This is a genomic window from Candidatus Edwardsbacteria bacterium RifOxyA12_full_54_48 (genome assembly GCA_001777915.1).
Taxonomy (GTDB): Bacteria; Edwardsbacteria; AC1; order AC1; family EtOH8; genus UBA2226.
The window spans coordinates 173,015-230,685 of sequence record MFFN01000001.1; the positions used below are offsets into that span (position 1 = coordinate 173,015).

The window sequence follows — 57,671 nt, forward strand, 5'->3', positions numbered from 1 at the left end:
AGAAGCCCGAGGTGGGCGGCCTGATGATCGTGCTGGAGGCACTGCCCGAGACCATCATCATTCTGGGATTCGTCATCGCCATCATGATAGTCGGCATGAAGTAAAAAGGATTTTAAGGCGGGCGTCATCCGATTTCTTTTGGGGGCGCCCGCCGCCGCAAAAATTCCCCCGGTTGGTTTTGTTCTCAATGAACTTAAGTTTTAATATATATTCAAAAAAATGAACTCTGAACTGATCAAAGTCATCGAACTGGAGGCCGAAGCCGAGCGCCAGAGGATCCTGGAGGCTTCGCAAAAAAATGCCGGCGAGATAGTCCAACAGGCCCGGGCCCAGGCGGCGGAACTGGAACGGAAGTCTTTGGCCGACAGCCAGGCCCTGGAAAAGACCGAGATGGCCAAGGCCGACAGCACGGCCAATCTTCAGGCCATGGCCATCCTGCTGGAGGTTAAAAGCCGGATCATTGACGGGGTGTTCCAATCGGCCTACCAGAAGATCAAAAAAACCCCGCCGGAGAGATACCGCCAGGCCTTAAAGAGTATGCTGCGGGAGGCGGCGGAGGATCTGCCCGGCGAAACGGTGGTGTTGACCAGCCCGGGCGATCTGAAGGTGGTGCAGGAGCTGGTGAAGGCCGCCAAGCTGAAGGCCGAGGTGAGGCCGGACCCCCAGGTTCAGGAGGGGATCATCATGAGCGATAAAAGCGGCAGCCATTCGGTTCTCAACCGGTTCTCCGACCGGCTGGAAAGGGCCCGACCCTCCCTGGTGGCCCGTATCTCTGAAACATTGTGGGGATAGCAGATGCCCAGCGATTACGGATATATCAACGCCAGGCTTAAAGGGCAGCACAGCAGACTATTGAAACCGGGGGCCTACGAGGAGCTGCTGGGCCTGCCCGATTTCAACGCTTTTGCCAAGTGGCTGGCCACCAGCCCCTATTCCAAGGAGTGGCAGGAGGCCCAAACCCGGTTTGCCGGGCTGGCGGCGGCCGAGGAGGCCCTGGCTGCCAACTTCAATTCCTCGACCCGGCTGATGCGGAAGATCTCCGATGGAGGCCCCAATAAACTGATAGGCATCATCCTCCGGAGATGGGACCTGGAAAATGTCAAGGCTGTTGTCCGGGGCATTCATAACCACTGGGATAGCGATGAAATTTTTCGGGCGGTGCTGCCGGCCGGGAACCTGGATAAGGTGAAATTGAAAGAGCTCTGCCGGAAGGCCGATCTTCGGGAGCTGGCCGACACCCTGGCCACCTGGGGCGAGGAGCTGGCCGGGCCCCTCACCAGGGCCCTGCCGGAATACCAGAAAGAGCATCAACTGACCGGGCTGGAGCTGGCCCTGGACCAGTTCTTCTTCAGCCAGGCTTTGAAGGGTCTGGCCGGCCTGGATTACAACAAAAGTCTGGTCCGTGAACTTCTGCGCCGGGAGATCGATCTGTTGAATGCCAAGGCGCTGCGGCGGCTGATGGCCCGGGAGGGGATCGATCTGCCGGAGGCGGTCAGGAATTATCTGCCGGGCGGCAAGCTGCTGACACTGGAAAAATACGCCGCCCTGCTGGATCCCAAGGAATCCCAAAGGGCCCTGCGCTCCATCCGGGGAACTTCCCTGCACCGGCTGTTGACGGCCGACGATAGCCAGGGAGGCCGGGAGGAGAAGCTGGACAGGGAGGAATGGCGCCAAAAGGCCCTGGCCTACCGGGGGGATCCGCTGGGGATCGATGTGGCGGTGGGCTTTTTGTGGCAGAAGTATTTCGAAGTGGTCAATTTGAAACTTATCGCCCGGGGAAAGCATTTCGGGATTCCCGCCGAGGATATCAGACATCAGCTGTTGACGGCCTAGATATCTCCGGACCAGATATAAAACGGAAACACAAAGATAGGTGTCCTATGAAAAAGTTATTCATGGTTCTGACGCTGGCCTGTCTGCTGTCCCCGGCCCGGGCCCTGGAGCCGCCGGTGGATGTCAAGGCGGTGGATACTCCCAACGACGAGGGGAGTTCCATCACCGTAAGCTGGGGAAGGTCGCCCCAGGATCAGGGGGATGCCACCGTCTTCAAGGGCTACCAGATCCTGCGGGCGGAGAATGACAAAGGACCCTTTACTGAGGCCGGCTTCGTCATCTGTGGCAAGAACGATTTCCGCGACAATGTCGAGAACCATAAAAGCTATTATTACCAGGTCCGGGCGGTCGCCTTCCCGGATTCTTCGGATGCGGTCTTGACCGGCCCGGTCGCCGCCACCGCCCAGTGGTTCGACAGCAGCCGGACCAACGTGCTGATACTGACCATCATCCTCTGTTTCCTGATCATCTGGTATATCGAGCGGGCCAAGAAGGGCGAGGAACTGTTCATCCGCAAGATCCAGGGGCTGGATGCCATCGACGAGGCGGTGGGCCGTTCCACCGAGCTGGGCAAACCCATCATGTTCTCCTTCGGCCTGGGCGAGATCAAGGACATCGTGACGGTGGCCGCCCTGGCCATCCTGCGCCAGGTGGCGGTGCGCTGCGCCCAGCACGGCACCGAACTGCTGGTCCCCAACTGGGACCCGCTGGTGATGGCCGCCGCCCAGGAGACCGTGCAGCAGGCCTATTCCGAGCCGGGCCGGCCCGACCTCTACAAGGAGGGCAACGTCAGCTTTCTGACCTCCGACCAGTTCGGCTACGCCGCCGGGGTGGACGGGATGATGCTCCGGCAGAAGCCGGGGGCGGTGTTCTTCATGGGCTATTTCTACGCCGAGGCCCTGCTGATGTCCGAGACCGGCCATTCCATCGGGGCCATCCAGATAGCCGGCACCACCGCCATCACCCAGCTGCCGTTCTTCATCGCCTCCTGCGATTACACCCTGATCGGCGAGGAGATGCTGGCGGCCTCCTGCTATCTGAAGAAGGATCCCCAGCTGCTGGGCAGCCTCAAGGGGGAGGATTTCGTCAAGGCCTTTCTGATAATCGGCTTTGCCCTGATGGCTCTCTGGGGCACGGCGGGATATATTTTGAACAATGCGGGAAACCCCTGGATGATGAACGTCTTCCAGGCCGTCAAGAACTGGTTCATAACCGGTTAGATTCCGGCAGAGGAGATACAAAATGAAAAAAGAGATACCCTTGGCCATAACCTTCATCACCGGGCTGATAATCATCGTGACCTTCTTCATCCCCCACCAGCCGCTGGGGACCATGCAGCAGAGGCTGTTGTTGTGGTATTCCATCGTGCTGGGCTTCACCATGCTGCTGGGAATGGACAGCCTGCTGCGCAGCAACCTCCGGAAGATCGCCAAGCGTTCGCCGGGCTGGCCCTTCGCCCTGGTGCTGATCATCGGTTTTTTGGGGACCCTGATCGCCGGCATCTACACCTGGGCCACCAGCGAATCCCTGCTGAGCCTGGGCTCGTCATTCATGTATGTCTACACCTATTTCATCATTCCCCTGCAGGCCACCATGTTCTCACTGCTGGCCTTCTTCATCGCCTCGGCCGCCTACCGGGCCTTCCGGGCCAGGACCCTGGAGGCCACCCTGCTGCTGATAACCGCCGCCATCGTGATGCTGGGCCGGGTGCCCATCGGAGCCGAGATCTGGGACAAATTTCCGCTGATCCAGGACTGGATCATGGAGGTCCCCCAGATGGCCGCCAAGCGGGGCATCGTCATGGGGGTGGCCCTGGGTACCATAGCCATGTCACTCCGGGTGATCCTGGGGCTGGAAAGAACCTACCTTACATAAATTAAGGTGATAAAGGAGATGGTGAAATGAAATTCTTTGAAAACATAGCCAACATAGACAGCCGGATCATCTACCTGCTGTTGTTCATCGTAGTGCTGATCCCGGTGGCCTTCAAGCTGGTCCTGCCGGTAAGGGTTTCCGAGCCGGTCCAGGCGGCCTACGATTCCATCGAAAAACTGCCGGAGGGGTCGGTGATCCTTTTCTCGGTGGATTACGATGCCTCCTCGGCGCCCGAGATCCAGCCGATGCTGCTGGCCACCTTGCGGCACGCCTTCAGCAAAAAGCACAAAGTAGTTCTGCTGGGGCAGTGGGCCCTGGGCCTGCCGTTCGGCGAGATCGGCCTCAACGAGATCGCCCCCCAGTTCGACGCCAAATACGGGGTGGATTACGTCAACCTGGGCTACCGCCCCGGATACCGGGCCCAGATGGTGGGGATGGGGCGGGATATCCGCGACTTCTTCGCCAGCGATTACAAAGGCACTCCGGTCGACTCCATTCCCCTGATGCATGGCATTCACAACTACAACGACATAGACCTGCTGGTGGGCCTGGAGGCCGGTCAGGCCGGGGATGAGTGGATCCAGTTCGCCGGCGCCCGCTACGGGATCAACATCATCATCGGGGCCACCGGGGTCATCGCCCCGGACATGTTCCACTATCTGCAGGCCAAACAGATCAAGGGCCTGGTGGGCGGCCTGCAGGGGGCGGCCGAATACGAGACCCTGGTCAAGCATGCCGGGACCGGCATCGCCGGGATGGTGGCCCAGTCTTACGCCCATCTGCTGCTGTTGGGGTTCATCCTGATAGGCAATGTGGGCTATTTCGTGATCAGAAGGAGGAAACAAGCATGATGCAGATAATCGGGACCTGGATAGCGGCCGGGCTGACCCTGGCCATATTTTCATTCCTCTATAAGGACAACCCCTTCTACAAATTCGCCGAGCACCTCTATGTGGGGGTCTCGGCCGCCTATGCCATACTGTATGTCTTCTATTTTGACGTCAAGCCGCTGCTGATCGAGAAGTTCATCTCCGAGCAGGGGGCCGAGCGCTGGATCATACTGATCCCGGCGGCCTTCGGCCTGATCATGCTGGCCCGCTGGATACCCAAGATCTCCTGGCTGTCCCGCTGGTCCATCGCCCTGACGGTGGGGATCGCCGCCGGGCTGGGCATCACCGGACAGATCCAGGGGATCCTACTGCCCCAGATCCGGGGCACACTGGTTTCGCTGACCACCGTAAACAACGCCATAATGGTGATCGGGGTGATCGCCACCCTGATCTATTTCTATTTTTCCATTGCCCACCAGGGCGTCGTCAAACACGGAGCCAGGCTGGGAATGGTCTTTATCATGGTGGCCTTCGGGGCCAGCTTCGGATACACCGTCATGGCCCGCATCTCGCTGCTGATCGGTCGACTGCATTTCCTGGTGTACGAGTGGCTCCATCTTGTTAAATGAGCCGCCGGGGGCCTTGAAATTTTAAGGGGGATGGAATTATGGAAGACCTGACCGGAATAAAAGGGGTGCTGGGCTTTGCGGTCTACGTCAGCGACAGCCAGGTGTCCGGCTCGGCCAAGGGGAAGCTGGGCGACAAGGCCTCGGACATAGAACAGTTCTGGGTCAACGCCGCTTCGGTGATATCAAACAATCTGAACCTGGGGGAGGTCAAAGAAGTGGCGGTCGGCGGGAAGGACCGCCAGGTGCTGATGGTGATGTCCCCCGACAAGACCGTCCTGTGCGAACTGGATCCCAAGGCCAACTGGAAGAGCATCTCCGCCGAAGTAAGGAGGAAGATGTGATGTCTTTACAAGACGCTTTAAAGACCAAGCTGGCCGGGCAGAAGGCGGCCTTCGTGATAGATGGATCAGGCAAGTGTCAGCAGCAGGGAGGGGATGAATCGGCCATCCTGCAGAGCACCCAGTTCGCCAAGCAGATATACGACATCGTCGGACTGTCTTCGCTGGACACCCTGTGGGTCAGCGCCGGGAACGGAACCTTTGTCACTAAAACAACCTCCCAGGGGCAGGCCGGGCTGATACTGGACCAGAATCCGGACATACCATCGGCCCTAAGTTTCATAGACAAAGCCCTGTCCTCATCGACCGACGGGCCGGCCGCCGGGACCGGGGATGTGATGGGAAAGGTGCGGAAGATAGCCGCCGAATACCTGACCGACTTCGCCGACACCGCCCTGATGATCCAGATCAAGCAGGCCGGGCTGGAGGAGAAGAACCCCCGGCCGGACCAGCTGGAGAAGCTGGCCGCCGGGCTGGAGAAGGCGGCCCTGATGATCACCGGGCCGGAGAAGGCCAGGGAGATGGCCGAACAGATAAGGAAGGCGATAAAATAAGCGATGGAAAGATTGGCCGTAATAACCGATCCCTGCACCGCCACCGGATTCCGGATGGCTGGCATAGAGACCCATGAGGTGGCCGACATCCACCAGATGCGCAGCAAGGTGCTGGAGCTGATGAAGAGCGACAGCTACGGCATGATAGCGGTCAACGAGGACCTGGGCGGGGACCTGGGGGATGACATCAACCGCCTGATCAAGGGCCGGGCCCTGCCGGTGATCCTGCCGTTCCCGGTTCCCCAGGGCGGGGTGGTGGAGTCGGGCGAGGCTTATCTTTCCAAATTAGTCAAGCAGGCCATAGGGTTCTACGTCAAGTTGAAATGAACTTTGAGATGCAGACGGATTCAAACAGATTTGCACACTCTTAACCCAGCCCTTAAGGACTGGGTTAAGGATGGTGGCGTGTGGCAATGTAGGCCACGCATGCCCTTACGAACGCAATAACTATCTTATATAAATCGTTCCAGGAGTTTTTATGCAGGGAATCATCCAGAAGATATCCGGGCCGGCGGTCATTGCCAAGGGCATGATGGGCGCCCGGATGTACGACATAGTCAGGGTGGGCAAGCTGGGGCTGGTGGGCGAGATCATCCGGCTGGACGGCGATACCGCCTTCATCCAGGTCTACGAGGACACCTCCGGTCTGTTCGTGGGCGAAAAGGTGGAGACCACCGGCCAGCCGTTGATGGTGGAGCTGGGGCCGGGCCTGCTGGAGGCCATCTTCGACGGCATCCAGCGTCCCCTGGATCAGATCAAGAAAATGGAGGGCGACTTCATCGCCCGCGGGGTGGAGGTTCCCAGCCTGGACCGGGAGAAGAAATGGCATTTCCAGCCGGCCGCCAAGAAGGGAGACCAGGTCTCCGGCGGCGACCTGCTGGGCCGGGTGCAGGAGAACGAATGGTTCGTGCATAATGTGATGGTGCCGCCCAAGATCACGGGGAAGATAAAGGACATCGTCAAAGAGGGCGATTACACCGTGACCGACGATATCGCCACCCTGGATGACGGCACCAAGCTGCAGATGATGCATGCCTGGCCGGTGCGCGAGCCGCGGCCCTTCAAGAAGAAGATGGATCCCAACGAGATGTTCATCACCGGCCAGAGGATACTGGACACCCTGTTCCCGGTGGCCATGGGCGGGACCGCCGCCATCCCCGGGCCCTTCGGCTCCGGCAAGACGGTGGTGCAGCAGACCCTGGCCAAGCACTCCAACGCCCAGGTGATCATCTACGTGGGCTGCGGCGAGCGGGGCAACGAGATGACCGAGGTGCTGACCGAGTTCCCGGAATTGAAGGATCCCAAGACCGGTCGCCCCCTGATGGAGCGGACGGTGCTGATAGCCAACACCTCCAACATGCCGGTGGCGGCCCGGGAGGCCTCCATCTACACCGGCATCACCCTGGCCGAGTATTTTAGGGACATGGGCTTCTCGGTGGCCATGATGGCCGACTCCACCAGCCGCTGGGCCGAGGCCCTGCGCGAGATATCCTCCCGGCTGGAGGAGATGCCCGGCGAGGAGGGATATCCCACCTACCTGTCCTCCAAGCTGGCCGCCTTCTACGAAAGGGCCGGCCGGACGGTGTGCCTGGGCTCGGACGGCCGCATCGGGTCGGTGACCGTGGTGGGCGCGGTGTCGCCTCCGGGGGGCGATTTCTCCGAGCCGGTCACCCAGAGCACCCTGCGGATCGTGGGCACTTTTTGGGCCCTGGACGCTTCGCTGGCCCAGCGCCGGCATTTTCCGGCCATCAACTGGAACCGTTCCTATTCGCTGTACGCCGAGATGCTCACCGGCTGGCTGAAGGAGAATGTGGTGGGCGACTACGACCTAGTCCGCCGGCGGGCCATGGAACTGCTGCAGAAGGAGGCCGAGCTGCAGGAGGTGGTCCAGCTGGTGGGCCCGGACGCCCTGCAGGACAACGAGCGGATGATCATCGAGGTGGGCAAGATGCTGCGGGAGGATTTTCTGCAGCAGCATGCCTTCTCCGAGGTGGACGGCCACTGCTCGCTGGACAAGGGCTACTGGATGCTGAAAGGGATCCTGGCCCTGTACGACGAGTGCCAGAAGGCCATCTCCCACGGCAAGATGCATATCAACGACATCCTCAACCTCCAGCAGCTGGAGCAGTGCGCCCGGTTCAAAGAGGTTCCCCAGAAGGAATTCAAAGCCCATATGGATAAGTTCATGGCCGGCCTGGCCGATACCTTCGCCGGGAAATAACCGACTTCCCATCAGATGTCACCCTGAGAGGGCAATTTCGCTTGGCAGGGTGAACGGGTGACACTGTCATCCTTCAGCCTGTGGCGCACCGCAGGAATCTCAGGATGATAGATAGTAGAATAAACATAACAGTATAGGTGAATTATGCGTCTAGTAACCAGAGCGGATTTCGATGGATTGATCTGCGGCGTCCTGTTGAAGGAGGCCGGCATCATCGACAATATTTTGTTCGTCCACCCCAAGGACGTCCAGGACGGCAAGGTCGAGGTCACGGCCGACGACGTGCTGGCCAACGTGCCCTATGCCAAGGGCTGCGGGATGTGGTTCGACCATCACATGTCCGAGCTGGAGCGCAAGGCCTTCCCGGCCGATTACAAGGGCTGGTCCAGCCCGGAGAAGAGCTGCGCTCGGGTGATCTACAAGCATTACGGCGGGTCCGACAAGTTCCCCCGCTTCACCGAGATGATGACCGCGGTGGACAAGTCCGACTCCGGCGACCTAAGCATCGAGGAGGTGGCCGAGCCCCGGGGCTGGCTGCTGCTGGCGGTGGTGATGGACCCCCGCACCGGCCTGGGCCGCTACAGCGACTACCGGATCAGCAACCTGCAGCTGATGCAGGACCTGATGGAATCCTGCCGGACCATGAGCATCGAGGAGATCCTGGAGCAGCCGGACGTCAAGGAGCGGGTCAAGCGCTATCGCGAATCGGAGTGGATGTACAAAGAGATGATCAAGGGCCATTCCAGGGTGGAGGACAAGGTGCTGGTGGTGGACCTGCGCAATATCGAGGAGATCCCCAGCGGCAACCGGTTCGTGGAATACGGCATGTTCCCCAATATCAATATCTCCATCCGGGTGATGTGGGGCCTCAAGAAGCAGAACGTGGTGTTCGCGGTGGGGCACAGCATCATCAACCGGACCTCCCAGACCAAGGTGGGCTCGCTGATGCTGAAGTACGGCGGCGGCGGGCATGACAAGGTGGGGACCTGCCAGGTGCCGGCCGAGAAGGCCGAGGAGGTGCTGAAGGAACTAGTGGAGCAGATCAAGGCGGACGGGTAAATGATAGGCGGGGTTGTTATGAATGAAAATCCAGAAATACAAACAGCGTTAGATAACGAGCATTTGCGGCTTTTGGCGATAGGTTATAAAATATCTGCAGGTGTAATCATTCTGTACTCTTTATTTGGTTTGATGTATATGTTTATGGGAATTTTCATTGGTATTATTGATAAACATAGACAAACGTCCCAGCCACCAATAGAGTGGTTTTTAGCAATATTTGGTTTTGGTATCTTTGCTGTTTCAGCCATTTTCGTCGTATTGAATTTTATGGCGGCAAAAAGGCTTGAACAGCGCCGTTCAAAAACATTCTGCACGGTTATCGCTGCGCTAAATTGCATTGGGATCCCATACCACACTATACTGGGTGTTTTTACCTTGGTCATATTGACCAGGAAATCAATTATAAAATTATTTGAAACAAACGGGGGTGCGATAGGTTGATTTATCCGCCGTCGCTTTAGCGCAGGTGGGAACCTCCCCTTAATCCCCTCCTTGTTCAAGGAGGGGACGAGGGGTGGTCTAAAAGAAAAGATAAAAATAAATAAATTCATTTTGATATATTAAATTACGAGGCATTCATGGATCTAACCACCAAAAAATACCAAAGCATTTCCTACATCTCCGGGCCGTTGTTGTTCGTGGACAACGCCAAGGGGCTGTCCTACGGGTCCATCGTGGAGATCGAACTGCCCGACGGCAGTAAAAAGGGCGGGCAGACCATCGAGGTCTCGGAGAAATACGCCGTGATCCAGGTGTTCGAGGAGACCCGGGGTCTGGACCTGGCCAAGAGCTCGGTCAGCCTCAAGGAGGACGTGGCCCGGATCCCGGTGTCGCGCGACATGATCGGCCGGCGCTTCAACGGCCTGGGCGAGCCCATCGACGGCCTGCCGCCCATCATCCCCGAGAAGCGGCTGGAGATCATCGGTCAGCCCATGAACCCGACATCCCGGGCCAAGCCGGAGGAGTTCATCCAGACCGGCATCTCTACCATCGACGGCTTCGCCACCCTGGTGCGGGGCCAGAAACTGCCCATCTTCTCCGGGGCCGGACTGCCGGCCAACGAGATCGCCGCCCAGATCGTCAAGCAGGCCAAGGTGCTGGGGGCCAAGGAGGAGTTCGCGGTGGTGTTCGCCGCCATGGGCATCACCTCCCGCGAGGCGGCCTTCTTTATCACCGAGTTCGAGGAGTCCGGGGCCCTGGCCAAGACGGTGGTGTTCATGAACAAGGCCGACGATCCCACCATCGAGCGGATCCTGACCCCGCGCTGCGCCCTGACCTGCGCCGAGCACCTGGCCTATGACCACGGCATGCAGGTGCTGGTGATCCTGACCGACATGACCAACTACTGCGAGGCCCTGCGCGAGGTGGGCACCGCCCGCGAGGAGATCCCCGGACGGCGCGGCTATCCCGGCTATATGTACACCGACCTGGCCCAGATCTACGAGCGGGCCGGCCGGATCCACGGCCGCAAGGGCTCCATCACCCAGATCCCCATCCTGACCATGCCGGACGACGACATCACCCACCCCATCGCCGACCTGACCGGATACATCACCGAGGGCCAGCTGGTGCTTTCCCGCCAGCTGCACCGCATCGGCTGCTACCCGCCCATCGATCCCCTGCCCTCGCTGTCCCGCCTGATGAACAACGGCATCGGCGAGGGCCACACCCGCAAGGACCACCGGGAGTGGGCCAACCAGCTTTATGCCGCCTATGCCTCGGGCCGCGACCTGCGCAAGCTGGTGGCCATCATCGGCGAGGAGGCCCTTACCGAGATCGACCGCAAGTACCTCAAGTTCGCCGAGGGTTTCGAGAAGGTGATGATCAACCAGGGACAGACCGACCGCAGCATCGAGGAGACATTACAAATCGGCTGGGACCTGATGTCCGAACTGCCGGCCAAGGAGCTGAAGCGCATCAGCAAAGACCACATCCACAAGTATTACCACGGCGAGACCATGGAGAAGATGTACGGCAGGGAAGAGAGATAACTTCGAACAGTTTGAATGGATCAAATCGTTGAAACGTTTCAAACGATTGCAGGGAGTGGTAATGAAAACAGAACTTAAAATATCCATCTGTCTGATGCTCCTTTCCGTAGTAACTGCAACATCCGAGACCCTGGACGTCACCATCAAGGGCCTGGACGACGGCCAGAAGACCTCCCGTCAGCAGGATTACAAGGAGGCGGTGCTGGACGCCAAGCGCCAGGCCATCGAGCAGGCCGGGGTGACGGTGGAATCGAAGTCAACAGTAAAGAACGCCGTTCTGCAGGAGGATTTCATAGAATCCAACGCCAAGGCGGTCCTGCTGCCGGGATTCCAGATCATGGACATCGGCTACATGCAGGACGGCACTTATCAGATAGTGCTCACCGGCAAGGTTCAGGTCCAGCCCAAGCAATCATCTTCCGAGGCCGACAGCGGGGCCCTGCTTTTATTGATGAACATCTACAGCGTGCCGGTGACCTTCCAGCTGAACGGCAGGCCGCTGGACGCCGGCGGCAAATTCACCGCCCTGGTGGCGATGAAGGATAGCACGGATTTTTCCCTCCTGCCCAATATCAGGGAAGTTAAAAAAAGATACAACAACCTGCCTAAGTATTTTCTCTATCTGTTAAAACTTCCGGCCGGCCGGCACAGCATCAGGATCACAGCCCAGGTCATCTCCGGCACCGGCCCCGGCAGGAACGGCAATTTCGTGGATGCTGAGATAATCCCTGGTCGGACCACATTTTACGAATACCGGGCCGATCCGGAATACAACTTTATCCTGGCCGACAGCGATTTTGTATTTGAAAAACTGGAGGCCAATAAAAAACCGGCCGATACCACCGCCGCCTACCGCCAAAAATTGCGGCAGGACATAACCGCCCAATACGAAAAGCTCATTGGCTTCAAGTTCTAATACTAACCAGAACGCAGAATTTATTATAAGGAAACCAGGAATGCAGGAAACTATAATGGTTCCCAGTATTTATTCCCGGTTTCATGGATTCCTAATAAATAATCTTCGCATCTATGGCCATCGTAATAATATCTAATTTTATCAATAAATGGAAAACGTATCACCAACCAGGATGAACCTGCTGGCCCGAAAGGCCCAGGTATCATTGGCCAAACAGGGGGTGGACCTGCTGAAGAAGAAACGCGACGCCCTGGTGGCGGAGTTCTTCGGCGTGGTCCGGAACACGCTGGAATCGCGCAACAAGCTCAACGCGGTGGCCCAGGAGGCCGTCAATCAGCTGAACGTCGCGGCCTCCATAGAGGGCAAGCCGCTGCTGGAATCGGCGGCCCTGGCCGGAAAACGCCAGGTGATGCTGCAGGTGGCCGAGAAGAACGTCTGGGGCATCAAGATCCCCGAGGTCTCCACCGCCCACAGCCTGAAAAGGGACCCCTTCAAGAGAGGGTACAACGCCGCCACCGCCCCGGGCCGGGTGATAAAGACCGCCGATAATTTCGAGGAGATGATCGACCTGCTGGTGGAGGTGGCCGGGCGGGAGACCCGCCTGAAAAAACTGGGCCAGGAGATAAAGAAGACCACCCGCCGGGTCAACGCCCTGGAACAGATCGTGATCCCCCGGCTGTACCGCCAGATGGCCTACATCAAAAGCGTCCTGGAGCAGAGGGAGAGGGAGGATGTCTTCCGGCTCAAATTGATAAAGAACAAAGGCGAATGAGACAGGTTCGCCTTTGTTCCCGTCTGCTGGCAGGCCTTTCCTGCTGGCTTTTTTTATCCGGCTGCATTTCGGTGGACATCCAGACCAAGGCCGGCCGGGACCTCTCGGGCAGCCGGACCTATAGGATAACACTGGAGCCCATGCTGGCCAGGTTTTACCGGGCGGGGGCCTCGGCCAAAATGTTCGACCTCCCCGGGCAGGACCTGGAGAAACAAAAAGGCGTCAGCGCCGTCTCCAAGCAGGAGATCCCGGGAGAGGACGGATCGCTGGAGCTGGTGTGGTCCTATCGTTCGTCCCGTTTGGATGATTTCTCCAGCCAAACCGACACCGTGATCTTCTCCAAGAGGGCCGTCAAATGGTGGATATATTACAGCTATTACGAACGCTATCTGCCCCGCCGGGACACCAGCAATATTCCGGCCGCCAGAGGCACCTGGTTTAAGAACAGCCTGACCCTGCCGGGGCAGGTATATTCCAGCAACGGGGACTCGTTATCGGGCTCCCGAGTCGTCTGGCTACGCTCCATGGATGCTTCGGCCCAGGGCGGGCTGGTGATGACCGCCCAGAGCCGGGAGATCAACCCCCTGCTGCTGGTTTTATTGCCGGTCCTTTTGGGCGCCATCTGCTACCTCCTGCTGAAACGCCGGATAAAATTAGTTGACCCATCCTCCTCTGACGGCACTTGATAATATGATCTAAATGTATTAAACTGAAACGATGAGAATAAAAGCCAAACATATTATGGTCCTCCTTGGTTTTATGTTCATAGCCGTTCCATCTGCCAGGGCCATGGGCAGCCGGCCGGAGATGATGACCGAGTACACCGAGGCCAGCCAGGGAACCCTGAGGTTCTACCTGCAGAAGGTCCTGTTCCGGGACAGCCTGGGGCGGAGCAACATTGAATTCTCCTATTCGCTGGCCATGGACCAGCTGCAGTTCATCGCCGATGGAGAAAATTACCAAGCGGGTTATTCCATCTCCGTAATCATCTATGACCAGGACGGCCAGCAAACAGCCGGCGATAGCTGGGAGAGGACGGTTAAGATCCCAAATTATCACCATCTCCAGAGAGGCGACAGCATTTTGGCCGACACCCTGGTCCTGCCGCTGCCCCCCGGCGGGTACCGGGCCAAGATAACCTGCCGGGATGAAAATTCGGACCGGGCGGGCCAATTCGACCAGCAGTTGACGGTCCCGTCCCTTTCCAGCGGAAATTATATCGGCGGGGTGAAGTTTGAGCGCGACTACCACGGCAGCCTGATTCCCTGGCCCAATCGGATTTACGGCGATGGCGCCGGGCCGATAATATTCCGGGTGGATCTATATCACCAAGGCTCCGACAGCCTGGACTTGAAAGCCAGCCTCAGCGATCCCCGGACCCAGAAGACGGTCTGGGAGAAGACCCAGGGGATCCCCGATCGGCCTGGCCGCGCGGCCAGAATGATCATCCCGGTCGACAGCTTTCCGGACGGCAACTACCGGCTGGGCCTGGTTATTAACGACCATAAAAAAAACCTGTTATGGCAGAGCCAGTATCAGGTGATGGTGCAGAACCCGGCCTTGCTTACCAGGGGTGATTTCGAGGAAAAGATCGCCCAGGTGGAATATATTTCCAGGCGAAGCGAATTCGACAGTCTGAAGAAGGCCGGACCCGAACAGCGGGACAGCCTGTGGAAAGCCTTTTGGAAGTCCCGCGATCCCACTCCGGACACCGACAAGAACGAATACCGCGATGCCTATTATGAGAAGATCAATTATGCCAACAGCAATTTCGGCTCCAGCATCAGGCCCGGCTGGAGGACCGACATGGGGCGGATCTACATTAAGTACGGACAGCCCGACGAGACAGAGAAGCATCCCTTTGAAATCGATTCCCCGCCCTATGAGATATGGTATTATTACCAGGATGGGCTGAAGATAATTTTCCTGGACCGCCACGGGTTCGGGGATTACCGCATAGTTTACGCTAACAGGGAGATCTAGAGATGAGACGGATCGTTATTCCCGCCTGGGCGGTTGGCATTCTGCTTTTCTTTTTCGGCCTGGCCGGGGCCTTCCCAATAAAATCCAAGGGGGCGCTGGATTTCTGGGTGGATGGCGCGTCCTTTGCCAGCGACAGCGGCCAGACCTGGCAGGAGATCTACTGGAGCATAAGGGCCGGCGATTTTACGGCCAGGGACACCCTAGGGCGGAAAATGGCACTCTTCCGGACAGAGATACTGCTTAAAGACCAGAAAGGCGCCCTGGTGCTGAACGAAGGCTGGAATTCATTGTCCCCCCTGCCCACCGAGCAGATGCTGAAGCAGAAGGATATGGTGCTGCTGGACCAGGTCGAGGCCCGGAGGCTGAAACCAGGCAGTTATAATTTGCTTATGACCATCACCGACCTGGCCGGGGAAAAACAGGGCATGGTGGACACTATTTTCGATGTGCCGGGATACGGGGATCTGGGCCTCAGCCATATAGAGCTGTCCTCCGGCATCGCAGTTGATTCCATCCCGGGCCGGTTTAAAAAGGGGTCACTGACGGTAAAACCCTGGCCCAGCAGGGCCTTTGACGATGAATTGTATTATTATTATGAGATCTACAACCTGGCGCCAGCTGCCGACACACTGAATAAAAGGTATCTTAGGGTTTTATATTTTTCGGAAAAGGACCCTGCCCAGAAGATCATCAGCCATAAGGAGATTGCGTCGAACCCCGGCCCGCTGTCCGACTATGGAGGCCTGAGGATCGACGATCTGCCGGAGGGCCGGTATCGTTTACGGGCTCAGCTGATCCAGGGTTCCAGGATCCTGGCCAACAGCTACGCCAATTTTGAGATCACCCACCCCGGGATGATTATGCTGGCTGAGAAGGAGAAGATCGCCGGGGAGATCGCCCAGATGGAGCGGGACGGCGGGGGTTATTCCGACAGGATAGAATATATCGGGGCCAAGCAACAGATCGATCTGCTGAGCAAGCTTGATGAGAACGGCAAAAAAGAATTGTTGAGAAGATTCTGGAAACAACGCGACCCCCTTCCGGAAACAAAAGAAAATGAGGCGCTGATCGCCCATGCCCAGCGCTGCAGATATGCCGATCAGAACTTTGCCGAAAACTTTGCCGGCGGCCTTAAAGGCAGCCAGACCGAAAGAGGACGGATCTATATCAAATACGGCCCCTGGGACGACCGGGAGATCACCACCAACGCCCTCCAGAACCGACCCTACGATATCTGGAGCTATGATAATGGCAGGAAGTTCATCTTCTTTGATAAGGCGGGAATAGGCAAATTCGAGCTGCTTTATTCCAAAACTTCCGAGGAGAAGACCGACCCCGAGTATCGGCAATATATAAGTGATTTTTGAGTTGTCTTTTCAAAAAGGGCCTCCCGGGGAGAGGCTCTTTTTTGTTTGACTTCTTGATGACTTTGGGCTAAAATAATTAATTAACTTATATCAGTAAAATGCTTATGAAACAAAGACTTGTCCTTGCCGGTAATAGCCTGAAGCCGGAAATACTGGAGAAAATTGCCCTGGAGCCGGCGGTGATATCATTGTCTCCGCAGGCGCTGGCCCGTATCAATTCCGGACGCAAGGTGGTGGAGAAGATCATCAAGGAGAATCGGACGGTCTATGGCATCACCACCGGGTTCGGCAAGTTCGCCGAGATCAGGATATCCCTGAATGAGATCGACCAGCTGCAGGAAAATTTGATAAAAAGCCACGCCACCGGAGTGGGACAGTTATTTGAGCCCCACCAGGTGCGGGCCGTCATGCTGCTGCAGGCCAATCAGCTGGCCAAAGGCGCTTCCGGGGTCCGGCCGGTGGTGGTCCAGCAGCTATTGGGGCTTTTGAACAACGATATAATTCCCCTGGTCCCCCGGCAGGGCTCGGTGGGCGCCTCCGGCGACCTTTCCCCCATGGCCCATATCGGACTGGTGATGATCGGCCGGGGGCAGGCTTTTTATAAGGGCAAGGTCGTTAGCGGGGCCGCAGCCCTGAAAAAGGCCGGGATGAAACCTTTGATCCTCAAAGCCAAGGAAGGGCTGGCCATCACCAACGGCACCGAGGTGATGACGGCCATCGCAATATTGAATCTGCTGGAGGCCGAGAGACTGTGCAAGATGGCCGACATAGCCGGGGCCATGTCCTTAGAAGCTTTAAGGGGAACCAATGTGGCCTTTGACGCGGAGATACAAAAGTTGAGGCCGCATCGGGGACAGGGAGGCTCGGCGGACAACCTCCGGCGCCTGATGACGGGCAGCCAGATCCGCCGCTCCCACAAGGAATGCCTGAAGGTGCAGGACGCATACTCGCTCCGCTGCATGCCGCAGGTCCACGGAGCCACCAAGGGAGCCTTGCGGCATATCCGGCAGGTTCTGGAGACCGAGCTCAATTCCGTGACCGACAACCCGCTGGTGATCGTGAACAAGGGCCAGGTGCTGTCGGGCGGGAATTTCCACGGCCAGCCGGTGGCCCTGGCCATGGACTATCTGGGCATCGCGACGGCCGAACTGGCCGACATCTCGGAGCGCCGCATCTCCCGGCTGCTGGATGGCTGCCTTTCCGGACTGCCGGGCTTCCTGACCCAGCATGGGGGCCTCAACTCGGGGCTGATGATAGTGCAGAACACCGCGGCCTCACTGGTCTCCGAGAACAAGGTGCTGGCCCATCCCTCCTCGGTGGATTCCATCCCCACCTCGGCCAACCAGGAGGACCATGTCTCCATGGGCACCATCGGGGCCCGCAAGGCCGGGCAGATCTGCGACAATGTGCGCTACGTGCTGGCCTGCGAGCTGTTATGCGCTGCCCAGGGATTGGAGTTCCATAAACCGTTAAACCCCGGCCGGGGGGTCAAAGCAGCCTACCGGGCCGTCCGGGCCAGGGTGAGATCGTTCACCCACGACCGCGAATTTCATCAGGATATCGAGGAGATATCGGAACTGATCCAGGAGAACGCCATCCTGAAAGCGGTGGAGAATGCGGTGGGAAAATTAAAATAACAAATATACCATCACGAAAACAATCAAAAATCAAAGGAGTTTGCCATGCCGGTAATTCTTGACGGATCAGGTTTAACAGTGGAAAAATTGGTGCAGATAGCCCGATATAACGAAAAGGTGGAACTGGCACCGGCGGCCCTGGAGCGCATCAAACTGTGCCGGGCGATGCTGGAGGATAAGATCAAGGCCCGGGAGATCATGTACGGCGTCAACACCGGCATCGGGGAGTTTTCAGAGAAGGTCCTTGACGACGACCAGGTGAAGGATTTTCAGAAATACCTGATATACAACCATGCCGCCGGGATCGGCGAACCGGTCCCCGTCGAACAGGTGCGGGCCGCCATGGCCGGGCGCATCAACGTCCACGCCCACGGCAACAGCGGCTGCCGGCCGGAGATAACCCAGACCTATATCGAGATGCTGAACAAGGGGGTCACCCCGGTGGTCTGCCAGAAGGGCTCGGTGGGGGCCTGCGGCGACCTGGCCCCCATGTCGCAGATAGCCCTGCTGCTGATGGGCGAGGGCGAGGCTTTTTATAAGGACCAGCGCCTGCCGGGCAAGAAGGCTATGGACCAGGCCGGCATACCCATTCCCGGCCTGCAGGCCCGCGACGGCCTGGCGGCCATCAACGGCTCCAACCTGCTGACGGCCATGAGCGCCCTGACGTTGTACGATTTCAACCGCTGGCTCAAACAGGCGGAGATCGCCTGCGCCATGAGCCTGGAATCTCTGATGGCCAACCTGAAGCCCTACGACATCCGGCTCCATCAGGTGCGAGGTTTCAAGGGGGCCCAGCGAAGTTCCAAAGCAATCCTGGCCTGCATTCAGGGCAGCGACCTCCAGACCGGAAAGATCAAGACCAAGGTGCAGGACGCCTACTCCATGCGGAGCACTCCCCAGGTCATCGGCGCCGCCCATGATGCCATCGCCTATGCCAAGTCCCAGGTGGAGATCGAGCTGAACGGGGTGGGCGACAATCCCATCTTCCTGCCGGAGTTCAAGCTGACCCTGACCGGGGCCAACTTCCAGGGCTCGCCGGTCTGCCTGCCCATGGACATGGCCGGCGCCGCCATCACCATGGTCTGCGTCATCAGCGAGCGCCGCCTGAACCGACTGACCAATCCGGCCCTGAGCGTCGGTCTGCCCGAGTTTCTCACCAAGGGGGCGGGCATGTTCAGCGGGATGATGCTCAGCCAATATACCGCCGATATGCTGATCGTGGAACAGCGTATTCTGTGCATGCCGGCCAGCATCCAGTCCATTCCGGCGGCGGCCGATCAGGAGGATTTCGTATCCATGGGCATGAATACCGCCCTTAAGAACAACCAGATTTTGGACAACGCCTACGGCATATTGGGCATCGAGATGATGGCCGCCGCCCAGGCCTTGGATTTCCGGGATTTCGGTTTTGGCAAAGGTGTCAACAAGGCCCGGGAGGTCATCCGCAAACATGTACTGCATTTGGATGAGGACCGGCCGCTTTATTCCGACCACAACATCATGAAGGACTTGGTGAAATCAGGCCAGGTGCTGGATGAAGTGGAGAAGGCAATAGGGAGCCTGGAATAACCCCACCCTATAATTCCCTCCCCTCGAGGGGAGGGAAAGGGAGAGGTTATTAAATTAATTCAACAAAACTTGACGGCAATTATCTGAAATATGATTTTGATAATCGGTATTCTTGTCTTCGGCTACCTGGCCTCCAGCCTGCTGTCCGGGTTGAACCTGGCGCACCTCAAAACCAGCATAAAGAGGAGCCTGCCGCTGGAGGTTTCGGACCTTTTTGACCAACAAAAGGTGGCTCAGATAGCCGATTACACTGCGGCCAAGACCAAATTGGGATATTGGAGCGAGTTCCTGACAACAGCAGTGGTGGTGATCCTCTTTACAACCGGCATCGTGCCGGGCATCGCCCTGTGGGCCGATGGACTGAGGATCGCCCCGCTGCTGCAGGGACTGGCAGTGATATTCATCTTGTTATTGATCGGCTATCTGGCCGGCATCCCGGCTGCGCTGTATTCCGATTTTAAGCTGGAGAAGAAATACGGTTTTTCAACCATCACTCCCAGGACCTGGCTGGGCGATCAGGCAAAGAGCCTGTTGGTGTCGGGAATATTGATGAGCCTGTTGTTCTCGGGATTCTATTTATTCATCAATTGGCTGGGAACCTGGTGGTGGCTGGCGGCCTGGGGCCTGGTGATGGCGTTTTCCTTCCTGATGATATTCCTTTCGCCGGTGGTGCTGATGCCGCTGTTCAACAAGTTCATGCCGCTGGAAGATGAGGAATTGAAGAACAAGATCCTGGAGATGGCCCAAAGGGCCGATTTTCCCCTGGCCGGGGTCTTCCAGATGGACGCCTCTAAGCGCAGCACCCATGACAACGCCTTTTTCACCGGGATGGGGAAGACCCGCCGGATAGTATTCTACGACACCATGGTCAAAAACTACAGCCACCAGGAACTGCTATCGGTGATGGGCCACGAGATCGGTCACTGGAAGATGAAGCACATCTTCAAGATGATCGCTGCGATGTCGCTGCTGTCCGGGGTGCTGTTGTTCGCTGCCTCACGGATCCTGGCCCATCCCTGGATATACAACGCCATCGGTCTGGGAGAACTGTTCGGCAGGATAGGGTTCAACGGCCCCTTGATCGGTGTGGCCCTGTACGTGGTGGCAATTCTTTTTGAGCCCCTCAACCTGATAATCTCTCCGCTGATGAACTGGCAGTCGCGCCGGTACGAATACCAGTCCGATGCTTATTCCCTGAAGCTCAATCCTTCTGCCGGGGACATGAAGGGGGCATTGATAAAACTCAGCCAGAAAAACCTGAGCAACCTGTTCCCGCACCCGCTGTATGTCGTCTTTCATTATTCCCACCCGCCGCTGCTGGCCAGGCTGAAGGCCATAGATGACCAAGTCCGGCGTAACGTATAACACGTAGGCACAAATTCTATTTGTGCCTAAATAATCAACGATGGGTGTTTTGTGAAGACGGAAGAATGTTGATGCATCACGTAGAATTAAAAAGGTTTTATTTGCCGGGAGCAATTTATTTTATAACCAGCGTAACGGAGGGTCGGGTCCCAACCTTTGGAAGCGAAGAAAACCTCAGAATATTGGCAAATATCATTATTGCGGAAAAAGAAAGATTGGGCTTTCTTGTTTCTGGTTATGCATTGTTGCCCGATCATATTCATCTAATTATAAAACCCGGCGAAAGTGCCAATATCTCAAGAATAATGGCAACGATTAAAGCTCTTTGTGCAAAAGCTATCAATACTCGGTTGAACACGACAGGCAAGGTTTGGCAACACCAGTTCCTGGACCATATAATCCGTACATCTAAAGATTACCAACGGCATATTGAATATATTCATCGCAATCCCTTAAAACACGGCTTGGTCAATGACATCAAAGAGTACAGATGGTCAAGCTGGCACCAATATCAAGGAACAACGCCGGAAGATATTAAGGTTGATGTATTGGATGTTAAACCCGGCCGGATGTTTTGATTTCCTTTTTGTTTAAATATTTCGGTTTTGAATTTATTAAGGCACAGATAGAATCTGTGGGATACGTTGATAAATACAGACATGACAAATTAATAATTAAGGCACAAATAGAATCTGTGCCTACAGCGTAAACACACATCGCGAGGTTATAAACAACATGCCCAAGAATATCCATTCCCCCCACGGCACCAAGATCTCCTGCCAGGGCTGGCAGCAGGAAGCCGCCATGCGGATGCTGATGAACAACCTGGACCCGGCGGTGGCCGAAAGGCCGGAGGACCTGATAGTCTACGGCGGCAACGGCCGGGCGGCCCGCAACTGGGACTGCTACCATGCCATCATCAAGTCGCTTAAAAAACTGAAAAGCGATGAGACCCTGCTGGTGCAGTCCGGCAAGCCGGTGGGCATCCTGCAGACCCATCCCCATTGCCCGCGGGTGCTGATAGCCAACTCCAACCTGATTCCCCATTGGGCCAACTGGGATTATTTCCGCCAGCTGGAGGCGCTGGGGCTGATCATGTACGGCCAGATGACCGCCGGCAGCTGGATATACATCGGCACCCAGGGAATTTTACAGGGCACTTATGAAACCTTCGGGGCCCTGGCCCAAAAACATTTCGGGGACACTCTAAAGGGCAGGTGGGTGCTGACCGGCGGCATGGGCGGGATGTCCGGGGCCCAGCCGTTGTCGGTTACCATGAACGAGGGCGTGATATTGGACGTGGAGGTGGATCCTTCCCGCATCCAGAAGAGACTGGAAACCGGCTACTGCGACGTAATGGTGGACGACCTGGACAAGGCCCTTAAGCTGGTATTTGAATACGTCAAGAAGGGCGAACCACTGTCCATAGGGCTGGTGGGCAATTGCGCCGAGGTGCTTCCCGAACTTGTGCGCCGGGGCGTGATCCCCGACGTGGTCACAGACCAGACCTCGGCCCACGACGAATTGAACGGATATGTGCCCCACCGGATGACACTGGCCCAGGCCAACGAACTTCGCAAGAACGATCCCGAAGGATACAAGCTCAAATCATACGAGGCCATGGCCATCCACATGCAGGCCATGCTGGACATGCAAAAGCAGGGAGCCATCGCCTTTGACTACGGCAACAACATCCGGGGCCAGGCGGTGAAGCACGGCATCAAGAATGCCTTTGACGTGCCGGGCTTTGTACCGGAGTACATCCGCGACCTGTTCTGCGAAGGCAAGGGCCCATTCCGCTGGGCGGCGCTTTCCGGAGATCCAAAAGACATCGCGGTGACAGATGAAGCGGTGTTGAAGCTGTTCCCCAAGAATGCCCATCTGGCCCGCTGGATAAAGATGGCCCAGAAGAAGGTCCATTTCCAGGGCCTGCCGGCCAGAATATGCTGGCTGGGATATGGCGAGAGGGACAAGGCCGGCCTGCTGTTCAACGACCTGGTGAAAAAGGGAAAGATCAAGGCTCCCATCGTCATCGGCCGGGATCACTTAGACTGCGGCTCGGTGGCCTCGCCCAACCGCGAGACCGAGGCCATGAAGGACGGCAGTGACGCCATAGCCGACTGGCCGCTGCTGAACGCCATGGTCAACGTGGCCTCCGGGGCCTCCTGGGTTTCCATTCATCACGGCGGCGGGGTGGGGATAGGGTATTCCATCCACGCCGGGCAGGTAACGGTGGCGGACGGCACAAAAGAGATGGCCAAGCGCATAGAGCGGGTGCTGACCAATGATCCGGGGATGGGCATTTTGCGCCACGTGGACGCGGGGTATGACATTGCCAAGCAGGTGGCCAAGAAGAAGAAGGTCAAGATCCCGATGATGGGTTGATTATGCAAAACACAAAACTTTCGCCTTTTTTAAAATGGGCGGGTGGAAAACGATGGCTTGTTAATAAACATGAAGAGTTGTTTAAAGTAGATTATAAGAAATATTATGAACCTTTTTTAGGTAGTGGCGCCGTATTCTTTTTTATAGAACCAAATGAGGCAATTTTGTCGGATATCAACAGTGAACTTGTAATAACATATAATGCCATAAAAGAAAATTGGGAACTTGTTTATCACTTTCTACTTGAACACCATAAGAAGCACGACAAAAAGTACTATTATAAACAAAGATTAAAAAGATATAGAAATAAATTTAAAAAAGCAGCAAGATTTATATATTTGAATAGAACTTGTTGGAATGCATTATATCGGGTTAATACTAAAGGTTTATTTAATGTACCTATAGGTACAAAGAAGCGTGTTGTATATGAAAAAGATGATTTTAAAGAGATCTCAGAAAAATTAAACAAAGCTAAAATCATTTGTGCTGACTTTGAGAATATTATTGACAGAGCAAATAAAAACGATTTCTTATTTGTAGACCCACCATATATTACGAAAAACACAAAAAATGGTTTTATAAAATATAATGATAAAATATTTACCTGGGAAGATGAGTTGCGGCTTTTTAATAGTTTAAAGCGTGCGTCAAAGAGAGGTGTAAAAATATTATTTACAAACACATACCACCGGAGCATAACTATGCTATACAAAAATGATTTTATAATAACTAAAGTTGCGCGAAGCAGTATTTTAGCCAGCGATCCAAAACATAGGAAAATAACATATGAGATAGTTATAAGGAGCAATTACGATGTTCAAAGATAAAGTCATATTCATTTACAAAGCCTTGCTGTCTCACATGCCGTATATAAGAAATTACAAAAATTGTAGTACACCCGCTAAGACAGCTGCATTTTGGGAACTACTCATTACATTAATTATTTCATTTTTACCAATATTTATTGGTTGTTTTATAGCCTATCTACAAAACAACAGTATACATATTATTAATAATATGTATAACAATTTGTCAAACGGCGAATTGTTTCTTTATATTACCTCATTGCTTGCACCGGTGATATACATGATACTTAAAGAAAGGAAAAATATAAAAAGATTCCCCGATTTAATTTTGAGCGTATTTCTCTACGGAGGTATTGTTCTTGCTTCAGCAATCGTATTCGCTTTGAAACGCATTAATTTTGCATTTGATGCAGTATCAGTCAACAGAGTTCAATATTTAATATTTCCCTTCTCTTTGCTGTTGATGTATGTGGTTCTTACGTATAATAACGAATTTCCTGCAAACCCGGCGGAAGTAATGCAGGCGCAAGAAGATAAATTTACGGCTGATGTTAGAAAGCATAGGAGGAAGAACAATGACTAATGTAATCGCAATGTCATGTTTAGAAGTGATACAGCCAATTGGTAAATTTTATATTGGCTCAATCAAAGCTTCAGATTTGTGCAATATAACACAATATGATTTCAGGAGATTATCTAACGAAGAAGGGTTTGAAAGCTATATTGGTATAAATCGGAAAGTAGACCAAAATCGAGAAAACGAAATAGCTCAATATGTTGGGACATCGGATGCTTGTTTCCCGACTTCAATTATATTATCAATACCTGCTGCATGTACACATTACGATCATAAAAGTAAAATATTAAAACTTAAAGAATACATTGATAAAAATGATAGTAATAAAAATATAAGTTCTGATAAAATAGCTACCGTATTAGATGGACAACATAGAATAGCAGGGCTAAAAAAGGGTACTTACCAGGGCGAATTTGAATTGAATGTGAGTATATTCATTGATTTAGATATTGCTGATCAGGCTTATATATTTTCAACAATAAATTTAGCACAGACAAAAGTAAATAGAAGCCTTGTTTATGATCTTTATGACCTTGCTAAAGCTAGAAGCCCACAGAAGGTTTGTCATAATATCGCTGTTGCTTTGGATAAAGATGAGAGTAGCCCTTTTTATAAAGCTATAAAAAGATTAGGTGTTGCTACAGAGGGACGATATAATGAGAGAATAACGCAAGCTACTTTTGTCGATAGTTTGATTTGTTATCTAACTGATGATGCTAGGACAGATAGAGAACTTTACAAGAAAGGGAAAAAACCACAAAAGGCTAGCGCAGATGAATTGAAGAAAATGATCTTTCGTAATATGTTTATTGATGAAAAAGATTTAGATATAACTGATGTCATTTGGAATTATTTTGACGCCATAAGTGATAATTGGGAAAAAGCATGGTGCAATACTGGTAGCGGAATTATGTTAAAGAGGACAAACGGTTTCAGGGCATTTATGAGGTTTTTAAGGCCTGCTTATCTTCATATTACTTCACCAGGCAGTATTCCAACAAAGAAACAATTTATGGAAGTGTTGAAAAAAATAGATATTAAAGACGCACAGTTTAATACTGATATATATAAGCCTGGCACAGGTGGTGAAAGTAAACTATATAATGAATTGCGTGAAAAATCTAAGATATAAATGCATCTCATCATCCAACATATCGGCCAACTGCTGTGCAATTCAATTTTATTAGCATCAACCAAACTTTAACCAAAGGAGATCGTCAATGAAAAAGTTCTCCCTCATCGCCATCGCGTTTATGATAGTCGTCCAATTGGGCTGCGGCAAAGACCCAACCGGGATAAGCACCGGGACCATCAAAGGCAAGATTTCCGATGCGGCCACCAACGGAGCGATTGCGGGTGTTGTGATCTCTACCTCTCCGGCCAGCAGTTCGGTGACAACCGGTGACGACGGTTATTACCAGATCGATGAAATCAAGGCTGGGGCATATACTGTGCTGGCTGCCAAATCCGGATATGCCAGCGCTACGGCCAATGTCACGGTCGATGCCGGGAAAATAACCAACGCAAACTTAGCCCTGGTTGTGGTGACGGCGGTTCCATCGGTTCCAGTGCTGGTCACCCCGCACGATACCGTTTCATCGGTCGTGCTGTGCCCGACTTTCAATTGGAATCCCAGCAGCGCCGCCGCCAGTTATTGCATACAGATAGCAAAGGACAGCACCTTCACGATATTGGCCGCCGGTCAGGCCGGTTTATATATCAATTGTTTCGCGTCTCCATCATTGGCCGAATCCACCACCTATTACTGGAGGGTCAATGCCAGCAATTCCATAGGGACTTCGGCCTGGTCTGCGGTGTGGAGATTCGCCACCGGTTCATCGGCCACCGGCAATACAAAGCCAAACCAACCGACAACTCCGATCGGTCCCGCTACCGGTTTCCGGAGTCAATCATACGAATTCGATTTCACCTGCTCAGATCCTGACGGCGATCCGCTTTATTTCCGGGCTGATTGGAGCGATGGTACTCCGATGATTTGGACCAATGATTATTATGGATGGAGCACTTATGCATTGCCCCATACCTTTAAGGCCTTGGGCACATTTCCCATTCGTGTTCAAGCCATGGACATATATGGCGATACCAGTCTTTGGTCAGCACAAACCTCAATAACGATAATCAACGCAAACCCAAGCTTCTCAAATTATTATGTTTATCCCAGTGACGGCTCCACTTGTTATTACTCACCGATAAATTTCGATTGGGATTGCACTGATCCCGATATACCCTATGATACCCTGTCATACGACATGTACTTAGATACATTGAATCCTCCGGTAAAACTCCAGGTATCCAACCTTTCTTCATCACAGTATACCTTAAGTACAATAACCAATGCCAAAACGTATTATTGGAAGATTGTGGCAAAGGATCGTTTTGGGGGCGTTGCCAACAGTTCTATATGGAGTTTTTATAAAACCACCAAATAAAACCAATGCACCTCATCATCCAACATATCGGCCAATTGCTGACCATAGCTGACCTCTCCCCGTCCCTCCCCGCAGCGGGGAGGGAGAAAGGGAGGGGTCGGGTGGGGTCAAGCATGTCCGACCTCGGCATCATCGAGGACGGGCTGGTAGCCATCGAGAATGACAGGATCGTAGCCGTGGGCAAAACTTCCGACCTCAAGCCCAAGCTGAAACTCCTGCCCCACACCAAGGTCATAGACGCCGAAAATCAAGTCGTCATGCCCGGCTTCGTGGACTGCCATACCCACCTGGTCTATGGCGGCTCCCGGGAGGACGAATTCGAGATGCGGGCCTCCGGAGTTTCCTACCAGGAGATCGCGGCCAGGGGCGGCGGAATACGCTCCACGGTCAAAGCCACCAGGCTGGCTTCCCGCGAAATCTTAAAACGCGATGCCATGAAACGATTGGATCGGATGCTCCTTTGGGGAACGACCACGGTCGAGGCTAAAAGCGGTTACGGATTGGAGACCAAAAGCGAGATCAAACAACTGGAGGTTGTAAAAGATCTAAATGACTTACAGGCTATAGAGGTCATGCCGACCTTCATGGGAGCGCACGAGTTTCCAGAGGAATTCAGAAATCAAAATGCAGAAAGCAAAAACGGAATAGACCGGGAAGGCTATGTCAAGCTAATCTGCGAAGAGATGATCCCGAAGGTCGCGGAGATGAAACTAGCCGAGTTCTGCGACGTGTTCTGCGACCAGGGCGTGTTCACTCCCGAAGAAGCCATAAAGATACTGGAGACCGCCAGCAATTTCGGGATGATACCCAAGATCCACGCCGACGAGCTGGCTTCTGTCGGTGCGGCCGAGGCGGCCGGAAAGGTCAAGGCCATCAGCGCCGAGCATCTGCTTTACCCCTCGCAGACCGGATTGGAACTGATGAAACAGGCCGGAACCATCGCCGTGCTGCTCCCCGGAACAAGCTTGACCATCAAGAAGAACTATGCCCCGGCCCGGAAAATGATAGAGATGGGCATCCCGGTGGCCCTGGCGACAGATCACAATCCCGGGTCGTGCACCATCGAGAACCTGCCGTTCATCATCGGGCTGGCCTGCCTGTACCTGGGGCTGACCCCGGCCGAGGCCATCTGCGCCGCCACCTACAACGCGGCCTGCGCCCTGAAGCGGGGCGACCGGATCGGCTCCATCGAGGAGGGCAAGCAGGCCGACCTGCTGATCATGGACATCCCCAATTACCGGTATATTCCGTATCACTACGGGGTCAACTACGTCAAGACGGTTATAAAGCGGGGCAAGATAGTCATAGGGGCTAATTGAACCGCCAAGACGCAAAGGTTATAATGTAATAGGATGGTAAAATTTAATATAAAGGGCAGATAAAATATATGAAAAAATGCCTGCCATTATTTTTGGCGCTGACCGCTTTTATCGGCTGTACACACCTGCCGATAAAAAATCTTCGGGAAAACGAATCTAAACTGGGGTATGAATTTAACACTTTTACTGACACTTCAAAAGCTTTGGCCCGAGCGAATTGGCGTGTATTGCGTGACCCTGTCAGTAAAAAGAAATATACAGACTCTTCTGAAGCATACCAATTGATAGAAAAATACGACATCAAGCAAAATGATATAAAATTCACAGATTTGTTTGTCGTCCCCAAGGCTTTTAATTACGGGCAGTATAAATCGGGCCAAGAATACTTCAACGGAGTGGCATTCCTAAGAAATAAGAAATATAAAGATGCATTTGATTGCTTCAAAGCTGCGATAAAAAAAGATGCAGACCTTTTGTGTTACTCTGATGTTTATTATCTGATGGCTGTTTGCGCTTATAATATGGGAGATACGGCCAGGGCTGAAATGTGTTTTGATAATTTTGTCAACTATTCCGAAAGCATAATCCCAAGCTCCTTTTGTTATAAGAATAATAGAAATGTAAATGATATCAAGGATTTAGCCGAAAAAGGCTATGCAGTAGACAGCTTGTATAGCGGGCACTTCACTGATTCGTGTAAAGGTCCGGTGTTAAAGCATTTTCCTTATTACGGGTTTCTCAGCGATACGCCGTTGTTTAATACCGGACTCTCTCTGAATTTTTACCAAGATAGGGTTAATCTGAGGGCCTTTACCGAAATAACTTTTAAAAGATTCAGCCCTTACGTTGAATACAGCAAGGATTATTTGGGTTTAGGGCTTAAATATCAAGCATATAGAAGTTGGGATAACCGGATAGGTGTCTTATCTAATATCCAATATCAGAGCCAGGATTTAACCGCAAATGATGTCAATGTAAAATTCCGTAATTATAGCCTGGGACTACAAACCGGTTATTATTTGCTTCCCCGGTTATGCCTTTTCCTGGGGGGGAGGTATTATTATTGGAATGAGAACAACAAGTATTATTCCACCGTGTCCGGTCAAAACATTTGGCATAACAACGATGCCTTTGCCGGTGCGGGATTTTTTATTTGGGAGCATCTGGCCCTGGTAGGTAAATACAGCCGGAATCAAAAAATGCAGGTTGGTATAACGCTGTTCGGTATGGATGTGTTTTATAATTTGTCCGACCAAAAAGGTTTTTATTTTGGCAGTTAACTATACCATAAAACTGAACAATTACATCAATGCTACCGGCTTAAAAGACAAGACTAGTGTCGATTAGTTTCCATTAATGTCAATTAATTAACTGTCAGGAGAATACATGACCAAGTTAGTCGAATGCGTGCCGAATTTTTCCGAGGGCCGGGACCGCAAGATCATCGATGCCATCGCCGATGCCGTCCGTTCGGTGTCCGACGTCAAACTTTTGGACGTTGATCCCGGGGCCGATACCAACCGCACCGTCTACACCTTTGTGGGAACCCCGGAGGGCGTAAAGGAAGCGGCCTTCCAGGCCGCCAAGAAGGCCCACGAGCTGATAGACATGTCCACCCACAGCGGGGCCCATCCCCGGATGGGGGCCATGGACGTCTGCCCGTTTGTGCCGGTATCCGGCGTTACCATGGACGACTGCGTCCAGATCGCCAGAGACCTGGGCAAGAGGCTGGGCGAGGAACTGGAGATCCCGGTCTACCTTTACGAATTTGCCGCCGCCTCTCCCGAACGCCAGAGCCTGGCCGACATCAGAACCGGCGAATACGAAGCCTTGGAGGAGAAACTGAAGGACCCCAAGTGGAAACCCGATTTCGGGCCGGCCAAGTTCAAGCACAAATGGGGGGCCAGCGTGGTGGGCGCCCGGGAATTTTTGATAGCCTATAACGTCAACGTCAACACCAAGGACAAGAAGCTGGCCAACGAGATCGCCCTGAACATCCGGGAGGGCGGTCGGGCCAAGAAGGACGCCTCCGGCAAGATCGTCAAGGATGAGAAAGGAAACTCAGTAAAGATACCCGGCCGCCTGAAGGCGGTGCGGGCCATCGGCTGGTATATCGACCAGTACCGCCAGGCCCAGGTGTCCATCAACCTGATCAACTATAACACCACCCCGCTGCATGTGGTGTTCGAGACCGCCCGGGAGGAGGCGGAAAAGCTGGGCCTGATAGTCACCGGCTCGGAGCTGGTCGGTCTTGTCCCCTTAAAACCGATGCTGGACGCCGGAAAGTTCTACCTGAAAAAGCAGGGCAAGTCGGCCGGGGCGCCGGAGAAGGAACTGGTGGAGATCGCCGTCCGCTCCCTGGGCCTGGACCAGCTGTCGGAATTCGACCCGGCCAAGAAGATCGTGGAATACAACTTCCTAAAGCCCGCCCCGCTGATGTCCCTGACCGCCAGGGATTTTGTGGACGAGGTGTCGTCCGAATCCCCGGCCCCGGGGGGCGGATCGGTGGCGGCTTTGGCCGGCAGCCTGTGCGCGGCGCTCTCGGCCATGGTGGCCAACCTGACGGTGGGCAAGCCGGGATATGAAAAGGTCTGGAAAGAGTTGTCCGACCTGGCCCAGCAGGGGCAGGAGATCAAGGACCAGCTGGCCAAGGCGGTGGATGAGGACACCAACGCCTTCAACCATCTGATGGAGGCCATGCGCCTGCCAAAAACCACCCCGGAACAGAAGGCCACCCGCGAGGCCGCCATGGAAGATGGTTATAAGAAGGCGGCGGCGGTGCCGCTCCAGACGGCCCAAACCTGCCTGGAGGCCATGAAGATATCCCTGATCGCCGCCCAAAAGGGCAACGCCAATTCCGCCTCCGATGCCGGGGTGGCCGCCTTGATGGCCCGGGCCGGGGTGGAGGGGGCGGTGCTGAACGTGCTGATAAACCTGGGATCGATAAAAGACCAGGCTTTCAAGGACAGCCACGTAAAAGATTGCCAGGGCCTGAAGCAGGAATCGGCCGATCTGTGCGACACCGTCCAGCAGGCGGTGATGAAAAATATAAAAATATAATTGTAATTTTGGCCCCAGTCCTTTATAATCATATACAATGGGCAAGGATTTTGGAAAATATGAGCTATGGCTGAAATAAACCGATTGAAAGAACAGGCCCGCACTTTCTACCAGAAGGGCGAGTGGGAGAAGGCCAGAAGGGCGGCAGAGCAGATCGTCTCCATCGAGCCGGAGGATCCCGAATTCACTCTGACCCTGGCCAATATTTATAGGGAAGTGGGAGAGGACCGCAAGGGTCTGGACACCTACGAGAAAGCCCTCAGGCTTTCGGAGAAGTCCGGGGACTTCAGCCGGGTGATCGCCGCCTCCAAAAGGATTTTGTCTATTGACAAGGATAGGATAGAGTTATATAATAAGACAGCTGAAGGATACCTTAAACTGGGGCTGAAAAGCGGGGCCGTCCGGGAGTGGATCCGCTTTGCCGACCAGATGAAGATCCGCTCGGATTTTACTGCTATGGCGGCGGTATACCAGCGGATAACGGACATTATTCCGGAGAATCCCCCCTTAATTGGCAGTTGCCAGAAGATCAGGCAGCTGGCGGATCAGGCGGTTTCCGACAATTCGGAGAATGCCCCGGAGCCGGCCGATATTGTACCCTATCGCCGTTTGGTGGACGTGGCCCTGAAGATGGGCCAGGCCAGAAAGATCATCGAAACCCAGCAGAGCTATGCCCGGGTGCTGCTGAGAAAGGGTTTTGTCCGAAAGGCCAAGGCGGTCTATCAGAAGATCCTGGAACGCGACCCCGGCAATGAAGAGGCCCTGGCCAAGGTGCTTTCATCGTCCGGGGACGGCGCCCTGGATGATAAAAAACTGCAATCCCAGCTGCTGGAAGCCTGCAAAAACTATCAGGAACTGATCTGGGGCAAGATCGACGAAGCCTATGAGCCTTATTATGACCTGGGGATTCTTTTCCGACAGGAGGGCTTAAAGGACGAGTCCGTAGTTGAATTTCAGAATTCCATCAAGGGCGGGGACCGGCAGTTAAAAGGCTTTGAGATGCTGGCGGTATCCTTCCTGGAACAGGGCGATTACGGTCTGGCCAAGGAGGTGCTCAGCCAGGGTCTTGCCATCCGGAAATTCCTGGACAATGAATATGTGGGCCTGCACTACAACCTGGGGGTGGCCCATGAACAGCTGGGGGAGTTCCAGAAGGCCTTATATGAGTACGAGCAGGTCTATGTCATTGACATCACCTATAAGGACGTCGCCAAGCGCCTGAGGGATCTGGAGAACAAGGTCAAGGCCCCACAGCAGACCAGGATCATCATTCCGGAACCGCCGGAGGCCGGCGGACCGGCTTCCGGCATCGAACCGGGATGGTTGGATCCTGCTGCTGAAGAAGCGCCGGGCCAGCCAGCGGCCGTTGAGAAGCGGCCCCCAACCACCCCGGCGGAAGATCTCCCCTCTTCAGGCGATGAGGAATTTTATCCCTTGGGGGCGGCGGCCGATCTCCCGGAGAATGCCATTGATGATAGATATGCCCCGCCGGATGAGGATGGCGACGTTTCTTATCAGCCGGCAAATTTACTGGTGGAGGAAACAGATTCGGAACCGGAAACCGAACCGTCCCCCCAGACAGCGCCGATAGTCCTGGGCCCTAAAGACAAAGGACTTTCCTTCCTGTAATATTTTTTAGGAGAATCAATGGACTACGAAAGATTTTTCAAGCTTAATGACGATCCTTTTTCCAATATCCCCGACAGCCGTTTCTACTACGACAGCCCCCAGCACAGCCGGGCCATAATGCACCTGGCCCACGTGGCCGAGAGGATGAGGGGGCTGGGGGTGCTGACCGGAGAGGTGGGCACCGGAAAGACCATGCTGGCCCGGCGCCTGCTGGAGATACTCCGGGAGGACGGACGGTTCGAGACGGCGCTGCTGGTGCTGACCCACGGGGATTTCAGTCCGTTATGGTTCCTTCGAAGAGTGGGCGCCCTGTTGGATGTCAAGGACGTTTCGGACGATAAGACCCAAGTGTCATCAGCCCTGGCCCGGCGCTTGATGGAGATCCATGCCGAGGGCCGCAAGGCGGTGATCCTGATCGACGAGGCCAATCTCCTGCGGGGGCAGGCCATGCTGGAGGAGATCCGAGGCCTTTTGAACCTGGAGCTGTCCGATGCCCGGCTGATAACTTTTATTTTGTTCGGCATGACCGAGGTCAACCAGAACCTGCTGGTGGATGTTTCGCTTAACCAGAGGGTGTCGGTGAAATATCACCTGGGCCCGCTGGATGAGGATGCAGTCAAAGAATACGTCCAGCATCGTTTGGTGGTGGCCGGCCGGGAGGAGGAGCTTTTTACCGACACTGCCTACCAGCTGATCGCCCGGTATTCCCAGGGCCGCCCCCGGCTGATAAACGCCATCTGCGACAACGCCCTGATGGAGGGCTGCCTCCAGGAGAAGGACCTGCTGGACGCCTCGGTGATCCAGATCGTGGCCAACAATCTGGGGTTGGACGACGGCGCGGAGCAGACTGCCGGGGTGACGGCCGGGGCCGAGGCCAACGATTACGGTTTCTGATATAACAGCGGACTAAATTCACAAAACAATAAATGGTACGATGGCAAAAGTTGATCAAATAAGAGCCAAGGCGGCCGAGTATTTTCAAAAGGGCGATTTCGCCAAAGCGGTGAGCGAGTACAAGAAAGTGCTGGACCTGGAGCCCGGCAATGCCAGCACCTATAATTTCATCGGCGACGCCTATGTGAAGCTGTCCAATGTCGGAGAGGCGGTCTCCAGCTATCTGGAGGCGGTCAGGGGCTACAGCAACGACGCCCTTTATAACAATGCCATTGCGGTCTGCAAGAAGATACTCCGGGTCAACAAGGACGACCCCGAGGTATACAAGACCCTGGGCGATCTGTATATCCAGCAGGGGCTGGTCAACGAGGCCATCACCAACCTTCTGGAATACGCCGAGCGGAAGATCAAGCAGGGAAAAGCCGATGAGGCCTTCCCGATCTATCACCAGATCGTAGAGATCAACCCCCAGAATCTGGCGGTACGCTCCAAATTGGCCGAGATGTATCTGACCCAGAAGAAGATCCCCGAAGCCATAGAAGAATTCTCCCAGCTGGCCAAAACCTACCGGGATCAAGGCCGGATGATCGAAGCCGAGTCCCTGGAGGCCAAGGTCAGGGGGATGAAAGGGGAGGCCGCACCGGCCCAGGCAGCGCCGGAGGCCGAGGTCAAGCCCGATTCCATCATCGAGGAGCTTTCCCAGCAGCGGCCCGAAACCCCGGCCCAGAAACAAACCACCCCGGAACTGGTGATCGATAAAGAACCGGAGCCGCCCCGGGAGGAAGAGGCGGCCAAACAGGACTGGGCCACCAACATCGAACTGGGCGACCTGCTGGTCGAGATCGGTTCCACCCAGGAGGCCCTGGACCAATACCACACCGCGGCCAACGGCTACATGAACGACGGCAACGTGGGAAAATCGGTGGAGGTATATAAGAAGATAGCCAACCTGCAGCCCTTGGAGCTGCGCAGCCGCCAGAAGCTGGTGGAGATCGCCCTGCAAAACAACCAGCAGGATGATCTGATAGAGGCCTACCTGGGCCTGGCCGAATGCTTGCACCGCAGGGAACTGAGGGAACAGGCTGCGGCGGTCTATCAGAAGGTTCTGGAGATGGACCCGGTCAACGAGAGCGCCCTGGAGAGTCTGTCTCTATTGCTGCCGGAGATGCCCGAGGGGGCCTTTGAGATGCCGGGCATGGAGATCCATCAAGAGCCGGCGTCTCCACAGGAGGCGGTTCCCGATATATCATTCATCCAGCCGACAGCCCCCCAGTTCGAGGAGCAACCCCAAGCACAGGAGCCCGCTGCCTGGCCGCCGGAACCGGCCCCGGTTGAGGCCCCGCCGGCCTGGGAGGCACCACAGCCCGAGCCGGAAAATGCCCAGCCGGAAAGCTTCATGCATCACGGCGAGCCCCAGCCGGAGGAGCCGCAGTTCCACGGCCAGCCGGCCGAACCGCCGGCCAGCGATGACGTCCATTGGGGGCGGGAGATCGTGGAGGGGGGCCGCCAGTCCCGGGTCAAGTTCAGCGTGGCCGATGAGGAGCCGGCCACCGCTCCGGGGGCCCAGGAAGAATTTCTGTCGCTTCAGGACATTCTGGCCGAGTTCAAGGAAGGGGTCTACCAAAGCATAAACCAGGAGGATTTCCAGGGCCATTACGACCTGGGCATAGCCTATAAAGAAATGGGCCTGGTCGAGGAGGCCATTGCCGAGTTCCAGATTGCCTCCAAGGGCGAGAAGGAGCGCCTTAAGTCCTTCGAGATGCTGGGCATCTGTTTCCTGGATCGGGGGGAGCCCAAGTTCGCCGTCAAACAACTGGAGCGCGGCCTCTCCACTCCGGGCTACAGCGATGAGGACTATATCGGCCTGCGTTATAGCCTGGCCCAGGCCTATGAACTGACCGGGGAGATCCCCAGCGCCATCAAGACCTTGGAGGATATCTACACCACCGATGTCAACTTCAGGGATGTGGGACAGAGGCTGCAATCCCTGAGGGCCTCCCTGGCGCCCGCCGCCCCTCCGGCCGCAACACCCCGGCCGGCGCCTCAACCGGCCCCGCCTCCGGCTCCCCAGCCCCGGCCGGCCGCCCCGGTCCCCCAGCCGCCGGCTGCCAGGCCGATGCCCCAGGCTCCGCAGATCCAACGCCCGGCTGCGCCTCCGCCCAGACCGGCCATGCAGCCGGCCGCCCCGGCCCCCCAGTACCAGCCGGCGCCGGAGCCCGAAGCTGAATCAGCCCCCAAGCCCAAGCCCATTCCCTCCAAGCTTAAGAAACCGGAAAAACAGAGGATATCCTACGTTTAATATGGTTTGAGATGGACAGATACCCGGCCCTGAAAATTTTCATAATCTTGTTATTAGGGGTGCTGGCCGCTTCGGCCTTCCGCATCCCTTTTATTTTTTCAGGGCTGCTGGCTGCGGCAGCGCTGCTGCTTGTCTGGGCCGGGCACAGATTCGGGATCAAAACGGTTGCCCCGGGCCTATCTCTGACCCTGCTGGCGGCAGGACTGGCCAGTTATCAAACAAGGCACTCCACCGTTCCTCCCCACTGGGCCCACGGCAGCCAACAGATCCTGCTGGCAAAAATTATCTCCGAACCCCGCCGGACTGACAGGGGATGGAGGTTTGTCTCCCGGACGATCGCCCGGCGCAGCGGAGGATCGTGGCAGCCGGCCGATAGGAAAGTAATGACCTATATCGGCTCTCCAGAGGAAAGCCGGCCGGAGTACGGGGATGTATTGACGGTGGAGGGGATCTGGCGTAAGGCCGCCGAGCGGCGCAATCCCGGAGGGTTCGATTACCGCCGGTATCTGGAACGCCAGGAGGTGTCCGGGATATTCACCGCCAGCCGCCACAGGATCATATCGCATTCGCGGGGCAATATTGTGGTATCCGGCCTGATCATCCCCCTGCGCCGGTATGTCCGGGTGACCATCGAGCGCTATCTGGGCGGCGACCCGGGATCCCTGCTGGCCGGGCTGCTGCTGGGGGAGCGATACAACCTCTCCCGGCCGGTCCGGGAGGCCTTCTCCGACACCGGGACCGCCCATGTGCTGGCGGTGTCCGGGCTTCATGCGGCGCTGATGGCCTTCATTATTTTCATCATCCTGCGCCTGTTGCAGCTGCCCAAACGGGCAGCCAGCCTGGGGACGGCGGCCGGGCTAGCTATCTATACTTTGCTGGCCGGGGCCAGCCCTTCCATCGTCCGCTCCTCCATCATGGTGGGGGCGGTGCTGCTGGGCGGGCTGTTCGAGCGCCGGGGGAACGGTCTGAACATGCTGGGGCTGGCCGGCCTGTTGATCCTGGCCTTCTGGCCGGATGCGGCCTGGGACATCGGCTTCCAGCTGTCCTTTGCCGCCACCGCCGGGATATTGATATTGACCAGGCCCATCGAATCACTTCTTTTCCGGACCTGGGGATCGGCTCTGGCAAGGAAATGGATATTGACCCCGCTGGCGGTGTCCCTGGCCGCCCAGATATTCACCGCACCGCTGCTGGCCTGGTATTTCCACCGCATCCCGCTGATCTCGCTGGTTGCCAACCTGGTGGTGGTGCCGCTGACCGGCCTGATCCTGGCCCTGGCCTTGGCGATGGTGCTTTTAAATCTTCTGGGGGGCTGGGTGAGCTGGCCCATCGCCGCCAGCGCCTATCTGTTCTCCAAGATAATGCTGGAATCGGTATCGTTCTTCAGCCGGTTGAAATTGGGGACCATCAACTGGCCGACCGTAAGCTGGCCCCAGCTGGCGTTGTATGCCGGGATCTGCCTGCTGCCGTTCCTGTGGCGCCGGGCCGGGAAGCCCCGTCTGGCGGCCATCTCGGTGGTCATGGCGGCGGCCGCGGTGCTGGTGTGGCAGCAGGCCCTGGCCCGGCCGGCCGGCCTGAGGGTCACCTTTCTGGATGTGGGCCAGGGCGACTGCGCCTTGGTGGAGATGCCCAACGGAGCAAGATATCTGATAGACGCCGGACTTTGCACTCCGACCCGCGACAGCGGGAGGGATGTGATCCTGCCTTTCTTAAGGGCCAGGGGGATCACCCGGCTGGATAATGTGGTGATCAGCCACAGCGACGCCGACCACTGCGGCGGCCTGTCCTACCTGCTGGATCATCTGGACATCAGGAACCTTGTCATCAGCGATCATCCCAGTAGCCAGCCGATGTTCAACCGCGCCCTGGAACAGGCCCGGACGGGAAATGTCCCGCTGCAGGCCGTCTCCGGCTACGACACCCTGTGCGGGATCTGGCCGGCCCGGGGCTTTCTCTATTCCCGGGAGGACCTCACTCCCAACGGAAACGAGTCTTCGCTGATATTATATCTGCAGTACGGCCGGACCAATATCCTATTCGTCGGGGATATGGGGCCGGAGCTGGAGGATATCCTGCTGCAGAAGGGCCTGCTGGGAAGATGCCGGGTGCTTAAAGTTCCCCACCACGGGGCCCGGCCCAATAATCCGGAGGAACTGGCGGAGATCATTCGCCCTGAGCTGGCCGTGATATCGGTGGGAGAGGACAACCGTTTCGGTCACCCGGCCCGGGAGGCGGTGGAAAATTATACTGCTATCGGCTCAACCGTATACCGGACCGACCTATGTGGCGCCGTAATAATGGAGAGCGACGGGGAGAACATAACCTGCAAAAGCATGATAGAGTAAGGAGAACAGCATGAAGGACCTGATCGAAAAGATGGCCCAGAAGCTTAACAACTCCGGGGTTCAGACCGATTGCCAGAGGCCTCTCTCCGGCGCCGGGAGATCGGTAAAGGACGAGATCGCCGGGGCGCAAAAAGTGCGGGAGCCAAAAGAGCTGGCGGCCTACATCGACCATACCCTGCTCAAGCCGGATGCAGACCGAAATGCAATCATTGAACTTTGCAGTCAGGCAGTTGAGAACGGATTCTGCTCGGTGTGCATCAATCCCTATTGGCTGCCGTTGGCCAAAGAAAATCTAAAGGGCAGCACTGTCAAATTATGCACGGTGTGCGGCTTTCCGCTGGGGGCGGACGATCCGTCCCTGAAGTCTGATGAAGCCCGAAAGGCGGTTGAGCAGGGGGCCGACGAGGTGGACATGGTGATCAACATCGGAGCCTTGCGCTCCGGCCGTTACCGTGAGGTCTTCGACGACATTTCCGGAGTGGTCAGGGCGGCCGGAGGAAAAATCGTGAAGGTGATCATCGAGACCTGCCTGCTGACCCAGGAACAGAAGATAGAGGCCTGCCTGCTGGCCAAAGGCGCCGGGGCGCATTTCGTGAAGACCTCCACCGGATTCTCCAGCGGCGGGGCAACGATTGCCGATATCGCCCTGATGCGGGAAACAGTCGGGCCGGATTTGGGAGTGAAAGCCTCCGGCGGGGTGAAGACGGGCGAGGACGCGCTGGCCATGATAAAAGCCGGGGCCAACCGGATAGGGACCTCAGCCGGAGTTAAAATTATTGGTAAATAGGGGAATCCATATATTTAAAAGGCGGGCAACCCCGCCTTTTTTTATTTTCACCTGAAATTATATGTGCTATCATCTTCAATTTAGAAGACTTACCTGCTATCCAACAAAAATCATATAAACATTGACACTTATTCGTAACTTGTGCTAAAATAACAAATTACATGATATACGGGAAAAAGCTATTAAAAATATATAAAATTCTTTTAAAAGAATACGGACCCCAGGAATGGTGGCCGGCCGACAGCCCTTTCGAGGTGATGCTCGGCGCGGTGCTTACCCAGAATACCAATTGGCTAAATGTTTCCCGGGCGATAGAGAATTTGAAGAAGAAGGATCTGATCTGCCCGCATAAAATTGCTGTCGTTTCCAAACGAAAATTGATCGCGGCCATCAGGCCGTCCGGCTTCTACAACCAGAAAGCCGCGTATTTAAAGGGTCTCAGCCAATATGTCCTGCAGAGATTTTCCGGCGATTTAAGAAAAATGTCTCGGTTCGAAACCAGCGTTCTGCGAAACGAACTGCTGGCCATCAGAGGCCTGGGTCCGGAGACGGTTGATTCAATCCTGCTCTATGCCCTGAACCAACCGGTCTTCGTGATAGACGCCTATACCCGGCGGATCTTCGGCCGCCACGGGATTAAAATAAAAGGATCGGATTATTCCGGCTGGCAAAAGTTCTTCGAATCGCATCTGCCGAAGGATCAAGGGTTATTCAATGAGTATCATGCCCTGATCGTCCGGCTGGCCAAGGAGAGATGCCGCCAGAGGCCCGATTGCCAGGGGTGTCCCCTGGAGGGTGTGACTTTATAAACTAATATGCTTTATCAGAAACGCGGCATTGCGATTATTACTACGGCGGTTAAATACAGTGATCCGTCATTCCTGCGAAGGCAGGAATCCAGGTCTGAATGCCAGCCGGAATTTATCCCGCACTTGATGCGGGAATGTCATGACAATAGGGGTTATTGATCTATTTGATCGCCGAGCTAATATAACCTTATTTCTGGCAGATGAGGCAATCTGGATATTCTTGGATTCCTGCCTTCGCAGGAATGACCTGACTAAAACCTTTCAAACCTATATAACCTTTATAATATTCGGTAATCCGATGCCCATCATCGAAGTAAATGAACTGGTCAAGAATTTCCGGACCTTCCGCCGGCGGAGCGGGCTGTGGGGATCCTTCAAGGACCTGGTCAACCGCAAGTACGAGATCGTCAAAGCGGTTGATCATATCAGCTTCTCCGTCGAACCGGGCGAGATGGTGGGCTATATAGGGGCCAACGGGGCCGGCAAGTCCACCACCATCAAGATGCTGACCGGGATCCTGGTGCCCACCTCGGGCAGCATCAGCGTCCAGGGGCTGGTGCCCTACAAAAAAAGATACCAGCACGTCAGGCAGATCGGGGTGGTGTTCGGCCAGCGCACCCAGCTGTGGTGGGACATCGCGGTGATCGAGGCCCTGCGTCTGCTGCAGAAGATATACGAGATACCCCAGGCCGATTTCGAGGCCCGGCTCCAAAAGTTCGAGGAGGTGCTGGGGATCGCGGACCTGCTGAACATTCCGGTCCGCAAGCTGTCGCTGGGCCAGCGGATGCGCTGCGACCTGGCGGCCTCGCTGCTGCACAACCCCCCGGTGCTGTTTCTGGACGAGCCCACCATCGGGCTGGACATCGCGGTCAAATCCAGCATCCGGGACTTCATCAAGGAGATCAACCGGGAATACAACACCACCGTGATCCTGACCACCCACGACCTGAGCGACATCGAGCATCTCTGCCGCCGGGTGATCATGATCGATCACGGACAGCTGATCTACGACGGGGACCTGAAATCGCTCAAGGACCGGGCGGTGGGCACCAGGCGCCTGCTGGTGGACTTCATCCTGCCCATGGGACGGCCGGGCCTGGAGAAGGTGCTGGCGGGATGTCCGGTGGAGATGGAGAGCAGCAATCCCTTCCATTGGGAGTTCGCCTTCGACCGGAAAAAGGTGGCCGCTCCGGAGATAATCGGCCAGCTGCTGTCCAAGCTTGAAGTGAGGGACCTGGAGCTGGAGAATCCCAAGATCGAGGACGTGGTCCGGGAGATCTACCAGCAGGGGCAGAAGTGAAAAAGATCTGAAGATGAGAATTTCGGAAGAGAATAAGGTGAGAACGGTCGTTGTTTTGATCAACAGGAGGATTTTCCCGACAGCGCTTGGTGCCTTTGAGCCTTTGTGGCATAGCGGCCTATGAACAATAAATTTGCCAAATACTGGGCCTTCATGCGGATGGGCTATCTGACCTACCTGGCCTATCGCTTTCAGGTGCTGATGAGCTTCGTCTCCTACCTGCTGATCATCGCCCTGAACTATTTTTTATGGAAGGCGGTTTTCGCCAAGCACCAGGTGATAGCCGGATTCACCATGGAGCAGATGATGACCTACGTGGTGATCGGCTGGTCGGCCCGGACCTTCTTTGCCAACCGGATAGACCGGATGATCGGCGATGCGGTGCGGGACGGCTCCATCGCCATGGACCTGTTGAAGCCCACCAATTTCCAGTTGTACCACTACTTCCGGGCCTTCGGCCGGGCGGTGTTCATGTTCCTGTTCATGACCCTGCCCATCATCATCGTGGCCTCGATGATATTTCCGGTCAGCCTGCCCAGCGGGAAGCTGGGGCCCTACCTGTTCCCCTTGAGCGTCATCCTGAGCTTCTTTTTACACGCCGGCATCAGCTATCTGACCGGGCTGGTGGCCTTCTTCACCAGGAACAACGAGGGGGTGCTGCGATTCAAACAGCTGCTGGTGGAGGTCTTCTCCGGGGTGATGATCCCCATCACCTTCTTCCCGGACTGGGTGCAGAATGTTTTGTTCTGGCTGCCGTTCAAGTACATCGCCTACGCCCCCTTGAGGATCTACCTGGGGATGGAGCCGCTGTCCAAGGTCCACCAGGGGGTGCTGCTGCAGATAATGTGGATCGTGATCATCTACCTGACCGGGCAGGTGGTCTGGCATTACGCCATCAAGCGGCTGGAGATCCAGGGGGGATGATAAAAATTCAAAAATGAAATATCAAAGATAAAAACGGATAGAATATCAAGCGCTTTATCTTTTACATAAATCTCCTGCGGGCCTACCTGTCCAATTCCATCAAGTCCCGCCTGGCCTACCGGGAGGATTTCCTGTCCGGCTTCATCGCCGGAGCCATGATGCAGCTGATCGGGGTGCTGTTCATCGTCTCGCTGTTCGTCAAGGTCCCCAGCCTCAAGGGATGGCGCAAGGAGGAGATATTCTTCATCTTCGGATTCTCCCAGGTCAGCCTGGGGCTGTTCTTCACCTTTTTCTCCAACCTGCTGGAGCTGAGCGAAAAGTACATCATCGAGGGCAACTTCGACCGGATCCTGCTTAGGCCATTGAACAGTTTCTTCCAGGTGGTCACCGAGCGCATCTACTGGGAGGAGAGCTCCACCATCCTGGTGGGCCTGTCGATGATGTCCTACGCCCTGTCGAAGATGCACCTGCAGCTTAGCGCCGGCGATTACCTGGTGACCTTCGGGCTGGTGCTGGCGGCCTGCACCATCTACCTGGCGATATTCACCATCCTGGTCAGCCTGACCTTCTGGTTCAACGACCGGGGCAGCGTGGTCTCGGTGATGCTGATGCTGGAAGGGTTCTCCCGCTATCCGGTGACCATCTTCAACCGGGTGGTGCGGGTGATCCTGACCTTTGTGATACCGTATGCCTTCACCGCCTTTTTCCCCTCGATGTATGTGCTGGGGAAGGACAGATACTCGATATATGTCTGGATGACCCCGGTGGTGGCCCTGGTCTTTTTGGGCCTGGCCCTGCTGGTCTGGCGCCAGGGGGCCCGGGCCTACGAGAGCACCGGAAGCTGAGGCCCCGGCGGAGTAGACGGCCTATCAAGCATATAATAATCAGGGCCTCAAATAGTAGACACCATTAACCACAAAGGCGCGAAGTTTATTAGAAACCAATAATCAAAGAGCAAATTCAATTTGGTGACTTTGTGTCTTGGTGGTAAAAAAGTCTAACATTGGGTTATTGCGTTATTACTTTAATTCTGTAAAACACCATCCAACTTGGAGGAATAATGATAAAGCTTCCCAACTTAAGGGATATCTTTTCCAGCGTCATCTCCCACGACATGGCGGTGGATCTGGGGACCGCCAGCACCCTGGTATATGTGCAGGGCAAGGGGATCGTCCTGCACCAGCCCTCGGTGGTGGCCATCGAGAAGAAGACCGGCATGGCCATTGCGGTGGGCGACGAGGCCAAGAAGATGCTGGGCCGGACCCCCGACGAGATCAAGGCCATCCGGCCCATGAAGGACGGGGTGATCGCCGATTTCGAGATCTGCGAGGAGATGCTGAGGGCCTTCATCAAGATGGCCCAGAAGCGGCGCTCCATAGTCAAGCCCCGGGTGATCGTCTGCGTGCCCTCGGGCATCACCGAGGTGGAGAAGCGGGCGGTGCGCGACTCGGCCGAGCACGCCGGGGCCCGGGAGGTGTACCTGGTGGCCGAGCCCATCGCGGCCGCCATAGGGGTGGGGCTGCCGGTCAGCTCGCCCATCGGCAGCATGGTGATAGACATCGGCGGCGGCACCACCGAGATCGCGGTGATCGCCCTGTCCGGCATCGTCAGCAACACCTCCATCCGCACCGCCGGCGACGAGATGGACGAGGCCATCGTGGAATACCTGCGCAAAAGCTACAGCGTCCTGATCGGCGAGCAGACCGCCGAGGACATCAAGATAAAGATCGGCTCGGCCTTCCCGGTGGAGGAGAGCCGGGAGATGGAGGTCAAGGGCCGGGACCTGGTGTCCGGCATCCCCCGGGCGGTAAAGGTCCGCAGCGAGGAGATCCGGGAGGCCCTGCGGGAGCCCATCAACCTGATAGTGCTGGCGGTGAAGAAGGCCCTGGAGCAGACCCCGCCGGAGCTGGCGGCCGACATCGTGGACGCCGGGATCGTGATGACCGGGGGCGGATCGCTGCTCAAGGGGCTGGACGCCCTGCTGCGCGAGGAGACCAACCTGCCCATCAAGGTGGCCGACAATCCCCGGGAGTGCATCGTGCTGGGGGCCGGCCGGATACTGGAGAGCCAGGACAACTTCGACAACGTGCTGATGCAGAGCCGCCGCGAATGATTAGGGATGACCGATACTGATGCTTCTGTTCGACCGAAGGATATGGCACCGGCACGACATTGCGGTGCTGATCGCCGCCCTGATCATCTCGGCGGTGCTGGCCGTTCTGCCGTCCGGGCTTAAAACCGCCGCCGGCGGCGGGGTGGTGGGGACATTGTTCGCCCCGCTGGAATATCCGGCCAGCCAGGTCCGGTCGCTATTCTTTAGCTGGAAGGACAATCAGGAATTAAGGCTGCGTCTGGCGGTGGCCTCCCTGGAGAACATCTCGCTGAAGGAGGCGGCCCGGGAGAATGACGAATTCCGGAGACTGCTGGAACTCAAGTCCCGCACCCAATGGCTGCTGAGGTCCGCCCGGGTGGTGGGGCGCGAGCCGGCGGCCCGGGCTCCTTCCCTGGTGGTCGAGCCAAGCGACCCCAAAGATATCAGGAATGATATGCCGGCGGTATCCGACCGGGGGCTGGTGGGGAAGGTGGTCAACTCCGGGCCGGAATATTCCCAGGTGGCCACCATCTTCGACCCGGACTCCCGGGTCAGCGCCATAGTGGCCCGCAGCCGGGTGCTGGGCATCTTCCGCACCGACCGGGGCCGGAGATGCATCCTGGACCGGGTTTCCTTGAGGTCCGATGTCCGGGAGGGCGACACCGTTCTGACCTCGGGCTACGGGCAGGTCTTCCCCTCGGGCCTGATGCTGGGAACGGTGGAGAGGATCCGGGTCGATAAAAGGCAGCTGACGATGAATATTGAGATCAGCCCTTCATTGGACCTGAACCGGACCAGCCAGATGTTCATCATCACCGGCGGGGTAAATCCGCCGCTTCCGTCGCTGGCCCCGGCCAAGGCTCCGGACAGCCTGGCATCCCGGCCCCGGAGGAGGCTTAAATTCCCGCCGCCTCCGGAGATGGATATCCGGCTGCCCCAGGCCCCGGTGCCGGTGCCGGATGAATCGGAGCTACCGGGAGGGCCCGGGCAATGATCAAGACCGTTAAAATTCTGTGGTTGATATGGCTGGCAGTATTCCTGCAGAGCTCGATGATAAATATCATCAGCCCCTGGGGGCTGATCCCCAACTTCATGGTGATGGTGATCGCCCTGGCCGGGCTGAAGGAGGGGGCGTCGTCCGGGGTCTGGACCGGGCTGCTGGTGGGGTTTCTGGCTGACTGTTATCACCCCTCCACCATGGGCCTGTTTGCTTTTGGGGGGACGGTGGTCGGTTATCTAACCGGAATGGCCCGGGACAGGATCTATCGGGAGCAGATCATAAGCCAGGCGGCCTTGACCGCGGCGCTGGCGCTGGCCTATCAGCTGTTCGTGTTTTTCGGGCGGGACGGGGGGGCGCTCTCCTCCTATCCCGGTTATTTTATCAGATTCGGCCTGGGTGGCGCCGTCCTCACCGCCCTGATCGCGGCCCTGATCCTGCCGGCCCTGGAACGCTGGGCCTACGGAAAAAGGTAGCGGTTGTGGCGCAGGATTATAAGAACAGCTCCCGGGCGGCGGCGGCCCTGATCTTCTGGATGGCGGCCCTGTCGGTGCTGCTGATCCGGACCGCCCAACTCCAGATACTTGAAGGGGCCAGGTATAAGAATTATGCCCGGCAGAACCGGGTCCGCAAGGTCGCCATCCCGGCCGCCCGGGGATTGATATTCTCCCGGGACAGCGTCATCATTGCCGAGAGCAAGCCGGCCTTCAACCTGGTGCTGGTGGCGGTCAGGGACTGGGGGCCGGCGGTGATAACCGCCGCTCGGATCCTGGGGCTGGACAGCAATTCGGTCAAACAGGAGATAACTTTCCAGAGACGGGCCTATCCCAAGGATCCGGTGTCCATCGTCCGGAACCTTTCCCCGGCACAGGTGGCCGTGATCGAGGAGCATTCCGACCAGCTGCCGGGGCTGCGGCTGGCCACCGAATCCCGGCGCAAGGCACCCTACGGCAGCTGTGCCAGCCACCTGATAGGGTATACCTCCGAACTGAACTCCAGGGAATACGAAAGGCTTAAGGATCAGGGTTATCGGCTGGGGGATTTTTTGGGCAAGGGCGGACTGGAGAAACAGTACGAATATCTACTGCGGGGCAGCGACGGCTGCGAATTCGTGGAGGTCGACGCCAAGGGCCGGGAGCAGGGGAACATTCCCGACCTGGAGCGGCTGGAGCCGGTGCCCGGGGCCAATCTTTACCTGACCATCGACTGGAAGCTGCAGCAGCTGGCCGAGAGCCTTTTTGTCGGCGGGATGCAGGGATCGGCGGTGGCGCTGGACCCCCGGACCGGCCAGATACTGGCCCTGGTCAGCAGTCCCAATTTCAATCCCGATCTTTTTTCCACCGGCATCAGCTCCGAAGACTGGGACCGGCTGGCCAACGACCCCTCCTTTCCCCTTTGGGACCGGGCCATCCGCAGCGTCTATCCTCCGGGCTCGACCTTCAAGGTCTTCACCGCCGCCGCGGCGCTGGACGGCGGCCTGATCGATGAAAAAAAGCTGCTGCCCAAGGCCTGTCACGGAGCCATGAGGATAGGCAACCGGGTTTTCAAATGCTGGAAACCTTCGGGCCACGGCTCGCTGAATCTGCACGAAGCCATCGTCCAGTCCTGCGACGTATATTTCTATCAACTGGGGCAGATGCTGGGGGTCCAGGGCATCTCCGACCTGTGCCTTAAGGTTGGCCTGGGATCGAAGACCGGGATCGACCTGCCCCAGGAGGTTCCCGGGCTGGTGCCCACCATCAGCTGGTACGAAAAACGGCTGGGGAGGGGAAGCTGGGGCGGCGGGGTCCCGGCCAATCTGTCCATTGGCCAGGGGGAACTGCTGGTCACACCTCTGCAGCTGGCGGTCATGTACGGGGCCATCGGAAACAACGGAAGGCTTTTCCAGCCGCACCTGGTCCTGAAGACCGAGGATTACAAAGGGGAATTGCTGGAGAAGGAAAAATTGATAAGGCACCAACTGGGCATCTCTCCCAGCAGCATAGCCATAATCAAGCAGGCCCTGGCCGGGGTGGTCAATCAGCCCGGCGGCACCGGCGGCTCGGCCAGGACATACGGGGTGGAGGTGGCCGGGAAGACCGGCACCGCCCAGAATCCCCACGGCGACGATCATTCCTGGTTCGTGGCCTTTGCCCCCAAGGATGATCCGGTGATCTCGGTGGCGGTATTGGTGGAGAATGCCGGGCACGGCTCGGCGGTGGCCGCGCCATTGGCCGGCAAACTGATCAGGCAGTACCTGGCGCAGCAGGGCATAACCAAGGACCACAACCTAAAAGTGGCGGCGGCCCCATGAAACTTTTCGGATTTCATTCCAGCCGCGATTTCGATATTCAGCTGCTGGCGGCGGTCCTGATACTGGTCTGCATCGGCATCCTGGCGGTGTACAGCGCCACCCAGACCGATCAGCCCGGCTTCGAAGGGATCTGGTCAAAGCAGCTGCTGTCGCTGGCCATCGGCCTGGCGGGCCTGGTGGTGGCGGTGATCGTTCCCTACCGATACCTGGAAGCCTTCGCCTGGCCGATATACGGCCTGTCCCTGGTCCTGCTGGTGGTGGTTCTGCTGGGGCCCAAACACATGAACACCCACCGCTGGATACGCCTGGGGGGGCAGATGTTCCAGCCCTCGGAGATCGCCAAGCTGGCCACCATCTTTGCCCTGGCCAAGCTTATTTACAAAAAAGACCTGGGCCGAGCGGGATTTCTGGGGATCCTGCTGCCGCTGGCCATAGTGGTGGTGCCCCTGGGGCTGGTGCTGGTCGAGCCGGACCTGGGGACCTCGCTTTCCTTCGGGGCGCTGTTCATCGCCATGATCTTCTGGCAGGGGTACCCGGTGAAGAACATCCTGTATCTGCTATCGCCGGTCCTTTCGATGGTGGCGGTGTTCTCCATGCCCAGCTGGATAGGCTTCATGATCCTGCTGCTGTTGTCGTTCTGGTTCTTTCGGATGAAGTTCAAGCATGCCTCCTGGATCTTGGTGCTGAATACGGTGATCGGAAGCATCACCCCGTTCCTGTGGCAGGGGCTCAAGGATTACCAGAGGATGAGGATCATGATATTCCTCAATCCCGGCATCGATCCCCGGGGGGCCGGCTGGCACGTCCTGCAGTCCAAGATCGCGGTGGGCTCCGGGGGCTTCTGGGGGCAGGGTTTTTTGAAGGGCACCCAGAAGAAGCTGTCGTTCCTGCCGGAGCAGCACACCGATTTCATCTTTGCCACCTTCGGCGAGGAATTCGGTTTCATCGGCTGTTTTGTCCTGCTGCTATTGTTCTTCTGGCTGGTGTACCGCGGAATCGTTATCGCCCGGCAGGCCCGGAACCGCTTTGCCGGGCTGGCGGCGGTGGGCATCCTGTCCATTTTGGGATACCATGTGATCCTGAATATCGGCATGGCCCTGGGAATTTTACCGGTGACCGGGATCCCCCTGCCGTTCCTGAGCTTCGGGGGCTCGGCCCTGATCATCAACCTGATGATGATCGGACTGCTGCTTAACATCGGGCTGCGAAGGTACGAATACTAAATAGATTTTAGTGAATTGATGACAGATTTCAAAGGACACTTTCACCGCTGAGGCGCAGAGAGTATTCTCGGTTATAACTTATGAGACTTTTTTGCTTATCGGATATCCTAAAACAATTCAACTGTTCAACTTCTTAAACTTTTTAAACATTCAGGTATGCTTCCCACAATTTTCAAGATAGGCCCCTTTACGTTGCACAGCTACGGCTTGATGCTGGCATTGGCATTTCTGTCGGCCATCCTGCTGCTGGAGGCCAGGGCCAAAAGATCCGGCCTGTCCAAGGATGCCATCATGGATTTTGGGCTGGTGGTGATGGTGGCTTCGGTGGTGGGCTCCCGGGCTTTTTATGTTTTAAGCCATTGGGCCGAATATGCGCCCCGGCCGCTGACGGCGCTGGCGGTGTGGGAGGGCGGACTTACCTTTTACGGGGGTGTTCTGCTGGCGGTGCCGGTCGGGATCATCTATCTCAGGAAAAAAGGCATCGCCTTCTGGCCGCTGGCCGACCTGGCGGCCCCGGCCTTCGCCCTGGGCCTGGGCATCGGGCGGTTGGGGTGTTTTTTGAACGGATGCTGTTTCGGCAACCCGTCATCCCTGCCCTGGGCAATAAGATTTCCGGCCGACACCGCCGCCGGAGCGGCCTTCACCTGCGCCCTGCATCCCACCCAGCTTTACGAGTCGATCTTCGGTTTTCTGGCCATGGCCTTATTGCTGTGGCTGGGGAAAAGAAAATATTTCCCCGGGGCGATGTTCTGCCTGTTCCTGGGGATGTACGGCGTTTGGCGTTTTGGGTTGGATCATTTTCGTTACTACGAAGACAGCCAGATCTGGCTCCTGGGGTTCACCAACAATCAATGGATAAGCCTGGGATTGATCGTTTTTGCCCTGGTCGCATCCTTGACCCTTTGGAAGAATGATAAAAGGCAAAAAAACAAGTAAAATTTATTTACTTTTTGCTTTTATAATGATAGAATAAAAAGCCGGATGCCGCTGCCGACTACGCCAATTTATCCGACGAAGCTTTAGCATAGTTGGAGGCTACGTCGGCCAAGGTAGCTTCCCGCCGTTGGCGGGACAGGACGCAAGGAAGCCCGGCACAACACGGAGTAATGGCAGGCCGCTGTAGCTCAGTTGGTAGAGCGACGCTCTCGTAAAGCTAAAAAGCGTGTTTAGCAAGTTTTTGTCATGCAATGTAATATAAAGCGGGGCCTAAAGTTAGGCTTCGCTTTTCTTCGTATGGTTGGACACGATAAACCCCTATTTTGCCCTATATGTGGTCACTTTTTGGACACCTAAATTGATCGTAAAACATTTCTGATGTAAAGACCTTTTACCATTCAAGTGGTCCGTCGCAAGTTGTTTTATTTCGATGTTGTCTATATAAAAAATAGATATACATTAAAATAAATCAGTATTACCTAGTGGCCGGCATCATTTTTGGGTTTCTAGCTGAGCCTTAGTTTTATTTTCAGTCGTCTTTACATTATTGGGCAACCTGCATTGGTAAAGGCTTTAGTGAAGATATGGCAAAATGAGGGCTCTTACCGTGAGGCTGTTTTTATCCCCAAAATGGTCGATTTGTATACAGAGTATCGGCAAGTATATATTTTTAACTTTACTGCCGCCAGTGATACGTTACGGATATATTTTTACGAACTATCTTGCCTTGGTCTGCTTAATCTTTTGTAATTCCCGTAATAGGCGCCGTAAACCTGCACCCGGTTGACAGAATTTCCGCGACGGGTTGCTCTTGTCTTTATTCCCAGAGCTTTTTGTCGGTCTTCCGGAGGAATTACTCTTTCTCATAGCGTGGCCGTTTGATATAGGCTATCCAGGTATTTGGCATATTTGACGATTTCCTTTTGTTCGATCATGGGTAGTTTTTCGAAGCAGGTAAAAAGTTCTTTGGCGTTTGGGTCAGCCAGGATCATTTCGTTTGTTGTCATCTTGTCTGCTTTGCCGATCAGGTAGTCTATGGTGACATTAAGAGCGGAAGCCAGTTTTATGAGAGTGCTGGGGCGCAGGTTATTTACTTTGCCGCTTTCAATCCGGGAGATAGAGGCTTGAGTCATCGAGGTTTGTTTAGCCAAACTGCGCTGTGTGATTTTGAGGTTGCGTCTAAGCTGATGTACTTTTTCATTGAATGACATGGCTGGTTACCTTCATTTATGTTATATATAAATTATACACTAATATTATACTGAACCCCAAAATGATTACAACGGCTCTTTCCTTGTCGGGCGTTGGTATTTCAGGGATTTTGTTTTACGCGTATTTTGGGTTGTCTTAAAAATAGATGGTATAATATATATATGATCGTATATTTCAATAATGTTACTTTTAGCATTGAGGAGAAACAATGGACCCTTCAAAGGTGGTCTGTCCGAAAAATAGCAAATTGGTCCATATCCAAGTTCCATATGCCGTGCTGAAAATGGATGTCACTTTGGCTTCTAAGCTGGTGTGGGGTTATTTATATTCCCTTGGGAATATGACGGGTAAAGTATATCCGTCTTTAAAAACAATTGCGAAGGCCTTAAATATTGACGAAAGTACCGTCAAGCGATCCGTAAAAGAATTGGTTGCTAAGGAGCTTTTGGGTAAATTGTCGCCAACAAAAGCTGAACAGTTGGCTTATCGGAAAACTAATCGTTATTTTGTCCGTTATCCTCGGGCTGAATCCTTAGGTGCGGAGGAGATAGGGGGCGAATTGACCCCGGTAGGTAGTGCAAAATGCCCTACTAATTATATTAATAATATAGCGGAAGTAAGCCAGCCTTTAGAAGCTGGCTCGGTTGATAGCGAACTTTCTGATATGGAAGGAGGGAATCTGGAGCTTGCTGGATCGTCCGAAGGTGTTTCAACCTCTTCCACTATTGGCAAAGCGGAAGCTGGCTTATTGGAAATTGAGCATATTGCGTGGCCTGGCATATCCCTTTACGACTGGTATGATAAAATGGAGCAAACCAATCAAGCATTTAAAGGTTTTGCCAGAAGGTTAGTGCTGTCTGAATTAATTGGGCATTATCGGGCTGGTTATTTCCGGTATATTACTCAAACATTATCGGACGGTGTGGAATATTGCTGCTGTAACTTTACTGATTTATTGGTTGACTTTAGGCCGGATGTATTATTGGGCGTGCAATATGTCTATTATTGGGGTAGTCCATTTTTATCGGGGTATAAGGCATATGTCGCACTGTATGAAGATGGTCATTATTATTCTTTGTATCGTGGCCAGAAATCTGAGATCGTTGACTGGGATCGCGATTTCTATGACATTTTTGGTGCCATAGAACATTCGTTTGCTCAGCAAAAATAGGCTGAAGATCAGTAACCCTAAACCAGGCCCCATCTCTCAACGAAGGTGGAGCTTTTTCTGTTATACCTTTTAACAAATAACGAGAGGAGCTAAAATGAATAATGAAATTACCAAGCCAACCAATGGAGAAATCTTGCTATGGGATGTCCATAAGACTGCAGAAGCTACCAGGCTATCAGTTCAGACGATTTATATATGGGTAAGCCAAAGGAGAATACCGTTTGTCAAGGTTGGCAGGCGCACTCTTTTTGACCCGAAGGATATTAAAGCCTGGATTGAGTCGCAAAAGGTCGAAGTGAACCAATGGAATAAATAGTTTACCCCATACCCCTGCTCACAGCCCCATCTCTTAACCGAGGTGGGGCTTTTTTTGTTTCCCCCAGGGTCTGTCAAATCGGCAGGCCCTTTTTTATTAATCTAAAAAGGAGGCCATCATGTCACAGGAACAATGGGAATTCATCACAGCATGCCAAAGGGCGCAGGACGAGGCTTACAACGTCGGTAATTTAGAACTTGCCGTAAGCTGGTCGGAACACATTCTTGAAGCTCTTAAGTAACTGGACCTACCAAACTGGCAGGCCCTTAACTTTAACCTAGGAGGAACTATGATCACCAGAACCAAACCCCACAAGCCCGATGTCGCCCAGATCGTAACCGATCAGATACTGGAAGCGATGGAGAAGGGCACCATACCCTGGCAGAAACCTTGGAAGACCTGTTTACCTATGAATATGGTGTCGAAGCATCAATACCATGGCATCAATTTACTTATCCTGTCCCTATCGGAACATGTCAGCCCTTTTTATGCGACCTTTAATCAGATAACGGAATTAGGCGGGCAGGTTAAGCCAGGATCGAGGGCATTCAGGATCGTCTATTGGCGTTTGCTTGAACACATTAATTCACAGTCAGGGGAAGTAACCGAGGTTCCATTGATGCGCTATTATTGCGTCTTTAATCTTGAACAGACTACAGGGATCCCGGAAGAAAAGATTCCCCAGATAGGAAAGGGGGTTAATCCCATTGAGGCTTGCGAGGAAGTGTTTAAGAATATGCCAAATAAACCGGGATTGATAGGGTCCAGGGAGGCTTACTACGATAGGAAAGAGGACTTGATCGGGATGCCGGCCCGGGAGTGGTTTGACAGCCCAGAGGAGTTCTATTCCACTTTATGGCATGAAACCGTTCATTCAACAGGCCACCAGAAAAGGTTGGACCGGGACAACAGCTATGACAAGGCAGGGTTTAATGCTGCTTATTCGAATGAGGAGCTTATCGCGGAGCTTGGATCATCCTTCCTATGTGCTTATGCTGGAATAGCCCCAATGACTATCAGGAACCAGGCCGCCTATATTGACCATTGGTTAAAGCGGATCAAGGGAGATAAGAAGCTCATCATCTATGCGGCATCGGCGGCACAGAAGGCAGTGAACTACATTCTTCACGAGCCTGGAGAAATTAACTTTAATCAGTGCACCTGGCTGGGTGACTACTTTAATCTTTAATTTAAAGGAGATAGAAATGAACAACGCTTTTACCCTGGAAACATTCATCGAGTTTGATGTCGATGAGATCCTGGCAACCTGTCCTTTATGCGGTCATGTAGCCAGGTTTACTTTTTACGGGAGAGAACTGGAGATAGATTGTCCGGATTTCTCTTGTCCTAATAATAAGGATAATAAGAATGAATGAACATCAGCACAATTGAGGGGCCATCACAATTAAGTGGTGGCCTCTTTTTTTGTGCCTAAATTGAAAGGGGTTCCAATGAAACGCTACAAAAAATATCCCTTGGAATTATTAAAGGTGTCGGAGCCTATATCCGATAAACCATTATGCAGTCCCCAGGCTGTATATGAGTATATGCGGGCAGAATCACTTGCAGACCGGGAAATAATGTGGATATTGCATTTGAACACCAAGAACAAGATAATCAAAAAGGAGATGGTAGCTATGGGAGGAGTTGACAGCTGCCGGGTTATTTTGGGATTGGCTCTTAGGGGAGTGGTCGCGAATGGAGTGGGAACTATCATTAGCGTGCATAACCATCCCTCAGGTGAAACAGTCCCATCACAGGAGGACAGGCAGTTTTGGATGTCCCTGAATGATGCCTGTCTTTTATTGGGTATAAGAGCGCTGGACCATATGATATTGGGGTCTGACGGGTATTATTCATTAGAAGAGAGCAAATAGGTCGAAAGAAGCCCTGCATCTGAAATACGGTGCAGGGCTTTTCCTGTATAGTAATTAATGCATATAATATTTTTTTTAGAAAAATATTATACTTGACAAATATGCGCAATATTAGTACAATACAGAGCATACAAACTATATTATTGATCGTAACAAAATAGTTTAAAATTAAAGGCAATGAATATGTATAGGCGAAGTAATTTTATCATTGTAATAATGGTCATGTTTTTTGTAGGCTGTTCTTGTAATAAGCCTACTGAGGTCATTCTGCCTACTTATGATTCCAGGAATGTGAGTCGCAATGCCAGTAACTCCTATAGCGGTACATTGTGCGTTGGCGCTGACGGCACAGTACATGTGGTTTGGAGCGATGACGCAACCGGCCAGTTAAAGACTTATTATGCCTGCAAAACAGCTGGTGGTAGTTGGAGTGTGGCGGTGAACATATCGGGCAGTACAACAAATGCTTGCAGCGCGCCGCAAATAGCAATTGATCAATTTGGCAACCTGCATGTAGTATGGGATGAGCTTGGATCCGTACCAGGGAGCCATGCTATGTATACTAATAAACCCGTTGGTGGTAGTTGGGTAGTTCCTATTGACATCAGTAGCCCAACTACAGTTGATGGGTCATTGCCACAAATTGGTATAGATGGAACTGGTAAAGTTTATGTTATTTATGATGGGGGTGGAGGGGTTTTATTTTTTACCATAAGAGAGTTATCAGAGTTGTGGAGCACTCCGATAGAGTTTCAAAGACCATTTGGGAATCCTTCCTTGGCAGTAAGTAATGACGGTCAAATGCATGTAGTTTATGAAAATAATTTGCATGGGATTATGTATATGCATCGCACGTCTGCTGGAGCCTGGGATTCAGCGGTTGATGTATCCCGAATGCCTGCTCAATATTGTTCAATTGCTGATATTGAAGTAGATGATGCTGGCAATGTCTATGCCGCTTGGACTGACCGAACGGCCAGTGAAGTATATTTTTCTAAGAAGGTTATCGGGGATACGGCTTGGAGTCAACCATTAAATGTTTCCAGTAGTTCAGCGGGTTCCTGGATTCCTAGGGTTGTTGTTGGGTCTGATTATATAGTTCATTTTATCTGGGCAGAGGATATAGCTCCAGGATATGGGGATATATTTTACAAAAAAGAGCTTATTGATAGTTCGTGGACGAACGTTATAAATATTTCCAACACTGCTGGCGATTCGCGAATAAGCGGTTTTGTAATAGACGGAAATAACAAGCTTCATGTTTTATGGACAGAAGTCCCAGATAACGAAGTATATTATGACATATATCCGAAATAGAATATCAAATTATTAAAGGGGGAAGCTATGTCAAAGAAATGGTACGTTCTTGCGCTGATATCGTTGATATTAATCAGTGGTATCGGGATAGCCAATGCTCACTCTCCGTTTATGCATATGTATGTTGGCTCGAAAACATTCAGTGTGTGGAATACATATGATCCTGAATTTTATAATGCGCTCATAAATGACGAAAATGTATATTTACATAAGTTTTATTATATTGGACTTACATTGCCAGACATGCTCGATATGGAAACACAAGAAAAGATAACGAAGTTGATAAATAAGTTCTATAATAATCGCTCATATTTTACACAACAATTGTATATAACTGATAATACAAAAAATTATTGCCAAACCACAATAAACTGCCCAAGCCATGATATATCCAAACTTTGGTATATGGTGAAACAAGCAAAGGATAATAACTGGAGTTTGCTGCGCAAATCTATTATTTACGGAGCTTATATGCATGTCATTCAAGATAAAATAGCTCACCAGGTTATGCAGCCGGCTTCTTTGGGACATGGTATAGCAATAGAAAGCGATGTTGTTGATAATCAAAAGTTATTAGAAATACCGGAATCTTATCAGGAGTTATTTTCATCAACATATATTCCTGATTGGAGTTTTATAACAAAGTTATATTTAGGCAGAGATGTTAATCTTTCTCAATGGGCCTACGGTGATTTTGAGTTTGTAATGTTTTGTATGACAGTGGATAATCCTAACAGTGCACAAAGGTTATGTGGTTGGCAAGATTATGAATCTTTTAATAGCGCATATCTTGATCCAGTAAGCTATTTCGCTGTGGCTGCTATTGATCAAGGGTATTGTGTTGGTTATTCGGGGCCTGATTTGTATTGGAAATTAAAAAGTTATATGACAGGTTGGGGGATAATGTTATTTTCAACATGCGGGTATAATATGAATACAAATCCCCCTTCTGATATTGGAGGGTTGTTAAGCCACCCGAACTGGAAACCCACGGACTATAAGGATTTTCTTGTTTCGGCAGCGACGAGGTACGTTACATTGCCTTTCCCATTGAATATTTTTACTCTTTTGAAAAGTGATTGGTTTTTTGGACTTATCCCTGGTGTTGAAACATTAGTTAAAGATATAATTGATTGGATATTCGACAATTATGATATTCCTAACATGTCATGGACAACGTATTTGGAAAGTTCGACATATCTTGAGAATTTTTATAATTCATTACCCCCTGAGGTACAAAATGAGATTGGTGATAAATATACCAGTATGATTTACGCTTTAAGAAATTACGAACAGTATAGCACTATAAAAAAACCAAATCTACGCTCAAGCTATGCTGATCAGCCCGGTTTGGCTGTCAGTTGTGCCCCATTATATAAACAAGCTATTGGTGACCCCCAATGGTTGGAGAAAACGTCTACGGGGGCAAGCACATTTCTATTGTCACGTAAAGCCGGTTTATTGGGTGGTATGTTCCCATTAGAACTCACCAGGCCATATGACTACCAGCCGGGTATTTTTGATATGCATTTCGAACGAAATGGTAACTACGTATACACAACACAAGCACTTGATTACCCAACAAACGATAATATAAGTGTCAAGTATGATGTGGTTACTGTGGGGATAAATGATATAAGAGTTATGGGGAAAAACCTGGATATCACAGAACCAACACCATTAGTATCGACAGGTAATATGCCAATATTTT

At 54.1% G+C, this 57,671-nt stretch carries 53 protein-coding genes (2 of these 53 running past the window's edge); 52 read left to right on the plus strand and 1 reads right to left on the minus strand.

Going from position 1 to position 57,671, the window contains the following annotated elements:
- The 46 genes from A2273_10755 to A2273_10980 form a co-directional block, all read left to right on the plus strand.
- Nucleotides 1–104: the 3' end of an ATPase gene (locus A2273_10755; protein ID OGF09155.1), read on the plus strand. Its footprint begins 109 nt before the window's first position; 104 of the gene's 213 nt are visible here — the last part of the coding sequence; its start codon lies off the left edge, out of view; it ends in the stop codon at nt 102–104.
- A gap of 115 nt (nt 105–219) precedes the next feature.
- Nucleotides 220–792 (plus strand): hypothetical protein, encoded by a 573-nt coding sequence (locus tag A2273_10760; GenBank protein OGF09086.1) that lies wholly within the window; start codon nt 220–222, stop codon nt 790–792.
- Nucleotides 793–795: 3 nt separating this feature from the next.
- Nucleotides 796–1,833 (plus strand): hypothetical protein, encoded by a 1,038-nt coding sequence (locus A2273_10765; protein ID OGF09087.1) that lies wholly within the window; start codon nt 796–798, stop codon nt 1,831–1,833.
- A 47-nt stretch (nt 1,834–1,880) separates the two neighbouring features.
- Nucleotides 1,881–3,053, plus strand: coding sequence for a hypothetical protein (locus A2273_10770; protein OGF09088.1), 1,173 nt, complete (start codon nt 1,881–1,883; stop codon nt 3,051–3,053).
- A gap of 22 nt (nt 3,054–3,075) precedes the next feature.
- Nucleotides 3,076–3,708 (plus strand): hypothetical protein, encoded by a 633-nt coding sequence (locus A2273_10775; GenBank protein ID OGF09089.1) that lies wholly within the window; start codon nt 3,076–3,078, stop codon nt 3,706–3,708.
- A 26-nt stretch (nt 3,709–3,734) separates the two neighbouring features.
- Nucleotides 3,735–4,559, plus strand: coding sequence for a hypothetical protein (locus tag A2273_10780; GenBank protein ID OGF09090.1), 825 nt, complete (start codon nt 3,735–3,737; stop codon nt 4,557–4,559).
- Entirely contained in the window at nt 4,556–5,167 is a 612-nt protein-coding gene (locus tag A2273_10785) for a hypothetical protein (GenBank protein OGF09091.1), read from the plus strand. Before A2273_10780 ends, A2273_10785 begins: the two co-directional genes overlap by 4 nt.
- Before the next feature lie 38 nt (nt 5,168–5,205).
- Nucleotides 5,206–5,508: a hypothetical protein gene (locus A2273_10790; protein OGF09092.1), complete on the plus strand. Its 303-nt coding sequence runs from the start codon at nt 5,206–5,208 to the stop codon at nt 5,506–5,508.
- Nucleotides 5,508–6,059 carry a hypothetical protein gene (locus tag A2273_10795; protein ID OGF09093.1) on the plus strand — a complete coding sequence of 184 codons (552 nt, stop codon included), beginning with the start codon at nt 5,508–5,510 and terminating at the stop codon, nt 6,057–6,059. Before A2273_10790 ends, A2273_10795 begins: the two co-directional genes overlap by 1 nt.
- 3 nt (nt 6,060–6,062) lie before the next feature.
- On the plus strand, nt 6,063–6,386 hold the full coding sequence (locus tag A2273_10800) for a hypothetical protein (GenBank protein OGF09094.1): 324 nt from the start codon (nt 6,063–6,065) through the stop codon (nt 6,384–6,386).
- Between the two features lie 151 nt (nt 6,387–6,537).
- Nucleotides 6,538–8,280, plus strand: a complete 1,743-nt coding sequence (locus tag A2273_10805) for a V-type ATP synthase subunit A (protein ID OGF09095.1) — start codon at nt 6,538–6,540, stop codon at nt 8,278–8,280.
- Between the two features lie 144 nt (nt 8,281–8,424).
- Complete coding sequence (locus A2273_10810) at nt 8,425–9,339, plus strand: exopolyphosphatase (GenBank protein ID OGF09096.1); 915 nt, start codon at nt 8,425–8,427, stop codon at nt 9,337–9,339.
- A complete protein-coding gene (locus A2273_10815; GenBank protein ID OGF09097.1) occupies nt 9,340–9,783 on the plus strand; it encodes a hypothetical protein in 444 nt (147 codons plus the stop codon).
- A gap of 137 nt (nt 9,784–9,920) precedes the next feature.
- A complete protein-coding gene (locus tag A2273_10820; protein ID OGF09098.1) occupies nt 9,921–11,333 on the plus strand; it encodes a V-type ATP synthase subunit B in 1,413 nt (470 codons plus the stop codon).
- Nucleotides 11,334–11,394: 61 nt separating this feature from the next.
- Nucleotides 11,395–12,249 (plus strand): hypothetical protein, encoded by an 855-nt coding sequence (locus A2273_10825; protein ID OGF09099.1) that lies wholly within the window; start codon nt 11,395–11,397, stop codon nt 12,247–12,249.
- A gap of 148 nt (nt 12,250–12,397) precedes the next feature.
- Nucleotides 12,398–13,021, plus strand: coding sequence for a hypothetical protein (locus A2273_10830; GenBank protein OGF09100.1), 624 nt, complete (start codon nt 12,398–12,400; stop codon nt 13,019–13,021).
- Nucleotides 13,018–13,707, plus strand: coding sequence for a hypothetical protein (locus tag A2273_10835; GenBank protein OGF09101.1), 690 nt, complete (start codon nt 13,018–13,020; stop codon nt 13,705–13,707). Before A2273_10830 ends, A2273_10835 begins: the two co-directional genes overlap by 4 nt.
- Before the next feature lie 31 nt (nt 13,708–13,738).
- Complete coding sequence (locus A2273_10840; protein ID OGF09102.1) at nt 13,739–15,004, plus strand: hypothetical protein; 1,266 nt, start codon at nt 13,739–13,741, stop codon at nt 15,002–15,004.
- 2 nt (nt 15,005–15,006) lie between these two features.
- A complete protein-coding gene (locus A2273_10845) occupies nt 15,007–16,371 on the plus strand; it encodes a hypothetical protein (protein ID OGF09103.1) in 1,365 nt (454 codons plus the stop codon).
- Between the two features lie 104 nt (nt 16,372–16,475).
- Complete coding sequence (locus A2273_10850) at nt 16,476–18,008, plus strand: histidine ammonia-lyase (GenBank protein OGF09104.1); 1,533 nt, start codon at nt 16,476–16,478, stop codon at nt 18,006–18,008.
- Between the two features lie 45 nt (nt 18,009–18,053).
- Complete coding sequence (locus A2273_10855) at nt 18,054–19,577, plus strand: phenylalanine ammonia-lyase (protein ID OGF09105.1); 1,524 nt, start codon at nt 18,054–18,056, stop codon at nt 19,575–19,577.
- Nucleotides 19,578–19,667: 90 nt separating this feature from the next.
- Nucleotides 19,668–20,942: a hypothetical protein gene (locus A2273_10860; protein ID OGF09106.1), complete on the plus strand. Its 1,275-nt coding sequence runs from the start codon at nt 19,668–19,670 to the stop codon at nt 20,940–20,942.
- Nucleotides 20,943–21,013: 71 nt separating this feature from the next.
- The gene (locus A2273_10865) at nt 21,014–21,520 is read left to right on the plus strand and encodes a hypothetical protein (protein ID OGF09107.1); all 507 of its coding nucleotides are present in this window, start codon (nt 21,014–21,016) and stop codon (nt 21,518–21,520) included.
- A 157-nt stretch (nt 21,521–21,677) separates the two neighbouring features.
- Complete coding sequence (locus tag A2273_10870) at nt 21,678–23,327, plus strand: urocanate hydratase (protein ID OGF09108.1); 1,650 nt, start codon at nt 21,678–21,680, stop codon at nt 23,325–23,327.
- Between the two features lie 2 nt (nt 23,328–23,329).
- On the plus strand, nt 23,330–24,154 hold the full coding sequence (locus A2273_10875; GenBank protein OGF09109.1) for a DNA methyltransferase: 825 nt from the start codon (nt 23,330–23,332) through the stop codon (nt 24,152–24,154).
- Nucleotides 24,141–24,716, plus strand: coding sequence for a hypothetical protein (locus A2273_10880; protein OGF09110.1), 576 nt, complete (start codon nt 24,141–24,143; stop codon nt 24,714–24,716). The genes A2273_10875 and A2273_10880 overlap by 14 nt, the downstream gene beginning before the upstream one ends.
- Nucleotides 24,709–25,842 (plus strand): hypothetical protein, encoded by a 1,134-nt coding sequence (locus A2273_10885; protein OGF09111.1) that lies wholly within the window; start codon nt 24,709–24,711, stop codon nt 25,840–25,842. The genes A2273_10880 and A2273_10885 overlap by 8 nt, the downstream gene beginning before the upstream one ends.
- 88 nt (nt 25,843–25,930) lie before the next feature.
- Nucleotides 25,931–27,160: a hypothetical protein gene (locus A2273_10890; GenBank protein OGF09112.1), complete on the plus strand. Its 1,230-nt coding sequence runs from the start codon at nt 25,931–25,933 to the stop codon at nt 27,158–27,160.
- Entirely contained in the window at nt 27,157–28,479 is a 1,323-nt protein-coding gene (locus A2273_10895) for an imidazolonepropionase (protein ID OGF09113.1), read from the plus strand. Before A2273_10890 ends, A2273_10895 begins: the two co-directional genes overlap by 4 nt.
- Before the next feature lie 68 nt (nt 28,480–28,547).
- Nucleotides 28,548–29,759 carry a hypothetical protein gene (locus tag A2273_10900; protein OGF09114.1) on the plus strand — a complete coding sequence of 404 codons (1,212 nt, stop codon included), beginning with the start codon at nt 28,548–28,550 and terminating at the stop codon, nt 29,757–29,759.
- Nucleotides 29,760–29,865: 106 nt separating this feature from the next.
- Nucleotides 29,866–31,539 carry a glutamate formimidoyltransferase gene (locus A2273_10905; protein ID OGF09115.1) on the plus strand — a complete coding sequence of 558 codons (1,674 nt, stop codon included), beginning with the start codon at nt 29,866–29,868 and terminating at the stop codon, nt 31,537–31,539.
- Between the two features lie 66 nt (nt 31,540–31,605).
- Nucleotides 31,606–33,168 (plus strand): hypothetical protein, encoded by a 1,563-nt coding sequence (locus A2273_10910; GenBank protein ID OGF09116.1) that lies wholly within the window; start codon nt 31,606–31,608, stop codon nt 33,166–33,168.
- 18 nt (nt 33,169–33,186) lie between these two features.
- Nucleotides 33,187–34,062: a hypothetical protein gene (locus tag A2273_10915; protein OGF09117.1), complete on the plus strand. Its 876-nt coding sequence runs from the start codon at nt 33,187–33,189 to the stop codon at nt 34,060–34,062.
- Between the two features lie 40 nt (nt 34,063–34,102).
- Nucleotides 34,103–36,361, plus strand: a complete 2,259-nt coding sequence (locus tag A2273_10920) for a hypothetical protein (protein OGF09118.1) — start codon at nt 34,103–34,105, stop codon at nt 36,359–36,361.
- Between the two features lie 11 nt (nt 36,362–36,372).
- Complete coding sequence (locus A2273_10925) at nt 36,373–38,706, plus strand: DNA internalization-related competence protein ComEC/Rec2 (protein ID OGF09119.1); 2,334 nt, start codon at nt 36,373–36,375, stop codon at nt 38,704–38,706.
- Between the two features lie 133 nt (nt 38,707–38,839).
- The gene (locus A2273_10930) at nt 38,840–39,493 is read left to right on the plus strand and encodes a deoxyribose-phosphate aldolase (GenBank protein OGF09156.1); all 654 of its coding nucleotides are present in this window, start codon (nt 38,840–38,842) and stop codon (nt 39,491–39,493) included.
- 161 nt (nt 39,494–39,654) lie between these two features.
- Nucleotides 39,655–40,302, plus strand: coding sequence for a hypothetical protein (locus A2273_10935; protein ID OGF09120.1), 648 nt, complete (start codon nt 39,655–39,657; stop codon nt 40,300–40,302).
- A gap of 298 nt (nt 40,303–40,600) precedes the next feature.
- Nucleotides 40,601–41,602, plus strand: a complete 1,002-nt coding sequence (locus A2273_10940) for a daunorubicin ABC transporter ATP-binding protein (GenBank protein OGF09157.1) — start codon at nt 40,601–40,603, stop codon at nt 41,600–41,602.
- A gap of 120 nt (nt 41,603–41,722) precedes the next feature.
- Entirely contained in the window at nt 41,723–42,526 is an 804-nt protein-coding gene (locus A2273_10945; GenBank protein OGF09121.1) for a hypothetical protein, read from the plus strand.
- Between the two features lie 158 nt (nt 42,527–42,684).
- Nucleotides 42,685–43,371: a hypothetical protein gene (locus A2273_10950; GenBank protein ID OGF09122.1), complete on the plus strand. Its 687-nt coding sequence runs from the start codon at nt 42,685–42,687 to the stop codon at nt 43,369–43,371.
- Between the two features lie 215 nt (nt 43,372–43,586).
- Nucleotides 43,587–44,639, plus strand: coding sequence for a rod shape-determining protein (locus A2273_10955; protein OGF09123.1), 1,053 nt, complete (start codon nt 43,587–43,589; stop codon nt 44,637–44,639).
- 19 nt (nt 44,640–44,658) lie between these two features.
- Nucleotides 44,659–45,612, plus strand: a complete 954-nt coding sequence (locus A2273_10960; protein OGF09124.1) for a rod shape-determining protein MreC — start codon at nt 44,659–44,661, stop codon at nt 45,610–45,612.
- Nucleotides 45,609–46,091: a rod shape-determining protein MreD gene (locus tag A2273_10965; GenBank protein ID OGF09125.1), complete on the plus strand. Its 483-nt coding sequence runs from the start codon at nt 45,609–45,611 to the stop codon at nt 46,089–46,091. Before A2273_10960 ends, A2273_10965 begins: the two co-directional genes overlap by 4 nt.
- A 5-nt stretch (nt 46,092–46,096) precedes the next feature.
- Nucleotides 46,097–47,908: a penicillin-binding protein 2 gene (locus tag A2273_10970; protein OGF09126.1), complete on the plus strand. Its 1,812-nt coding sequence runs from the start codon at nt 46,097–46,099 to the stop codon at nt 47,906–47,908.
- Nucleotides 47,905–49,131: a rod shape-determining protein RodA gene (locus A2273_10975; protein OGF09127.1), complete on the plus strand. Its 1,227-nt coding sequence runs from the start codon at nt 47,905–47,907 to the stop codon at nt 49,129–49,131. The genes A2273_10970 and A2273_10975 overlap by 4 nt, the downstream gene beginning before the upstream one ends.
- 210 nt (nt 49,132–49,341) lie before the next feature.
- The gene (locus A2273_10980) at nt 49,342–50,067 is read left to right on the plus strand and encodes a prolipoprotein diacylglyceryl transferase (protein OGF09128.1); all 726 of its coding nucleotides are present in this window, start codon (nt 49,342–49,344) and stop codon (nt 50,065–50,067) included.
- Nucleotides 50,068–50,930: 863 nt separating this feature from the next.
- Here the strand turns inward: A2273_10980 and A2273_10985 are convergent.
- Complete coding sequence (locus A2273_10985) at nt 50,931–51,278, minus strand: hypothetical protein (protein ID OGF09129.1); 348 nt, start codon at nt 51,276–51,278, stop codon at nt 50,931–50,933.
- 209 nt (nt 51,279–51,487) lie between these two features.
- Between A2273_10985 and A2273_10990 the strand changes: the two genes are divergently transcribed.
- The 6 genes from A2273_10990 to A2273_11015 form a co-directional block, all read left to right on the plus strand.
- On the plus strand, nt 51,488–52,450 hold the full coding sequence (locus A2273_10990; protein ID OGF09130.1) for a hypothetical protein: 963 nt from the start codon (nt 51,488–51,490) through the stop codon (nt 52,448–52,450).
- A 94-nt stretch (nt 52,451–52,544) separates the two neighbouring features.
- The gene (locus A2273_10995) at nt 52,545–52,766 is read left to right on the plus strand and encodes a hypothetical protein (GenBank protein ID OGF09131.1); all 222 of its coding nucleotides are present in this window, start codon (nt 52,545–52,547) and stop codon (nt 52,764–52,766) included.
- Between the two features lie 289 nt (nt 52,767–53,055).
- On the plus strand, nt 53,056–53,955 hold the full coding sequence (locus tag A2273_11000) for a hypothetical protein (protein ID OGF09132.1): 900 nt from the start codon (nt 53,056–53,058) through the stop codon (nt 53,953–53,955).
- Nucleotides 53,956–54,217: 262 nt separating this feature from the next.
- On the plus strand, nt 54,218–54,643 hold the full coding sequence (locus tag A2273_11005) for a hypothetical protein (GenBank protein ID OGF09133.1): 426 nt from the start codon (nt 54,218–54,220) through the stop codon (nt 54,641–54,643).
- Between the two features lie 183 nt (nt 54,644–54,826).
- Nucleotides 54,827–55,960: a hypothetical protein gene (locus tag A2273_11010; protein ID OGF09134.1), complete on the plus strand. Its 1,134-nt coding sequence runs from the start codon at nt 54,827–54,829 to the stop codon at nt 55,958–55,960.
- Between the two features lie 27 nt (nt 55,961–55,987).
- Nucleotides 55,988–57,671, plus strand: partial view of a hypothetical protein gene (locus A2273_11015; GenBank protein ID OGF09135.1) — the start only. Its footprint extends 3,515 nt past the window's final position; the window shows 1,684 of its 5,199 coding nt (coding positions 1–1,684); it begins with the start codon at nt 55,988–55,990; the stop codon falls past the right edge of the window.

What these genes read in the sequence shown, in the direction of transcription:
- A2273_10995 (OGF09131.1), top strand. Translation starts at nt 52,545, where the DNA reads ATGAATAATGAAATTACCAAGCCAACCAATGGAGAAATCTTGCTATGG.
- A2273_10955 (OGF09123.1), top strand. Translation starts at nt 43,587, where the DNA reads ATGATAAAGCTTCCCAACTTAAGGGATATCTTTTCCAGCGTCATCTCC.
- A2273_10880 (OGF09110.1), top strand. Translation starts at nt 24,141, where the DNA reads ATGTTCAAAGATAAAGTCATATTCATTTACAAAGCCTTGCTGTCTCAC.
- A2273_10925 (OGF09119.1), top strand. Translation starts at nt 36,373, where the DNA reads ATGGACAGATACCCGGCCCTGAAAATTTTCATAATCTTGTTATTAGGG.
- A2273_10760 (OGF09086.1), top strand. Translation starts at nt 220, where the DNA reads ATGAACTCTGAACTGATCAAAGTCATCGAACTGGAGGCCGAAGCCGAG.
- A2273_10875 (OGF09109.1), top strand. Translation starts at nt 23,330, where the DNA reads ATGCAAAACACAAAACTTTCGCCTTTTTTAAAATGGGCGGGTGGAAAA.
- A2273_10960 (OGF09124.1), top strand. Translation starts at nt 44,659, where the DNA reads ATGCTTCTGTTCGACCGAAGGATATGGCACCGGCACGACATTGCGGTG.
- A2273_10775 (OGF09089.1), top strand. Translation starts at nt 3,076, where the DNA reads ATGAAAAAAGAGATACCCTTGGCCATAACCTTCATCACCGGGCTGATA.
- A2273_10825 (OGF09099.1), top strand. Translation starts at nt 11,395, where the DNA reads ATGAAAACAGAACTTAAAATATCCATCTGTCTGATGCTCCTTTCCGTA.
- A2273_10810 (OGF09096.1), top strand. Translation starts at nt 8,425, where the DNA reads ATGCGTCTAGTAACCAGAGCGGATTTCGATGGATTGATCTGCGGCGTC.
- A2273_10980 (OGF09128.1), top strand. Translation starts at nt 49,342, where the DNA reads ATGCTGGCATTGGCATTTCTGTCGGCCATCCTGCTGCTGGAGGCCAGG.
- A2273_10990 (OGF09130.1), top strand. Translation starts at nt 51,488, where the DNA reads ATGGACCCTTCAAAGGTGGTCTGTCCGAAAAATAGCAAATTGGTCCAT.
- A2273_10885 (OGF09111.1), top strand. Translation starts at nt 24,709, where the DNA reads ATGACTAATGTAATCGCAATGTCATGTTTAGAAGTGATACAGCCAATT.
- A2273_10965 (OGF09125.1), top strand. Translation starts at nt 45,609, where the DNA reads ATGATCAAGACCGTTAAAATTCTGTGGTTGATATGGCTGGCAGTATTC.
- A2273_10890 (OGF09112.1), top strand. Translation starts at nt 25,931, where the DNA reads ATGAAAAAGTTCTCCCTCATCGCCATCGCGTTTATGATAGTCGTCCAA.
- A2273_10940 (OGF09157.1), top strand. Translation starts at nt 40,601, where the DNA reads ATGCCCATCATCGAAGTAAATGAACTGGTCAAGAATTTCCGGACCTTC.
- A2273_10840 (OGF09102.1), top strand. Translation starts at nt 13,739, where the DNA reads ATGAGAATAAAAGCCAAACATATTATGGTCCTCCTTGGTTTTATGTTC.
- A2273_10870 (OGF09108.1), top strand. Translation starts at nt 21,678, where the DNA reads ATGCCCAAGAATATCCATTCCCCCCACGGCACCAAGATCTCCTGCCAG.
- A2273_11005 (OGF09133.1), top strand. Translation starts at nt 54,218, where the DNA reads ATGAAACGCTACAAAAAATATCCCTTGGAATTATTAAAGGTGTCGGAG.
- A2273_10865 (OGF09107.1), top strand. Translation starts at nt 21,014, where the DNA reads ATGCATCACGTAGAATTAAAAAGGTTTTATTTGCCGGGAGCAATTTAT.
- A2273_10920 (OGF09118.1), top strand. Translation starts at nt 34,103, where the DNA reads ATGGCAAAAGTTGATCAAATAAGAGCCAAGGCGGCCGAGTATTTTCAA.
- A2273_10860 (OGF09106.1), top strand. Translation starts at nt 19,668, where the DNA reads ATGATTTTGATAATCGGTATTCTTGTCTTCGGCTACCTGGCCTCCAGC.
- A2273_10945 (OGF09121.1), top strand. Translation starts at nt 41,723, where the DNA reads ATGAACAATAAATTTGCCAAATACTGGGCCTTCATGCGGATGGGCTAT.
- A2273_10910 (OGF09116.1), top strand. Translation starts at nt 31,606, where the DNA reads ATGGCTGAAATAAACCGATTGAAAGAACAGGCCCGCACTTTCTACCAG.
- A2273_10900 (OGF09114.1), top strand. Translation starts at nt 28,548, where the DNA reads ATGAAAAAATGCCTGCCATTATTTTTGGCGCTGACCGCTTTTATCGGC.
- A2273_10835 (OGF09101.1), top strand. Translation starts at nt 13,018, where the DNA reads ATGAGACAGGTTCGCCTTTGTTCCCGTCTGCTGGCAGGCCTTTCCTGC.
- A2273_10820 (OGF09098.1), top strand. Translation starts at nt 9,921, where the DNA reads ATGGATCTAACCACCAAAAAATACCAAAGCATTTCCTACATCTCCGGG.
- A2273_10765 (OGF09087.1), top strand. Translation starts at nt 796, where the DNA reads ATGCCCAGCGATTACGGATATATCAACGCCAGGCTTAAAGGGCAGCAC.
- A2273_10855 (OGF09105.1), top strand. Translation starts at nt 18,054, where the DNA reads ATGCCGGTAATTCTTGACGGATCAGGTTTAACAGTGGAAAAATTGGTG.
- A2273_11000 (OGF09132.1), top strand. Translation starts at nt 53,056, where the DNA reads ATGATCACCAGAACCAAACCCCACAAGCCCGATGTCGCCCAGATCGTA.
- A2273_10800 (OGF09094.1), top strand. Translation starts at nt 6,063, where the DNA reads ATGGAAAGATTGGCCGTAATAACCGATCCCTGCACCGCCACCGGATTC.
- A2273_10790 (OGF09092.1), top strand. Translation starts at nt 5,206, where the DNA reads ATGGAAGACCTGACCGGAATAAAAGGGGTGCTGGGCTTTGCGGTCTAC.
- A2273_10795 (OGF09093.1), top strand. Translation starts at nt 5,508, where the DNA reads ATGTCTTTACAAGACGCTTTAAAGACCAAGCTGGCCGGGCAGAAGGCG.
- A2273_10805 (OGF09095.1), top strand. Translation starts at nt 6,538, where the DNA reads ATGCAGGGAATCATCCAGAAGATATCCGGGCCGGCGGTCATTGCCAAG.
- A2273_10845 (OGF09103.1), top strand. Translation starts at nt 15,007, where the DNA reads ATGAGACGGATCGTTATTCCCGCCTGGGCGGTTGGCATTCTGCTTTTC.
- A2273_10975 (OGF09127.1), top strand. Translation starts at nt 47,905, where the DNA reads ATGAAACTTTTCGGATTTCATTCCAGCCGCGATTTCGATATTCAGCTG.
- A2273_10850 (OGF09104.1), top strand. Translation starts at nt 16,476, where the DNA reads ATGAAACAAAGACTTGTCCTTGCCGGTAATAGCCTGAAGCCGGAAATA.
- A2273_11010 (OGF09134.1), top strand. Translation starts at nt 54,827, where the DNA reads ATGTATAGGCGAAGTAATTTTATCATTGTAATAATGGTCATGTTTTTT.
- A2273_10770 (OGF09088.1), top strand. Translation starts at nt 1,881, where the DNA reads ATGAAAAAGTTATTCATGGTTCTGACGCTGGCCTGTCTGCTGTCCCCG.
- A2273_10915 (OGF09117.1), top strand. Translation starts at nt 33,187, where the DNA reads ATGGACTACGAAAGATTTTTCAAGCTTAATGACGATCCTTTTTCCAAT.
- A2273_10950 (OGF09122.1), top strand. Translation starts at nt 42,685, where the DNA reads ATGCAGCTGATCGGGGTGCTGTTCATCGTCTCGCTGTTCGTCAAGGTC.
- A2273_10905 (OGF09115.1), top strand. Translation starts at nt 29,866, where the DNA reads ATGACCAAGTTAGTCGAATGCGTGCCGAATTTTTCCGAGGGCCGGGAC.
- A2273_10830 (OGF09100.1), top strand. Translation starts at nt 12,398, where the DNA reads ATGGAAAACGTATCACCAACCAGGATGAACCTGCTGGCCCGAAAGGCC.
- A2273_10935 (OGF09120.1), top strand. Translation starts at nt 39,655, where the DNA reads ATGATATACGGGAAAAAGCTATTAAAAATATATAAAATTCTTTTAAAA.
- A2273_10785 (OGF09091.1), top strand. Translation starts at nt 4,556, where the DNA reads ATGATGCAGATAATCGGGACCTGGATAGCGGCCGGGCTGACCCTGGCC.
- A2273_10780 (OGF09090.1), top strand. Translation starts at nt 3,735, where the DNA reads ATGAAATTCTTTGAAAACATAGCCAACATAGACAGCCGGATCATCTAC.
- A2273_10985 (OGF09129.1), bottom strand. Translation starts at nt 51,278, where the DNA reads ATGTCATTCAATGAAAAAGTACATCAGCTTAGACGCAACCTCAAAATC.
- A2273_10815 (OGF09097.1), top strand. Translation starts at nt 9,340, where the DNA reads ATGATAGGCGGGGTTGTTATGAATGAAAATCCAGAAATACAAACAGCG.